The 56,551-nt window shown below is 46.7% G+C and carries 62 protein-coding genes and 5 tRNA genes (2 of these 67 cut by a window edge); 25 read left to right on the forward strand and 42 right to left on the reverse strand.

Going from position 1 to position 56,551, the window contains the following annotated elements; all coding sequences use genetic code 11:
* A protein-coding gene (locus CWC33_RS00620; protein WP_100690373.1) for a proline--tRNA ligase crosses the window boundary here: on the forward strand, positions 1–1,071 show its 3' portion. 636 nt of this gene lie to the left of the window's left edge; the window shows 1,071 of its 1,707 coding nt (coding positions 637–1,707); its start codon lies off the left edge, out of view; its stop codon occupies positions 1,069–1,071.
* A 77-nt stretch (positions 1,072–1,148) separates the two neighbouring features.
* On the opposite strand, the gene gpt is transcribed toward CWC33_RS00620, so the two are convergent.
* Together gpt and CWC33_RS00630 are read right to left on the reverse strand one after the other, a co-directional pair.
* Positions 1,149–1,634 carry a xanthine phosphoribosyltransferase gene (gpt, locus tag CWC33_RS00625; RefSeq protein WP_053952736.1) on the reverse strand — a complete coding sequence of 162 codons (486 nt, stop codon included), beginning with the start codon at positions 1,632–1,634 and terminating at the stop codon, positions 1,149–1,151.
* A gap of 7 nt (positions 1,635–1,641) precedes the next feature.
* Positions 1,642–2,934, reverse strand: coding sequence for an NCS2 family permease (locus CWC33_RS00630; RefSeq protein ID WP_100690374.1), 1,293 nt, complete (start codon positions 2,932–2,934; stop codon positions 1,642–1,644).
* A 108-nt stretch (positions 2,935–3,042) separates the two neighbouring features.
* On the opposite strand from CWC33_RS00630, the gene CWC33_RS00635 reads away from it, so the two are divergent.
* Positions 3,043–3,363 carry a 2Fe-2S iron-sulfur cluster-binding protein gene (locus CWC33_RS00635; RefSeq protein ID WP_100690375.1) on the forward strand — a complete coding sequence of 107 codons (321 nt, stop codon included), beginning with the start codon at positions 3,043–3,045 and terminating at the stop codon, positions 3,361–3,363.
* Between the two features lies 1 nt (position 3,364).
* Here the strand turns inward: CWC33_RS00635 and CWC33_RS00640 are convergent, their stop codons facing one another.
* From CWC33_RS00640 to prmB, 5 genes are read right to left on the reverse strand one after another with little or no spacing between them, the layout of a single operon-like run.
* Positions 3,365–4,516: an ATP-NAD kinase family protein gene (locus CWC33_RS00640; protein WP_100690376.1), complete on the reverse strand. Its 1,152-nt coding sequence runs from the start codon at positions 4,514–4,516 to the stop codon at positions 3,365–3,367.
* A gap of 2 nt (positions 4,517–4,518) precedes the next feature.
* Positions 4,519–4,647: an entericidin A/B family lipoprotein gene (locus CWC33_RS00645; RefSeq protein ID WP_100690377.1), complete on the reverse strand. Its 129-nt coding sequence runs from the start codon at positions 4,645–4,647 to the stop codon at positions 4,519–4,521.
* Positions 4,648–4,660: 13 nt separating this feature from the next.
* Complete coding sequence (locus CWC33_RS00650) at positions 4,661–5,197, reverse strand: elongation factor P hydroxylase (RefSeq protein ID WP_100690378.1); 537 nt, start codon at positions 5,195–5,197, stop codon at positions 4,661–4,663.
* Between the two features lie 19 nt (positions 5,198–5,216).
* Positions 5,217–6,305, reverse strand: a complete 1,089-nt coding sequence (gene aroC / locus CWC33_RS00655; RefSeq protein WP_100690379.1) for a chorismate synthase — start codon at positions 6,303–6,305, stop codon at positions 5,217–5,219.
* Between the two features lie 3 nt (positions 6,306–6,308).
* Positions 6,309–7,247 carry a 50S ribosomal protein L3 N(5)-glutamine methyltransferase gene (prmB, locus tag CWC33_RS00660; RefSeq protein ID WP_100690380.1) on the reverse strand — a complete coding sequence of 313 codons (939 nt, stop codon included), beginning with the start codon at positions 7,245–7,247 and terminating at the stop codon, positions 6,309–6,311.
* 87 nt (positions 7,248–7,334) lie between these two features.
* On the opposite strand from prmB, the gene smrB reads away from it, so the two are divergent.
* Positions 7,335–7,901 (forward strand): endonuclease SmrB, encoded by a 567-nt coding sequence (smrB, locus tag CWC33_RS00665; protein WP_100690381.1) that lies wholly within the window; start codon positions 7,335–7,337, stop codon positions 7,899–7,901.
* On the opposite strand, the gene sixA is transcribed toward smrB, so the two are convergent.
* From sixA to CWC33_RS00680, 3 genes are read right to left on the reverse strand one after another with little or no spacing between them, the layout of a single operon-like run.
* Entirely contained in the window at positions 7,898–8,380 is a 483-nt protein-coding gene (sixA, locus tag CWC33_RS00670; RefSeq protein WP_100690382.1) for a phosphohistidine phosphatase SixA, read from the reverse strand. The two genes, smrB and sixA, sit on opposite strands and share 4 nt — an antisense overlap.
* Positions 8,377–8,736, reverse strand: coding sequence for an RnfH family protein (locus tag CWC33_RS00675; RefSeq protein WP_053952744.1), 360 nt, complete (start codon positions 8,734–8,736; stop codon positions 8,377–8,379). Before CWC33_RS00675 ends, sixA begins: the two co-directional genes overlap by 4 nt.
* A gap of 1 nt (position 8,737) precedes the next feature.
* A complete protein-coding gene (locus tag CWC33_RS00680) occupies positions 8,738–9,172 on the reverse strand; it encodes a type II toxin-antitoxin system RatA family toxin (RefSeq protein ID WP_100690383.1) in 435 nt (144 codons plus the stop codon).
* 108 nt (positions 9,173–9,280) lie between these two features.
* Between CWC33_RS00680 and smpB the strand changes: the two genes are divergently transcribed.
* Entirely contained in the window at positions 9,281–9,760 is a 480-nt protein-coding gene (gene smpB, locus CWC33_RS00685; RefSeq protein ID WP_053952746.1) for an SsrA-binding protein SmpB, read from the forward strand.
* 16 nt (positions 9,761–9,776) lie between these two features.
* Here the strand turns inward: smpB and CWC33_RS00690 are convergent, their stop codons facing one another.
* The 16 genes from CWC33_RS00690 to queE all read right to left on the reverse strand — a co-directional run bounded on the left by CWC33_RS00690 (position 9,777) and on the right by queE (position 22,074).
* Complete coding sequence (locus CWC33_RS00690) at positions 9,777–11,042, reverse strand: type II toxin-antitoxin system HipA family toxin (RefSeq protein ID WP_100690384.1); 1,266 nt, start codon at positions 11,040–11,042, stop codon at positions 9,777–9,779.
* 6 nt (positions 11,043–11,048) lie between these two features.
* Positions 11,049–11,330, reverse strand: a complete 282-nt coding sequence (locus CWC33_RS00695; protein WP_100690385.1) for a helix-turn-helix domain-containing protein — start codon at positions 11,328–11,330, stop codon at positions 11,049–11,051.
* An 85-nt stretch (positions 11,331–11,415) separates the two neighbouring features.
* Positions 11,416–11,868 carry a hypothetical protein gene (locus tag CWC33_RS00700; RefSeq protein WP_100690386.1) on the reverse strand — a complete coding sequence of 151 codons (453 nt, stop codon included), beginning with the start codon at positions 11,866–11,868 and terminating at the stop codon, positions 11,416–11,418.
* Positions 11,825–12,211, reverse strand: coding sequence for a DUF192 domain-containing protein (locus tag CWC33_RS00705; protein WP_232709810.1), 387 nt, complete (start codon positions 12,209–12,211; stop codon positions 11,825–11,827). Before CWC33_RS00705 ends, CWC33_RS00700 begins: the two co-directional genes overlap by 44 nt.
* Complete coding sequence (locus tag CWC33_RS00710; protein WP_100690388.1) at positions 12,211–12,729, reverse strand: type II secretion system F family protein; 519 nt, start codon at positions 12,727–12,729, stop codon at positions 12,211–12,213. The genes CWC33_RS00705 and CWC33_RS00710 overlap by 1 nt, the downstream gene beginning before the upstream one ends.
* A gap of 271 nt (positions 12,730–13,000) precedes the next feature.
* Complete coding sequence (locus tag CWC33_RS00715; RefSeq protein WP_100690389.1) at positions 13,001–13,849, reverse strand: type II secretion system F family protein; 849 nt, start codon at positions 13,847–13,849, stop codon at positions 13,001–13,003.
* Positions 13,831–15,054 carry a CpaF family protein gene (locus CWC33_RS00720; protein WP_053952751.1) on the reverse strand — a complete coding sequence of 408 codons (1,224 nt, stop codon included), beginning with the start codon at positions 15,052–15,054 and terminating at the stop codon, positions 13,831–13,833. The genes CWC33_RS00715 and CWC33_RS00720 overlap by 19 nt, the downstream gene beginning before the upstream one ends.
* Positions 15,032–16,261, reverse strand: a complete 1,230-nt coding sequence (locus CWC33_RS00725) for a type II and III secretion system protein family protein (RefSeq protein ID WP_100690390.1) — start codon at positions 16,259–16,261, stop codon at positions 15,032–15,034. Before CWC33_RS00725 ends, CWC33_RS00720 begins: the two co-directional genes overlap by 23 nt.
* Complete coding sequence (gene cpaB / locus CWC33_RS00730; RefSeq protein WP_053952753.1) at positions 16,246–16,953, reverse strand: Flp pilus assembly protein CpaB; 708 nt, start codon at positions 16,951–16,953, stop codon at positions 16,246–16,248. Before cpaB ends, CWC33_RS00725 begins: the two co-directional genes overlap by 16 nt.
* A 184-nt stretch (positions 16,954–17,137) precedes the next feature.
* Positions 17,138–17,644, reverse strand: a complete 507-nt coding sequence (locus tag CWC33_RS00740) for a hypothetical protein (protein ID WP_100690391.1) — start codon at positions 17,642–17,644, stop codon at positions 17,138–17,140.
* A gap of 34 nt (positions 17,645–17,678) precedes the next feature.
* Positions 17,679–18,743 carry a hypothetical protein gene (locus CWC33_RS00745; RefSeq protein ID WP_100690392.1) on the reverse strand — a complete coding sequence of 355 codons (1,065 nt, stop codon included), beginning with the start codon at positions 18,741–18,743 and terminating at the stop codon, positions 17,679–17,681.
* Positions 18,744–19,014: 271 nt separating this feature from the next.
* Complete coding sequence (locus tag CWC33_RS00755) at positions 19,015–19,293, reverse strand: hypothetical protein (RefSeq protein ID WP_100690394.1); 279 nt, start codon at positions 19,291–19,293, stop codon at positions 19,015–19,017.
* Positions 19,294–19,295: 2 nt separating this feature from the next.
* Entirely contained in the window at positions 19,296–19,832 is a 537-nt protein-coding gene (locus CWC33_RS00760) for a hypothetical protein (RefSeq protein WP_100690395.1), read from the reverse strand.
* Positions 19,819–20,991: a pilus assembly protein TadG-related protein gene (locus CWC33_RS00765; protein ID WP_232709811.1), complete on the reverse strand. Its 1,173-nt coding sequence runs from the start codon at positions 20,989–20,991 to the stop codon at positions 19,819–19,821. The genes CWC33_RS00760 and CWC33_RS00765 overlap by 14 nt, the downstream gene beginning before the upstream one ends.
* A 43-nt stretch (positions 20,992–21,034) precedes the next feature.
* On the reverse strand, positions 21,035–21,310 hold the full coding sequence (locus CWC33_RS00770; protein WP_100690397.1) for a Flp family type IVb pilin: 276 nt from the start codon (positions 21,308–21,310) through the stop codon (positions 21,035–21,037).
* Between the two features lie 92 nt (positions 21,311–21,402).
* Complete coding sequence (gene queE, locus CWC33_RS00775; RefSeq protein ID WP_100690398.1) at positions 21,403–22,074, reverse strand: 7-carboxy-7-deazaguanine synthase QueE; 672 nt, start codon at positions 22,072–22,074, stop codon at positions 21,403–21,405.
* Positions 22,075–22,137: 63 nt separating this feature from the next.
* On the opposite strand from queE, the gene queC reads away from it, so the two are divergent.
* Positions 22,138–22,797, forward strand: a complete 660-nt coding sequence (gene queC, locus CWC33_RS00780) for a 7-cyano-7-deazaguanine synthase QueC (RefSeq protein ID WP_100690399.1) — start codon at positions 22,138–22,140, stop codon at positions 22,795–22,797.
* On the opposite strand, the gene nagZ is transcribed toward queC, so the two are convergent.
* Entirely contained in the window at positions 22,794–23,798 is a 1,005-nt protein-coding gene (gene nagZ, locus CWC33_RS00785; protein ID WP_100690400.1) for a beta-N-acetylhexosaminidase, read from the reverse strand. The genes queC and nagZ overlap by 4 nt on opposite strands.
* Positions 23,799–23,948: 150 nt before the next feature.
* Here nagZ and CWC33_RS00790 point away from each other — a divergent pair, with 150 nt between their 5' ends.
* Positions 23,949–25,289, forward strand: a complete 1,341-nt coding sequence (locus CWC33_RS00790) for a S41 family peptidase (RefSeq protein ID WP_100690401.1) — start codon at positions 23,949–23,951, stop codon at positions 25,287–25,289.
* A 19-nt stretch (positions 25,290–25,308) separates the two neighbouring features.
* Here CWC33_RS00790 and CWC33_RS00795 read toward each other — a convergent pair whose 3' ends face one another.
* The 10 genes from CWC33_RS00795 to hemA all read right to left on the reverse strand — a co-directional run bounded on the left by CWC33_RS00795 (position 25,309) and on the right by hemA (position 37,153).
* The gene (locus CWC33_RS00795; RefSeq protein ID WP_100690402.1) at positions 25,309–27,648 is read right to left on the reverse strand and encodes an acyl-CoA dehydrogenase; all 2,340 of its coding nucleotides are present in this window, start codon (positions 27,646–27,648) and stop codon (positions 25,309–25,311) included.
* 63 nt (positions 27,649–27,711) lie between these two features.
* The gene (locus CWC33_RS00800; RefSeq protein WP_100690403.1) at positions 27,712–28,338 is read right to left on the reverse strand and encodes a TetR/AcrR family transcriptional regulator; all 627 of its coding nucleotides are present in this window, start codon (positions 28,336–28,338) and stop codon (positions 27,712–27,714) included.
* A gap of 82 nt (positions 28,339–28,420) precedes the next feature.
* Positions 28,421–29,914: a TrkH family potassium uptake protein gene (locus tag CWC33_RS00805; protein WP_100690404.1), complete on the reverse strand. Its 1,494-nt coding sequence runs from the start codon at positions 29,912–29,914 to the stop codon at positions 28,421–28,423.
* Between the two features lie 2 nt (positions 29,915–29,916).
* Positions 29,917–30,759, reverse strand: coding sequence for a 3-deoxy-8-phosphooctulonate synthase (gene kdsA / locus CWC33_RS00810; RefSeq protein ID WP_100690405.1), 843 nt, complete (start codon positions 30,757–30,759; stop codon positions 29,917–29,919).
* Between the two features lie 15 nt (positions 30,760–30,774).
* The gene (locus CWC33_RS00815; RefSeq protein ID WP_100690406.1) at positions 30,775–32,046 is read right to left on the reverse strand and encodes a DUF819 family protein; all 1,272 of its coding nucleotides are present in this window, start codon (positions 32,044–32,046) and stop codon (positions 30,775–30,777) included.
* A gap of 20 nt (positions 32,047–32,066) precedes the next feature.
* Entirely contained in the window at positions 32,067–32,441 is a 375-nt protein-coding gene (locus CWC33_RS00820) for a SirB2 family protein (protein WP_100690407.1), read from the reverse strand.
* A 22-nt stretch (positions 32,442–32,463) separates the two neighbouring features.
* Entirely contained in the window at positions 32,464–33,936 is a 1,473-nt protein-coding gene (locus tag CWC33_RS00825; RefSeq protein ID WP_100690408.1) for a DUF3369 domain-containing protein, read from the reverse strand.
* Positions 33,936–34,784, reverse strand: a complete 849-nt coding sequence (gene prmC, locus CWC33_RS00830) for a peptide chain release factor N(5)-glutamine methyltransferase (RefSeq protein ID WP_100690409.1) — start codon at positions 34,782–34,784, stop codon at positions 33,936–33,938. Before prmC ends, CWC33_RS00825 begins: the two co-directional genes overlap by 1 nt.
* Positions 34,781–35,875 (reverse strand): peptide chain release factor 1, encoded by a 1,095-nt coding sequence (gene prfA, locus CWC33_RS00835; protein ID WP_442906201.1) that lies wholly within the window; start codon positions 35,873–35,875, stop codon positions 34,781–34,783. Before prfA ends, prmC begins: the two co-directional genes overlap by 4 nt.
* Before the next feature lie 18 nt (positions 35,876–35,893).
* On the reverse strand, positions 35,894–37,153 hold the full coding sequence (gene hemA, locus CWC33_RS00840) for a glutamyl-tRNA reductase (protein ID WP_100690410.1): 1,260 nt from the start codon (positions 37,151–37,153) through the stop codon (positions 35,894–35,896).
* Positions 37,154–37,288: 135 nt separating this feature from the next.
* Here hemA and lolB point away from each other — a divergent pair, with 135 nt between their 5' ends.
* The 6 genes from lolB (at position 37,289) to ychF (ending at position 42,250) form a co-directional block, all read left to right on the forward strand.
* Positions 37,289–37,924 carry a lipoprotein insertase outer membrane protein LolB gene (lolB, locus tag CWC33_RS00845; protein WP_100690411.1) on the forward strand — a complete coding sequence of 212 codons (636 nt, stop codon included), beginning with the start codon at positions 37,289–37,291 and terminating at the stop codon, positions 37,922–37,924.
* A complete protein-coding gene (ispE, locus tag CWC33_RS00850) occupies positions 37,906–38,766 on the forward strand; it encodes a 4-(cytidine 5'-diphospho)-2-C-methyl-D-erythritol kinase (RefSeq protein ID WP_100690412.1) in 861 nt (286 codons plus the stop codon). The genes lolB and ispE overlap by 19 nt, the downstream gene beginning before the upstream one ends.
* Before the next feature lie 15 nt (positions 38,767–38,781).
* Positions 38,782–39,729, forward strand: a complete 948-nt coding sequence (locus CWC33_RS00855; protein ID WP_088768478.1) for a ribose-phosphate pyrophosphokinase — start codon at positions 38,782–38,784, stop codon at positions 39,727–39,729.
* Between the two features lie 142 nt (positions 39,730–39,871).
* Positions 39,872–40,540 carry a 50S ribosomal protein L25/general stress protein Ctc gene (locus tag CWC33_RS00860; protein WP_100690413.1) on the forward strand — a complete coding sequence of 223 codons (669 nt, stop codon included), beginning with the start codon at positions 39,872–39,874 and terminating at the stop codon, positions 40,538–40,540.
* 15 nt (positions 40,541–40,555) lie between these two features.
* The gene (pth, locus tag CWC33_RS00865; protein WP_088768480.1) at positions 40,556–41,152 is read left to right on the forward strand and encodes an aminoacyl-tRNA hydrolase; all 597 of its coding nucleotides are present in this window, start codon (positions 40,556–40,558) and stop codon (positions 41,150–41,152) included.
* Between the two features lie 6 nt (positions 41,153–41,158).
* A complete protein-coding gene (ychF, locus tag CWC33_RS00870) occupies positions 41,159–42,250 on the forward strand; it encodes a redox-regulated ATPase YchF (protein WP_053952779.1) in 1,092 nt (363 codons plus the stop codon).
* A 45-nt stretch (positions 42,251–42,295) separates the two neighbouring features.
* Here ychF and CWC33_RS00875 read toward each other — a convergent pair whose 3' ends face one another.
* From CWC33_RS00875 to CWC33_RS00890, 4 genes are read right to left on the reverse strand one after another with little or no spacing between them, the layout of a single operon-like run.
* The gene (locus CWC33_RS00875; RefSeq protein ID WP_100690414.1) at positions 42,296–42,703 is read right to left on the reverse strand and encodes a group I truncated hemoglobin; all 408 of its coding nucleotides are present in this window, start codon (positions 42,701–42,703) and stop codon (positions 42,296–42,298) included.
* Between the two features lie 11 nt (positions 42,704–42,714).
* The gene (locus CWC33_RS00880; RefSeq protein WP_232709812.1) at positions 42,715–43,563 is read right to left on the reverse strand and encodes a DUF3034 family protein; all 849 of its coding nucleotides are present in this window, start codon (positions 43,561–43,563) and stop codon (positions 42,715–42,717) included.
* Positions 43,556–45,817 (reverse strand): bifunctional diguanylate cyclase/phosphodiesterase, encoded by a 2,262-nt coding sequence (locus CWC33_RS00885; protein WP_100690415.1) that lies wholly within the window; start codon positions 45,815–45,817, stop codon positions 43,556–43,558. The genes CWC33_RS00880 and CWC33_RS00885 overlap by 8 nt, the downstream gene beginning before the upstream one ends.
* Positions 45,814–46,485 (reverse strand): methylamine utilization protein, encoded by a 672-nt coding sequence (locus CWC33_RS00890; RefSeq protein ID WP_100690416.1) that lies wholly within the window; start codon positions 46,483–46,485, stop codon positions 45,814–45,816. The genes CWC33_RS00885 and CWC33_RS00890 overlap by 4 nt, the downstream gene beginning before the upstream one ends.
* 163 nt (positions 46,486–46,648) lie before the next feature.
* On the opposite strand from CWC33_RS00890, the gene CWC33_RS00895 reads away from it, so the two are divergent.
* From CWC33_RS00895 to CWC33_RS00925, 7 genes are all read left to right on the forward strand, one after another.
* A complete protein-coding gene (locus CWC33_RS00895; protein WP_100690417.1) occupies positions 46,649–48,031 on the forward strand; it encodes a class II fumarate hydratase in 1,383 nt (460 codons plus the stop codon).
* A gap of 20 nt (positions 48,032–48,051) precedes the next feature.
* Positions 48,052–48,720, forward strand: coding sequence for an SDR family oxidoreductase (locus CWC33_RS00900; RefSeq protein ID WP_100690418.1), 669 nt, complete (start codon positions 48,052–48,054; stop codon positions 48,718–48,720).
* A 144-nt stretch (positions 48,721–48,864) separates the two neighbouring features.
* Positions 48,865–48,941 (forward strand) — tRNA-Met (locus tag CWC33_RS00905).
* Positions 48,942–48,958: 17 nt separating this feature from the next.
* Positions 48,959–49,043, forward strand: a tRNA-Leu gene (locus tag CWC33_RS00910).
* Between the two features lie 24 nt (positions 49,044–49,067).
* Positions 49,068–49,142 (forward strand) — tRNA-Gln (locus tag CWC33_RS00915).
* Between the two features lie 43 nt (positions 49,143–49,185).
* A tRNA-Gln gene (locus CWC33_RS00920) sits at positions 49,186–49,260 on the forward strand.
* A 14-nt stretch (positions 49,261–49,274) separates the two neighbouring features.
* A tRNA-Leu gene (locus CWC33_RS00925) sits at positions 49,275–49,361 on the forward strand.
* Positions 49,362–49,418: 57 nt separating this feature from the next.
* Here the strand turns inward: CWC33_RS00925 and CWC33_RS00930 are convergent.
* Positions 49,419–50,558 (reverse strand): FAD-dependent monooxygenase, encoded by a 1,140-nt coding sequence (locus CWC33_RS00930; RefSeq protein ID WP_100690419.1) that lies wholly within the window; start codon positions 50,556–50,558, stop codon positions 49,419–49,421.
* A gap of 117 nt (positions 50,559–50,675) precedes the next feature.
* Between CWC33_RS00930 and CWC33_RS00935 the strand changes: the two genes are divergently transcribed.
* From CWC33_RS00935 to lnt, 6 genes are all read left to right on the forward strand, one after another.
* Complete coding sequence (locus CWC33_RS00935) at positions 50,676–51,545, forward strand: DMT family transporter (RefSeq protein ID WP_100690420.1); 870 nt, start codon at positions 50,676–50,678, stop codon at positions 51,543–51,545.
* Positions 51,546–51,625: 80 nt separating this feature from the next.
* Complete coding sequence (gene miaB / locus CWC33_RS00940; protein WP_100690421.1) at positions 51,626–53,065, forward strand: tRNA (N6-isopentenyl adenosine(37)-C2)-methylthiotransferase MiaB; 1,440 nt, start codon at positions 51,626–51,628, stop codon at positions 53,063–53,065.
* 11 nt (positions 53,066–53,076) lie between these two features.
* A complete protein-coding gene (locus CWC33_RS00945; protein ID WP_088768489.1) occupies positions 53,077–54,069 on the forward strand; it encodes a PhoH family protein in 993 nt (330 codons plus the stop codon).
* Entirely contained in the window at positions 54,066–54,551 is a 486-nt protein-coding gene (ybeY, locus tag CWC33_RS00950; protein WP_100690422.1) for an rRNA maturation RNase YbeY, read from the forward strand. The genes CWC33_RS00945 and ybeY overlap by 4 nt, the downstream gene beginning before the upstream one ends.
* Positions 54,551–55,432, forward strand: coding sequence for a CNNM family magnesium/cobalt transport protein CorC (gene corC / locus CWC33_RS00955; protein ID WP_100690423.1), 882 nt, complete (start codon positions 54,551–54,553; stop codon positions 55,430–55,432). The genes ybeY and corC overlap by 1 nt, the downstream gene beginning before the upstream one ends.
* On the forward strand, positions 55,432–56,551 hold the 5' portion of the coding sequence (gene lnt / locus CWC33_RS00960) for an apolipoprotein N-acyltransferase (RefSeq protein ID WP_100690424.1). The gene runs 392 nt beyond the window's last position; 1,120 of the gene's 1,512 nt are visible here — the first part of the coding sequence; it begins with the start codon at positions 55,432–55,434; its stop codon lies beyond the right edge, outside the window. The genes corC and lnt overlap by 1 nt, the downstream gene beginning before the upstream one ends.

A 56,551-nucleotide genomic window follows, 5' to 3' on the forward strand; every position in this document is an offset into this window, starting at 1 on the left:
TTAGCAAGCTCAGGCGAAGACGCTATTGCCTTCTCTGATGCCTCTGATTACGCAGCAAATGTGGAAATGGCTGAAGCTCTGGCGCCTGCGGGCGAACGCCCTGAGGGCGTTCAGGACATGGCTAAACATGAAGTACACGGTGATGAATTAGCCGCTGTACTTCAACCTTTGTCAGTCGAGAGCCAGCAGGCGGTTAAGTCCGTCATTGTTAAAGCGTCAGACGAGATTGAAGCAGAATACGTTCAACTAGTCCTGCGTGCCGATCACGAACTCAACAGCGTGAAAGCAGAAAAGCTACCTCAAGTAGCTACACCAATAGAAGTACTGACACAAACCGAGAAAGCAACCGGTGTTGAAGCTGCGTACATTGGCGTAGTGAACAGTAAACTGCCGTTATTGGTCGACAGAAGCGCTGCGCATTTAGCCGACTTTGCCTGTGGAGCCAACGAAAATGGTCAGTGGCTAACCGGCGTCAACTGGGAACGCGATGTTAACGATTTTGATGTCGCTGATATCCGTAACGTGGTTGAGGGCGACCCAAGCCCGTGTGGTAAAGGTAACGTTAAAATTGCACGCGGTATTGAAGTTGGCCATATTTTCCAGTTAGGTAAAAAATACAGCGACGCGATGAAAGTCGGTGTACTCTCAGAAACCGGCAAACACGAAACGCTGACCATGGGCTGTTATGGTATTGGTGTTTCCCGAATTGTTGCAGCAGCTATTGAGCAACATAACGACGACCGAGGCATTCGCTGGCCGGACGCATTAGCACCATTCCAGGTCGCTATTGTGCCAATGAACATGCACAAGTCTGCACGCGTTCAGGCTGCTGCTGAGAAGCTGTACGAAGAACTAAAGTCTAAAGGCATTGATGTTCTGTTTGACGACCGTAAAGAACGTCCTGGCGTGATGTTCACCGACATGGAATTGATTGGTGTCCCTCATCAAATAGTGGTTGGTGAGCGCAACCTTGATGAAAACCAAGTTGAATACCAGTCACGCGCCGGCGGCGAGAAACAGAAAGTCGATATTGATCAGTGTGTTGATTTTGTCCTTGGGCAATTTGCTTAATTCGCTCTTAGCCCCAAATTAAAAAGGCCTGATATCGTATCAGGCCTTTTTGTTTATGAAGCACGTAAAAGCGTTTCTTACGACTCTTGTCCCGCTAATGGCTCGACATAGTGCAAGTGCATGTCCCACGGGAAGTGAATCCAAGTGTCTTGCTCTAAATCAGCAACAAAGTCATCAACTAAGTCCATACCCGCCGGTTTTGCATAAACAGTCACAAACTTAGCTTTTGGCAGGCGGTCACGCAGAAATTTCAATGTGTTGCCCGTATCAACCAAATCATCGACGACTAAGAAACCTTCACCATCTCCAGTTGCCGTAACGTCTTTCAACAGCTGCAAGTCATCACGTTGTTCGTCATGGTCATAAGAACTGACAGCGACACAGTCAACCACACGAATGTTCAATTCACGCGCTACAATAGCGGCAGGTACTAAACCGCCACGGCTTACCGCAATAATGCCTTTATACTGTTCAGCGGGTAACTGCCGACGCGCCAGCTCACGTGTAGCACGGTGTAATTCTTCCCAGGAAACGAAAAATTCGCGATTTGAATGCCATCCCATAATGTTACTACCCTAACCAAATGAATTTTGCGATAAATAAAGCACCTAACAGCACCACACTTGGCGTTAAGTCACTGTATTTGCCACCTAGAAGCTTCACGACCACATAACTTATGAAGCCCAAAGCGATACCGTCCGCTATTGAAAACGTCAACGGTGTCATTAATAAAACCACAGCGACGGGCGCTGCTTCAGTAATATCGTCCCACCTTACATCTTTTAATGTGAAAAGCATGAGTACGGCAACGTAAATAATGGCACCCGCTGTTGCGTAAGCTGGAATCATTCCGGCCAATGGCGCAAAGAACATCGCCAATAAGAACAGGATTCCGACCACAACTGCCGCTAAGCCTGTTTTGCCGCCAGAGGCAACCCCGGCCGCAGACTCAATGTAACTGGTGGTGGTCGAGGTGCCGAGCATTGACCCCGCTACGGTCGCGGTGCTGTCCGCCATCAGCGCTTTGTTCAAACGAGGCATATGGCCGTCAGCTTTCGCTAAACCGGCCTTTTGTGCAACGGCAAGTAAAGTGCCCGATGTATCGAATAAATCAACGAACAGAAAGGCAAAAATAACCGACAGCATACCGAGATCGAAGGCAGCGGCTAAATCCATTTGAAGGAAGGTTGGCGCTAAGCTCGGTGGTGTAGATACAAGACCGTTATAGTCAACTAACCCTGTCAGCCAGGCAATGAAAGTTACCGCCAGAATACTAATAAGAGCTGCGCCCTGAACCCCTCGTGCAACCAGTCCAATAATTAAAAAGAAGCCGGCTGCCGCGAGTAACACCGAAGGCTCACCTAATTCACCCAGAGTCACCATAGTTGCATCATTAGCAACGATGATATTGGCATTTTGCAAACCAATTAGCGCCAAAAATGCCCCAATACCGGCCGCTATCGCTAAGCGAAGCGTTGGTGGAATAGACTTAATAATCCATTCCCTGACACGGAATGCCGACAATAAAAAGAAAATACAGCCCGAAAAGAACACCGCGCCTAACGCCGTCTGCCAGGTATATCCCATGCTGAAAACAACGGTATAGGTGAAAAAAGCATTCAAACCCATGCCAGGCGCCAGCGCCACAGGATAGTTTGCCCAAAATCCCATGACTAAACAGCCAATAGCCGCTGCCAAACAAGTCGCAACGAACACCGCACCGTAATCCATTCCGGTTTCACTTAAAATGGAGGGGTTCACAAAAATAATGTAAGCCATGGTCAGGAAAGTCGTTAAGCCACCAATGACTTCCGACTTTATGGTGCTGCCACTGGCTTTTATCGAAAACAGTTTTTCCAACATGAGAAACCTTGAAGTTAGGCGTTGTGGTTAAAAGGCAGGTATTTTATCCTAATTGGCACAAAATTTGTTGTTCACTTTTTAAATAATTTACAGGAAGCCCAATTAACCATGCCTACAGTTTACTTTGTTGATGCCGACGGAAACCAATTTGAAGCCGACGTAGAAGCCGGAACCAACGTCATGGAAGCCGCTGTCGATAATTTTATTGACGGTATTGTTGGCGAGTGTGGTGGGGTTATGTCATGCGCCACTTGCCACTGCTACATTCCCAAAGAATGGCAGAATAAAATTCCAGAGCCATCTGAGCAAGAAGAAGACATGATTGATATGGTTATGGAGCCTCAGGATAACAGCCGTCTAAGTTGCCAAATTGAAGTCACTGACGAACTCGACGGCTTAGTCGTTCATTTACCTAAATCACAGTTTTAAATTAACTGACGGCTGCCACGGGCATAAGCACTTCATCGTGGTAGCCGGTAATAACCCGAATCGTTCCCGACAACTCGTTATCGAGCTCACTGTCGCCCGTATCCACTCGCAGAGGCTGGTTATTTAAGGACTGCAGCTTGGTCTTAGTAGCCACCACCCAAATATTGTCTTTGCCAATAGCACGAATCACCCGCGGGCTTAGCTGCTGATTACCACGCCCAAACAAGTGTCCTTGCCCGCCAATCAGCGTAATCACCAGTTTTACGGCGCCTGATGCACTCGGGCTGACATTAGAAACAGCCTCAAACAACTCTTTCTCTGTGACGTCATTTTTTAGCAAGGTTTCATCTTGGACAAGATCAACACCCAGCAAGGTATTCTCAATACCCATTTCATTCATGATAGCGGCAACGGTCGAGCCTGAGCCCATGACCAGCAGCTCATCGTCAACACGCTCTATCACTTCCGCAGCAATGTCATCGAGCACCAGTTCGTCGCTTTCTTTGCCACCCATTTTTACTGCTTGAACATATTCAAGTTCAGCCGGTACTGACATCTCGCCAAAACGCCGCGCTTTCACAATGCCTTCTCTAAAAGCGTTCTCGTCAATATCCATCACGTCGGACTCGTGAATACTTGAAAGCTCCCCTTTGAGAATTTTTTCAATGACTCTACCCGCAGCGGTTGGGCTGATTGCATACACACCCGAGTGTATTTTCACGCCGGCGGGAATGCCTAACACCAACTGGTTTTCAGGGACCACAGAGTAAACATCGCGAGCAGTGCCATCACCACCGGCAAACAACAAAATATCGACGCCTTTATCAACAATCGCTTTTACCGCTTGCTTGGTGTCTTCCGGAGACGTTTCCTGAGCATTTGGGGTAAATACGGTTTGATAAGAAAAACCAAGCGATTTCAATACATTTGCACCCATTTCGCCACCGCAAGTGACAAAGTTGAGCTGTTCTTGGTAATTTTGAAGAAGTTTCAAGGCCGTTTCAGCACGTTGCATCGCTTTACGCTCTGCTCCCGCGTTAAGTGCCTTTTCACGAACATCGGCGCCATCACTTCCTTTTAAAGCAATGGCGCCGCCTATACCTGCGTACGGATTAACCACCAGGCCAACCGTTAAACGGTTTACTGCTGTCATTGTTACTCTTCGTTTGCTTCGTCCTGAATAGCTTCACCGGCTTTTTCTAAGTCCTTACCTGCACCTTCAATGGTTTCACAAGCGCTCAGTCCTAAAACAGCAACAGTAACTAATAGTGCTCTTAAAAACATAAGTAACTCCTTGTTAATCCTTAATCATTTGGCAGCTTGGCCACTCACAATTAAACGCCTTACACAACGCTTTTGCAAATGTCTTCGCTCTTGGTGGCAGCGAATCGGTTTCCAGATAATGCTTCAACTGCTGAGCAACATCTTTTCGAAAGGCGTATCTGTCTACCTCAACACCGCTCAAGTTATCAACACTGACGTCAAACTTAAAACCGGCACACAGCGAAAACAGCCACTCCAGCGCCTGTGGTTTTCGCTCTACTCGCTCAAACTCACGCTGTTGCTGCTCGTTACGTCCATCAGGCTCATACCAATAGCCGTAATCGAACTGCTGCCGACGCTGCTCACCCGCAATACACCAATGTGCGGTTTCATGTAACGCTGAGGCAAAAAAGCCGTGCGCAAACACCACTTTATTCGGCTCATCGCCTGATCCTGGTTGGTAATATGGCTCATCATCACCAGCCACCAAGACCGTGTTGTAACTATTACGAAAACAATCGCTAAATATATCAATTAAATAGGAATAATGATGTGTCGACTCGTTTGGCATACGTCTTAAATGCTATTGATTAACGACTAATATCGGGGGTTTCTGTTTTCACCTGCGCGTTCTGAGCCCGCTGCCGCAACCAGTGGTCAACCAAGACCAATGAGGTCATGGCTTCAACAATCGGCACCGCCCGAATACCCACGCAAGGGTCATGACGCCCTTTTGTAACAACGGGTTGATCATTGCCCCATTTGTCGATGGTTTGTCCGCTTATGGAAATGCTTGAAGTCGGCTTCAGAGCAATGTCGGCAATAACCGGCTGACCACTGGAGATACCACCCAGCACACCACCGCTATGGTTCGACAAAAACCCCTGACGGGTCATTTCATCTCGATGCTCAGAGCCCCGCTGATTCACCACATCAAAGCCGGCACCAATACTGACAGCTTTCACGGCATTAATGCTCATGAGCGCTTTCGCTAAGTCAGCATCTAAGCGATCAAATACCGGCTCTCCCCAGCCTGGTGGCACACCTGTTGCCTGAACCCGAATACGTGCACCTATCGAATCACCCTCTTTGAGTAACTGTTTAATAAGCGCTTGCATAGGCTCAATGGCATTAACGTCACCACAAAACAGTTCGTTATTTCTAACTTCCTGCCAGTCTATTTGCTCCGCTTTAATGTTACCCATTTGCGTTAACGCAGCCTGAGTTTTAATGCCCTGCTGCGCTAGCAGCTTTTGTGCTATAGCACCGGCCGCCACTCGCATTGCCGTTTCCCGCGCTGACGAACGGCCGCCACCACGGTAGTCCCGAATGCCGTACTTATGTTCGTAAGTGTAGTCTGCATGCCCCGGACGGAACGTATCTTTGATTTTCGAGTAGTCCTGACTACGTTGATCTGTATTTTCAATCAGCAAGCCAATAGGCGTGCCTGTGGTTTTGCCTTCAAAAACACCTGAAAGAATACGTACTTCATCGGCTTCGCGACGCGCTGTTGTATAACGACTTTGACCCGGGCGACGTCTGTCCAGCGCCCCTTGCAAGTCTGCTTCAGACAACTCTAGTCCAGGAGGGCAGCCATCAACCACCGCACCTAAAGACGGACCATGGCTTTCACCAAAAGTTGTGACTTTAAACAGTTGTCCAAACGAATTTCCCGGCATGCGTTAGCCCTGCTTTGAATGGTTTAATTGATACTGCTTATGTTCTTCAAGCTGCTCTTTAGTCAACAAAAAGACACCGTCGCCACCATTTTGAAATTCTAACCAGGTAAATGGCGTGCGCGGGTACTTTTGCGCCAGCGCCGGCATCGAGTTGCCTACTTCGCAGACAAAAAGTCCATTGTCATTAAGTCTGTCAGCCGCTTCCATGAGCATTTTATCAACCAGAATTAAGCCATCTTCGCCAGCAGCCAGACCCAGCTCAGGCTCATGATGATACTCCTCAGGCAAGTCAGCCATGTCTTCGGCATCCACATACGGAGGATTGGTCACAATGAGATCGTACTTTTCATTTTGCACAGCCGCGAATAAGTCTGACTGAATAGGCGTGACCTGATTCAGTAACCCATGCTGCTCAATATTAAACTCTGCCACTTCCAACGCTTCTGTCGACAAGTCTAACGCGTCTACTTCAGCGTCCGGAAACGCGTAAGCGCAGGCAATAGCAATACAACCACCGCCCGTACACAAGTCCAGTACGCGCTTAGGTTGCTCAGTTAACCAAGGCTGAAAGCCGTTCTCAATAAGTTCCGCTATGGGTGAGCGTGGTACCAAAACGCGCTCGTCCACGTAAAACGGTAAACCGGCAAAATACGCTTGATGGGTTAAATACGCAGCCGGCATTTTGTGTTCAATGCGCTGGTTCAACAGCTCAATAAACTCGTGCTTTTCGCTCGTCAGCACACGACAGTGCCCCATCGCAGCCAACTGCTCTGTGGTCAGCTGTAACGCATAACTCAGAAGCGCCCGAGTTTCGTCAATAGGGTTGTCCGTGCCATGCCCGTAATACACATCTGACTGATTAAGTTGGCTGACACTCCAGCGTATCAAATCATCGATACTATGAAGCTCTTCAATGGCTTGTTCCCGGTTTCGAACGTGCAAGGGCTGTCTCCTGAACAACGAATGTTTTATACTGACGGTCTTTATTGGTGTTAAAGATACCTTAATTTTACTCGGTTTTCATTATTCATGGTCGCAAAGAAAGGCTCTTCATCCTCGCTCTCAGAAGACGACATCGCGCTTTTTCGCGAGGCGGCTCAGGGCACAGCTCCCATTGAGCAAGACAAGCGACCACCCGAGCCACCCAAAGTCTCCGAATTAAAACGGCGCAATACATGCAGACAAAGCAACAGCCCTCAGGACATAGCCGCCGCTAGCCGGGAAGCCAGCCAGTATTTCTCGGACGGTTTTGAAGCGCATTTCAGTGAAGGTGCTATGCAATTTACTGCCGACGGTGAGTCGACTTACTTAACCAAACAACTACGCCGCGGCGACTACACGCCTGAATTACTACTGGACTTACATGGCATGACCTTAGCAACCGCCCGCCAAGAGCTCGCCGCGTTGCTTATTGCCTGTGAAAAAGAACGTATTGATTGTTGCTGCATTATGCATGGGCATGGCAGCGGTAAGTTAAAGCAACAGGTACCGCACTGGTTAGTCCAACACCCGTTGGTCAGAGCCTTTCATCAAGCACCTCGTGAATGGGGCGGCGACGCCTCGTTACTGGTATTACTTCGCGTTCACGACAACTAACCCGCGCATTTGTCGGCAATCATTAACTGCTGAAACTTACCCGTTAAGGTTTCCGGAGAAAATTCAATAACCGCAATACCGGCGGTAGGGAAAATAGGTGGTTGTACACTAGCGTCCAACTCGTGCACTAAATAACTTACTAACGGCATATGAGACACCAGCACCACGCTTTCATAGCCATGCGTTTCAATTTCTGCCGCTAACCAACTGACCACCGCTGCGGCATGGCCGTCAGGTGTAATTGCGTCACAGTCTTCACGATGCTTGGTTTTTAGCTCTGAAAACAATACCGTTGCGGTTTGTTGCGCTCGTAAATACGGACTCACAAAAACACAATCCACCTCACGATGAAGCTCTGTCAGCCACCGTGTGGTAGTGAGTACTTCACGCTCGCCCTCGGGTGTCAGGCGGCGTTCTCTGTCTGAATAGCTTCCTTTCGGGTAGTGAGCCTCTCCATGACGCATTATGTACAGCTTCATTCGGGTTTCGACTCCTGCGCTTTGCGCTTAGCATCCGGTCTGCCACCGGTTACTTTGTCAGCTCGTCCAGACTGCTTTGCTTCCTCGGCGCGGCGCTTGCGTACCGCTTTCGGGTCAGCAATGAGCGGGCGATAAATTTCAATGCGATCGCCGTCTCGCGGCGTGGCATCTAATTTTGACGCCTTATTCCAGATACCGACTTTCTGAGTGCTAAGATCAATCTCCGGAAAGTGCTCTTTAATACCCGACTGTAAAATACACTCTTCTACCGTTGCGCCCTCTTGCGGATGCACTGTCAGAATAAGCTGCTTTTCGGGTGTGGCATAAGCCACTTCTATCGTCAGAGTGTTCGCCATGTTAGTTTCCGTATACCTGGTCTGCGCGCTTCACAAAGGCATCGACCATTCTCGACGTCACTTCACTAAAAATTTTGCCAAACGCCATACCTAAAAGTCTGTTAGAAAACTCAAAGTCTAATTTCAGCTCCACTTTGCAGGCGTCCTCTGACAACGGTTTGAACACCCAGCCGCCGGTCAGCTTTTTAAAAGGACCGTCAACAAGCTCCATGTCAATGCGCTCTGGCTTTACCAATCTATTGCGCGTTGTGAAGGTTTTCTGAATGCCGGCTTTGCTTATTTGCAGCGACGCCACTTTATAGTCGTCATTTTGCTCAACCACGCGCGAGTCCGCGCACCCCGGAACAAACTCCGGGTACGAGTCAATATCGTTAACCAAGTTGAACATTTGCTCTGCACTGTATGAAACTAACGCACTTTTTTCGATACTGGGCATGTTTTTCTCTACCGCTAAAATTTGACTGCGCAATAATAACGCAACCAGATATGCTTTGAAGCCCTTAAAGCAATTTTCTTTTCAGTGTGCATAGGTATAATAGCCCTTATGAGCAAAAAGAAACTAAAACAATCGTCTAATACCATCGCGCTGAACAAAAAAGCCCGCCATGAATATTTCCTCGAAGACAAATTCGAGGCAGGCATTAGTCTGCAAGGCTGGGAAATTAAAAGTATACGCGCCGGTAAAGCGAACATAAGCGACAGCTACGTCATTATTAAAGACGGCGAAGCCTATTTACTGGGTGCGGAAATACAGCCGCTGAACCAGGCGTCTTCGCACGTGTACTGCGAACCCGACCGTAGCCGTAAGTTGCTGCTAAAACGCCGTGAGCTCGACAAACTGATTGGCGCCGCCGAGCGCGAAGGCTACTCCATTGTGGCAACCGCCATGTATTGGAAAGGTCCTTGGGCCAAGCTGGAAATACACCTGGCCAAAGGTAAGAAGTCTCACGACAAACGCGACACCGTGAAAGAGCGTGACTGGCAACGCCAGAAATCACGCATACTGAAGCATTCGGTGCGTTAATACTTAAGTTTAAGCGTCAACCAATTCGAAAATCTGAATGCAACTTACGCCAATGCTCTTTGAGCACCTGTTGACTGGACTCCAGCATAGGTAACTCATTGAGCATTGTTGGCCACAACTCTCTTGCTTGCTCTATAGTTTCATTTAAGTGAACCGCTATAGGTTGCCATGGCACATCTGCACGCTCCGCCCACTTTTTAAAGGTTTCCATATTGGTTTCATACCAATTTTTAACTTTCGCCATATTAAGCGCCGCCCCGCTTTCACCTTTTACATAAGGCAAGGTAGACACAATATCGTACGCCGGTGATAACTGAGGTGTTATGCCGTCGGGGTATATCAACGACCAATTTTTAAGATGCGCATCACCATTTGCGAGTAAAACATTCACCAACAAACGCTTCGCCATTTTCTGAGCATTCTTTAAACCTTGCGGGCTGTGCAGGTAAATAGCGTTAACGATTTGCTCGTAGTTCTTCTTCTCATATTTCTCATGAGAATACAGCTCAAACACCTGAGCGAAGTCCTCAGTATGTATGCGTTTGCCCTGACTGCGATCGAACCGTCGTATCGCATAGGCATACTCCTCATCAGGCAGCCGAATGTCGGGTAGGTTGTGCAACTGAGTCAGTTTCACTAACTGTATTTCCGGTATGTCGATACCCACTGACTCTGCTAACCGCATAGCGGTGTATTCGTTCGCCGGCACTTGCTTGTAAACATTAGACGGTACTTTAATAATCCAGCTGTCGGTATTGTCTTCCTCATTGATATTAAAACGCTTGTCAGCTGCTCTTACCGACGAAAATTTCATTTGAATGCCTGCGAGTGACTGCTTGCTTATGGTTTTGTCGATATTAACTTGTACAGCTTCTACTTGCTCTCTATGAGCAAGTGCCCAAGCCGGTAACTCTCCCGCTGCGATAGGAGTCGCTTTAAGTGCGCCCGGAAGATTCGCACCTAAGTGAACCATAAGCGGAAACTCATTTTCCGAGTGGACTTTCAGCTCGCGACTAATGAATTCTCGTAAGGCGCCCTCGGGGAGCAAGTTTGACAATACTGGTGACAAGCGTTGAGTGCTCACCTGAGGGAGCTCAAAATAGTTCTCACGTATTAGTTGAGTGAAACTAACTATTGGACGGTCATGTTTATCGAGCACGGCAAAGTCAGGAGAAAAACTAAGAATGTTTTTCCCTCCTGTGTAATGCGTCAACACACCGACTTCTTGATCATTCAGTGTTATTTGAAGCCCTTCGACTTTTTCTACTCTCATGCTCGCCATTGGCGATTAGTCCTCTAAATGCTTTTGATATTTGTCCCAAGAGTCATACTCGTTATAAACGGTTTCCGGCTCTCTAACCTCTACTAAATTAGTATCTTTAAACTCCAGCTCTAACTCTAACCCGGCCAGTATGCGCAACAGGGTCGACAGTCGAATATCTTGCCCTGCCTCCACCCGTTGATACTGCTGCTGGGACATACCAATAAGCAGGCGCATGTCTTTTTGAGAGAGATTCCTTTTTTTTCTTTCTTCAACGAGCTTTGTTGAAATGGCTTTTAACGTTTTCATTGAGCTGTACCTTTAGCATGCTTCTTAACCCAAGGTACAACTTATTAATTGTTAAATCAATAAAATACAACTTATATACTTATAGCTATTGAGCTCCTATCTCCTCAATAGATAGCTTTTGTAGAGCTAAAAGATCTTTCAGGAGTCCATCTAATTGACCATCAGTTTCTTTAAGCTGAACCCGGGCATCCATTAACGTGTTGGTTGTCTGCCTAAGCTGGTTCAGTGCAAGATTAAACCAGATATCGTTATTTGATGAATCGAACTCAAGCGATCGCAAATAAGCCTGCTCGCTGGCTTCAAAGCGGTATTGTCTAAAGTAGAGATTTCCTAGTAAAGCCCAACTCTGAGAACTAGCTAGCCCTTTACTATGAAGCCATTGAATGTGATGCTCAGCCGAGTCCAAGTCACCGGCAGAATACCAAGTTTTCGCTTGTTGGAAGCTCTCTAAGCTCTGCTTTTGTTGTTCAACAGTGGCACTGCAGCCACTGAGGCTAACAACTAAGGTTAATACTGCAATCGAAGTGATAATTTTCACGAGGCGCTCCTTGCTTTTTATTGAATATGACAGGCTTTCCTAGCCAGGATTCTAACGGCCAGTAACTACTGGCGACCGTTTCTATTAGACTGTGTGCTCCTTTAAACCAATGAACTTCATTGGGACAGATAAAGCGCCGTACTTCCATTATGCATTGCTGTTTATCTAATGCGATAACGTCTATCGGTTCCTTCATCCCCCAAGTATGAATCGATTTGCAATAAGGGAACCAGTAAGCCATATCCGACGTTGGCTGGTCCTCTCCTAACATCCCTATTAGTCTCTGGTGAAACTTCGACATTTTTCGAACATCAGTCCATAAAATGACTGGTTGCTCTTTCATTATGTGAACCCTCCCTGGCTCATTTGTAAAATGATAGGCCCTAAGATGACCAAAAAGTTAACCGGAAAAAAGCAGGTCACTAGTGGAAACAATAGTTTTACCGGTGCTTCCTGAGCCCGCTTTTCAGCGCTATTAAGCAGCTCCTGACGCAACTGGTGAGCAAAAAACCTTAAGGGTTTAGTGAGGCTAGCTCCCTGTTGGTGCCCTTTAACTAGCATTGTTACCCATTCTTTAATCGGTTTCGCATCACAACCATCAGATAATGCTTTCATTGAGGCGTCAAAACCATTACCTCGACGTAACCTCTGTACAACAGTATTTATTTCAAAGGCTAACAGCCGCTCACTGCATGAGTCTGCAACTTTTTCCAACGCGAGAATTAATGGAACTCCGGACGCCATCATCATTGAAATCAGGTCGCAAAAATCCGGTAGTTCCTTAACTAGGTTTTTATTTCGTTTTAGCCATAACGTTCGTCTTTTGTTGAAGACCATCAATAAAATGAGAGCAAAAAACATAAACACCAAAGGCTCTGTATTTATGATAGAGGTAGCAGCGCTTATCGCAGCCAGGAGTAGCCACACAAAAAAGATATGTGTGATTTATTACCTACAAATCTAAGAAGCAAGTAACGTTCGACAACGACTTTCAGTTTATCCGGCACTCTCTGCCATAAACTGTTTGTTTTTCTGTCCAGAAAAGAACTTAACTGAAGATAACTCCATAATTTATATGTACCAAAGAAAACCGCTACACTGACGAAAAATACCAATATAAAAAGTAACAACATTAATCATCATCCGGATTCATGATTTTTTTGACCATCCACCCGCCTAAAATCATCAATAACAAACTGGCAGCGAGCATTCCCATACCAATAAACGACTCAGTAAAAACAGCAGTGTGATTAGGCTTTATCCATCCTAATAAAAAATACAAACCAGCTGGCATTAACACGAGAATCTTCGCCTGCATTCTTGCTTGTGACGTTAATGTCAGTTGCCGTTCTTTTATATGTTGTTGCTGTTGAATATTTTCCGCCAGCCTCAGGAATATATCGGATTGCTGTCCGCCACTTTTCAGCCCCAGCTTTAATGCTTGAGCAACCAGTTTGACGGAAAAGACGGGGACCCGACGCTGCCAGTCATCAAGACACTCTATGAAAGGCCGCCCAACCTTTTCCTGGCGAAGCATTTCATCAATTTCTTGCCCAAGCGGAGGCTGCATACTGCCTTTAAAGCTTTTAAAAGCAGTGCTGACACTGGCACCGCTGCGGATTTGGTTGCTCAAGCTAATGAGCATACCGGGCAATTGTTTCTCTAACTTCTCGAACCGTTTCTTTTTAAGAAAGCGATACATGAAAGGCGGTGCAATTAACGTAAGAACAAAACTACAAATAGCCCACAAAACCGGGGAAGTAAGCCAAACAATAACTGGCAGAATAACTAACAATAGCAAGTAACCACGAACCAGCCAGCTAACCGGAAGGTTAAGAAAAAAGTCTTCCAGAGAGCGAACGGTTGATAGCTTTAACTTGTTCTCGAACTCCTGATACTTGTCTGGTGTCGCATGTGAAAATAGCCAAAACCAACAAGATACAGTCAGAGTAATAAGCAGTACTAAAAAGACGATATACATGATTCATCACCCATCAGGGTTTTAAACAGGCTTTCTCGAATATCATCCGACTGCTGCTCTGCAAAGCGACACAACGTTTGATTACTGGTCAGGGAATGTTCTGCGCTTTCCCGACTAAACAACGGCGACATTTGTAAAACGTCGTCATCAATACCCGTGAGCTCATCAATGCTTACAACTAACCGTCGTCCATCGGGTGCTCGGGCAATTTGCACGATAATATCTACAGCACTTGATATTTGTTGCCTCAAAGCGCTGACTGGTAGCTCTATTCCACCCATTAAAACCATAACTTCCAGCCGTCTGAGCGCATCACGGGCACTATTTGCATGAACTGTGGAAAGAGAGCCAGCATGACCGGTATTCATTGCCTGTAACATATCCAAGGCTTCTGCACCTCGACACTCACCTACCACTAATCTATCTGGCCTCATTCGCAAAGCGTTGATCACCAATTCTCGAATACCCACATCGCCGGTGCCTTCCTGGTTCTTAGGGCGAGACTCCAGGCCAATTAAATTGTCATGATTTAACTGTAGCTCCGCAGCATCCTCAATGGTTAAGACGCGCTCCCCTTCAGGAATTTCGTGCGACAGAATATTGAGCAACGTCGTTTTACCAGTTCCCGTGCCCCCGGACACTATAATGTTTTGCCTGCAACGTACCGCCAGCTTTAAGAAGTCAGCCGCTTGCTGAGTCAAAGAGCCGCTGTTTACCAAATCGTTAATTCCTAATGACTGTTTAGAAAATTTCCGAACAGTAAGACAAGCACCTTTTGTCGCCAGGGGCGATATAACAGCATTAACACGAGAGCCATCAGGCAAACGGGCATCGACCATAGGAGAAGCATCATCAATATGTCGGCCTAACGGCAAAACAATGCGATCAATTGCTCTTCTTAGTGCATCTTCTGAGGTAAATACCTCAACCGCTTTTTGTAATTTACCGCTGCGTTCGACAAAGATTTTATCGTAACGGTTGACCATTATTTCACTGACGGAATCATCGGCTAAAAGCCTTTCTATAGGCCCTAAACCAATAACTTCAGCAATAGCGTCTTCAATGACTCTGGGGTCGAAGTCAGAGACTTCTTGTAGAAAGCGACGCGCATACTCACGCAGCCCTGTTTCGTCCAATGCTTCAATTTGACTGTCGCGAACATCAAGACGGTTTCGCAGAGTTTCAATGGCTTGTTGTATTTTCATGAACCAGCTCCCTTAGTTGTAATACTGACTCGTCCTTGAACCAGTTATTTCTTTCTTCCCGTTTTTGCTCTTTATCTAAACGTCGTTTGTCAGCCGATGACATTTTTTCAGCAGTAACCATAACCACAAGCTCAGTTGTTTGCTCCCGGTGTTGCTGACTGCCGAATACTCGATTCAACCCCGGTAGCTCTCCTAAGCCCGGCATTTCATCCGACTGGTTAGATTCATCCACGTTTAATAAGCCAGACAAAACCATAGTGTCGCCGTCTTCAGAGAGAAACACAGATTCAGTACGTCTGGTCAAAATACCGGGGACTCCCGCCACAGAAACCGCAGGATCAATATTACTCAGTTCGGCACTTAACTTTGTTTTAATGCGCCCATCCTTTAAAACAACAGGTTCAACTATGAGTCGAATGCCATACTCACGGAAAGTCACATCTTGCATACCCTGGGCAACGACTTGAGGAATGGGAAGCTCACCCCCGGCCAAAAAGCTGGCTTTCTCGCCACTCTGAGTAGAAAGCGTTGGGTTGGCCAAAAGTTTCGCTAGACCATGGCGTTTCATAAACATGAGCTGGGAGGCGATATCAAGCTCCCAGTCAAATAAACCAGAAACTGCGCTTGATATAGATGGCCCCTCTGATGCACCTTGCCAGCGAATACCAATATCTTCCAAAGCCTGTCGCTTTGTTTCGAGTATATTTACTCGCAACGTCAGCATTGGCTCTTCACTCTTTTGCATAGAGGTTAAATTCATTATATTCGAATCCCCCTGAGCTAACGCCTTAATGAGGTTATAGGCCTTGGAAGAAACCGAGCCTGAAAGTACCATAAGACCATTGCGCTCTTCCAAATGAAGCCCATCTTCAACCGCAGACAATGCTTTAATTCGCTCTTTCAGTACCCCTTTACTTGACGGCGCAACAGTTACTAAAATCTTTTTGCTTTTGTCGCTATGCTTAAGCCAGACATCTGTACTGCCTACACTCACCGCTTTAAGAATGATTTGCTCATTACTGAGGAGCTTCGCTTGTACGATATTTTCATCACTAACGAGCACGTTAGTCCCTGGCAAAATATTAATTGAAGTCGAACCACCTAACTCAATAACGTGGCTATCAATATTATTAGCTAGAACATTAAAAGCCGATAAAACTAAAAACAGACAAGTTAGCGCTCGTGTGTACTTTAATATGCCGTCCATGACATCACCTTTGAAGTTAAACTTTCCGTGTTCCAAACATCTTCTCTCGAACTCGACGAACTTCTTGCCCAGACCAGCATTCCACTGCCCATAGCCCGGGTAAATTCGTCAACATCGTCTGGCTTGATAAGTAAAGTCAACGCGTAGCTTCCATAGCCATCGTTAAGCCCATGAATATCGAACACCTCAATATTCTCGAACGACTCGGTCGCGATACCGCTTTCAAAGTGTTCACCCACAAATGCGATATCAACAACATCTCCAGGCTTCAATAAAGCATTGTGAAGCCCCAGGTTATCGGTGCTAACTGTAATTGCATAATGCCCATCGGGCAGCTGACGCGACAAACCGGTATTTTGCTGGTTTAATAAACCTCGCTTTGATACAGGCTCTCCTTTACTTCCATCTACTCTAAGCTCCTGACCAATAATGAGACCGGCTTCGTTTTGTAAGAACCAATTATGATTAATTAGATGGCTAGGATATTGCCGAACCAACAAATCTTTTGCCGATACAATTGTTCCTGCAGTTAAATCGTTAGCGAAAACCACAACAGAGTGAGTATCAGCTGATGCTTGCTCCACACGGCGTTGAGTTTCCGTGTTGAGGTATTCATTAATCATGAAAACAGTAATTAAAGAAATAATTAAACTAAAAATGACTGCAAATATCCCTTTTGCTTTTTTACTCACGAACCCCCTCCTGGAATGAGCACTAAATGACGCCAGATAAAATCGTAAAACTCCCTGACTCTATTCCCTGTCTCTATTAAATAATCAATAACTGACCAGTTATCTTCTACAACAACCAGCGCTAACATGACGAGTATCGAAAGAAGCATCCATTCAACCGATGCCTGGCCGCGTTGGTACGCCGTCATATCACATGAACCATAACGACATATTCGCCTTGCTGAGAGAATACCAATCGGCCTAAGCCATCCTTAAACTCCCAAAGATCATTTGGCATCTCTATGGAACGAAAAGAACGTATTTTCTGGCCGTATTTAAGTTTTAAGATCTTTTGCACATCACCCAAGCTGTAGTGCGATACATAAACCCAAACTTCCTTGCCATTTTGTTCGGTCTGCGACAACACGAAAAATGGGCCAACTAACTTAGCTCCTTCGATATCCGTAGTAATAATTTTACTAAGAACCCATGTGTCATCTGTTCCTTTAAAAAAGGTCCAGTTTTTATTCTCAATTTGGCATAACCAAAAATCGAACTTATTGCGGTCGCAATATGGATAAAAGTCTTTTAGAAGTTCCCAGTCTGGTATTTTCGGATTTTGTAAAAAGTAGGCTTTCGCACCGGTATTATTTGCTACCGGCATTTGCGTCCACTGCCACTGATCAAACCCCGTTGGAATATCAGCAATCATAAGTTCCCTCTTAGTTTGCTCGTTAAGTTTCGCTCTAATTAGGGCTTTTGGGAATCGTGTGAACTATCACAATACTTTTTCCTTCCTGAGAAAAAGTCATACGACCCAAGTCTCCTTTAAAGTGCCAAATATCATTATTTTTCTCGACTGACTCAAACGACTGAATATCCTGATTATGAAAAAATAGAAGCATATCTTTAGTATGCTCCATATCGCCCCAGACTATATATGCCCATACCTCTGCTTCAACGGAATCATCGTAATAAAGTTTTATTGGTTGCGTTTCCAAAATACCTTCGGGGGCTCCGCTTTCTAACTTGGTTAAAATCCACTGACCGTCTTTTCCCTCATAAAACCGCCAGTCATCCTCTCCAATGTCGCAGACCCAAACCATGGTTTTTCCACCTGGGCAAAGTGGATACTGAAAGTCTATTCGATCCCAATTTGGCTCATATGGATCTTCCAAGTGGTAACCAACAACATAATCATTTAATGAACTTATCGGTTTTATACTCCATGACCACTCATTAAAAAGCGGAGGAAGTTCACTTTCATTAGTATTGTCAGGTTTCCCTAGCGTTGAACTGGATGCCCCGCCTTTTGAAACTTTGTGAGTAATAATCACGCTCTCACCCTGCTGGGAAAATGTAACCCGCCCCATTTCGTTATCCAGCGTCCACACATCATTCTCAGTTTGAATAGATACGGTAGATTTAACGCTCTGAGCATGCTCAAGTTGCATAGCAGCTTTAGAAGCCCGCATGTTAAGTAGAGAGAAGTAACCCCATACTTGTTCATTATCATTTTCAACGAAGTGAAAGGGAATCATTGGTCCAGTTATTGAAGCTTCCTCTTGCTCTACAGGAACTGATGCTAACACCCATTGTCCATCGCCATTCTGATATAGTGTCAACTCTAACCCGTCGGCTACGCACAACCATACAGATGTGTTATTCCCGAGACATCCAGGATATTCATCATGAACGTCTTCCCACACGGGTTCGGCTGGTGCTTCAAGGTGGTAAGCAACTATACTTTCAAGGGAACTGATTGACTGTTGACTCCACGACCAGTCATCAAATACATCTGGTAAATCCATTTATAAATCCATTTTTTGCTTATAAGTTCAAAATTAATGGTTACTGCTTATTTATCGACGGTGTGAACAAGAATGACGCTTTTCCCTTTCTCTTCGAAAGTTACCCGACCCATTTCCCCCTTGAAATTCCATACATCGTTCTTCGTTTTCTTTGATTCAAAAGAGTCTACTTTCTGGTTATAGAAAAAAAGCAAACTTTCTTTAATAGACTCAATTTCTACTGGCGAGTAATACACCCATTTCTTTTCATTCTCGGTTTCAATTTGATCTATTAAATAAACTCCGCCACTAAAAACCTTGGGACCGATAAAGCTTCCTTTTTAACAAATACCCACTGACCTCTTTCAACTTCAAAAATCGTCCAATCATACTCATCACCTTTACAGATCCAACGCCTATCTTCACCACCTGCGCATGCTGGATAGTAGCTTTTTAAACTATCCCAGTCCGGAGTGGATGGTTCTTCAAGATAAAATGCGACTATATTATCTAGTGAACTAATTGATTGCTGGTTCCACGACCAATCATCGAGCAAATCAGGTAAATCCATTACTACCTCTCTATTAATGCATTTTCAGGAACTACATCAGAGTCAATATGGCCAAAAATTAACGAATCTGACTCTAGCTCTTCTGCTAGGAAAATTCTGCCAAGACCATCCTGAATTATTTCAGTTATTGGGCCTGATAAAATTTGATTTACGACCAATGAAGCTGGTCTAGAAACCAAATCACTTTTACTTTTTGCTTCCCAGCTATCTGTTAACCTAGCCATTCGGTAAATTGAAACATCCGACGTGTCTGTCATTCTCAAATTGTTTCCATTTAAATTAACTGAAAGAAGTCTATCAATTGGTTCAAATACAAGCTCTAAATCGTTATTTAAACTGTATCGTCCGCTAAGCTTTGTTTTTGCTGAATTTCTTAGCTTCTCCCAAGTGACTTCCCGTGACAGCTTCAAGGAATCAATTTGTTCGGTAGAGGCTGGTAACAGCTGCTCACTTACTGAAACAGTAATAACAACAAGAACAGTTAAACCCAATAAGCATTCTATAAGTCCTTGCCCAATTTGCTTGTTAATTAATTTCATGACCAATCAAAGCTATCTTATCCGCAGAGCTTAAAGGTTTAAGTTTCGCTTCCCATAAAGCATTAAATAAATTGTCACTCTCTATATTTAAATCAGTTCTAGGGAAAACAGACTTAGGTCTACTAAAATCGGTTGTAGCTTTTGCATAAGCTACTTGCCCACCAACAGTCACTTTTACAATCAACGAATCCATACTCGAACTTAAGAAGTTTCTTAAAACCGCATAGCTAAATGCGCTTTGCTCAACCCTTAGGGAGCCCATTTGTGCTAAAGCGAAACTTGATGAAATAGAATTACTTCGGAATGCACCTCCGTAATTAGTTCTCTCAGATCTACGCCGGTTTTGAGCTTTTGCTCCCCACCCCATGGGAAGTATTTCTTCGTGCCCACCTATAAGCCACTCCCGTTGATGCAGAGAAACTGAATCTAGAGCATGCCAATCCCAACCTCCGTCACTGTCGCGAGCTAACTCGGTTCCACCGCGCTTCGGTATTTTGTAACTATACAAGTCGACCCAATCATAACTCCTAGACCTACTAAACGGGTCTAAACTTTTAATAGTGAGTTCTTCAAAAAACTTTGAGCTATCTTCGTTGCTCGTAGATTTATGATTCACTTTCCCAAGCCAAAGTAGAGGAAATGCAAAAACACCGCTACCTTGGTAAGCGCTCCAATTAATATCGCCTGAGTGCTCGGACACTACATCGTTGATTAACAGAGGTAGCTCATAATAAAAGCTTGCATCAAGTGCTTGCTGAGCAACGGATATCCCCTGGACTACCAGAGCCTGAAACGCAACCAAACGACTCGCCACTTCCGCAAAGCTCTCCTCAATACGTTCAACAATCATCGATATCGCACGAGTTATTTGAGCTACGTAAGGAATAAAAGAGGTAATGGTTTCAAGGTTTTCGGCGGTGCGATCCAACATGGCCAAATAACTTGCCAGGCCAACCCACTGAGCAATTGCAACTTGGTTTCCTATAAGCGCTCGGTTGGTAAGAGCCATGAAGTTCATCTGCCGCGACATCGCTACTGCGGCACTGTATGCTGCGTTGTCAGCGACACTTTGCAGATAAAACTGCTGGCGTGCGTGTTTTCCCATGTCAGTCACAGCAAAGAGCAAACTTGTGACTAAGAGCAAAACGCCGGTCATCATAACCAACGTTTGCCCTGTTTGCTTTTTTCGAAAGCCAAACATTTTAGTTATCGCCCTGTTCGGTAGCCTCGTCATAATTACCGAGGGTGACGTCCGTATTGGCTACAGTTCCGGCACGTCGGGACGATTGTCTGGCTCTGTTGAGTTGTTGACTAGATGACTGCCCGGTCATTTCCTGGGCCAGGCCGGCAACTTGGTTTCGTATGGCTTTTCCAAACAATGAATAGACGCCAATTGCAGCAACAGCAATAAGCGCAACAATGATGATGTATTCGGTCATTCCCTGACCGCGACTGCGTGAAATGAATTTCCGTTTCATAAAACCTCCTGTCAAAATTTGCCTTGCTTGGCGAGTTAGGACAGGAAGTATAGATCGACTTTCAGAGGGTCAGAGCACGAGTAGTCAATGTCTTACTCTATATTAAGATATTTATGCATCTGCACGGACAAACGCCAGTTGCGTTCAATGCAGGTTTGCATGGCTAGTTCGGTGGCACGCGGACGCTGGCTTATGGGTTGTAGGCAAATAATAGCGTCGGCTTTGGGTGGGCAACGTTTTAGCAGTGAGTCTAAAGCGTCTATGTGTTTTTGCATGGCAACCGGATGTTTTATTTCATTGGCGCGTGCCATGCAGTCGGGGCGCACCAGGTAGCCGCCCGGCATATCCAACTTCGGAGACACCGTTACCCAGGTGTTGTCAGTCACTTTTAGCTCAAAAGTACCGCTGGTTTCTATTTGCAGCTGGTAGCCTTTGGCTTCCAAGGCTTCGCCTAGCGGCAGCAAGTCGAACATAGCGGGCTCACCGCCGGTTATTACCACGTGTTTGGCGGCGTAACCTTCTTGCTCAAAGCGTTTTACTATGTCTTCGGCGGTCATTTCTGCCCATTTTGACGAGGCTTCGGTTTTTGCCATCATCTCGTCGACGCTGACTTTGTCGCTGTCGTTGGTTTCCCACGTGTGTTGGGTGTCGCACCACGGACAACCCACGGGGCAGCCTTGCAAGCGCACAAATATGGATGGCACACCAGTAAAGGTGCCCTCGCCCTGCAGGGTCTCGAAAATTTCGTTGATGCGGTAAGACATAGCTTTCGTTAAAATGGCTTCTATTAAGGTGGATAGACCGCAGATTATACGGAGAGTTACAGCATGTCGCAAAAGGTCGTTGTTATTTATTCAGGTGGAATGGACTCGTTTACGGTGCTGCACAAAGCATTGCAGGAAGGCAATGAGGTGCTGGCACTGTCGTTTAACTACGGTCAGCGCCATGTGAAAGAGCTAGAAGTTGCCGCTAACGTCTGTAAACAGCATGGACTTCCGCATAAAGTGGTCGACATTACTGCCATTAACCAACTTTTATCTGGTAGCTCATTAACCGACGACATTGATATTCCCGAGGGACACTACGAAGAAGAGTCAATGAAGTCGACGGTGGTGCCCAACCGCAATATGATTTTGCTGTCGTTAGCCATTGGTTATGCAGTGTCTCAGGAAGCCTCTGCGGTATATTACGGCGCTCACTCAGGCGACCACGCTATTTATCCGGACTGTCGCCCGGAGTTTGTGCGCCAAATGGATGTGGTCAGTAAAATGGCCAATTACGAACCGGTAGCGGTTCATGCGCCTTATTTAGACGTCGATAAAAATGCCATTTTAGCAGACGGTCTGAAAATGGGCCTGGACTACAGCCAAACCTGGACCTGCTATAACGGCCGTGACAAGGCCTGTGGTAAATGCGGTGCCTGTGTAGAGCGGTTAGAGGCCTTCGCTGCCAACGGCGTTGAAGACCCCATTCCTTACGAAGCTTAATTAACCACCGAAAGCCAGCGCTGCGCTTGCTGCCAGCGCTCGGTGCGTTTCAACGCTTCCAAGCCTACCGCTGGTTCGCTCATCAGCATACGCTGCACACGCTGAGCACTCTCAGGCTCGGTTGCCGGAAGCTTTGCGTCAAGTACCTGTAAAGCCCCTGCTCTGTCATTACACACCAGTATCATATCGCAGCCTGCGCTCAGCGCGGCCAATGCGCGTTGCTGCATGTCACCCGCAACCGTGGCGCCTTGCATCGACAAATCGTCGCTGAAAATGGTGCCGTTAAATTGCAATTCATTACGCAGTATTTGCTGCAACCAGAACTCACTAAAGCCGGCGGGCTGTGGGTCAATTTTCGGGTAAATAACGTGCGCCGGCATGATGCCATCCAGCTTTTGGCTTAATGACAGAAATGGCTTTAAGTCGTGCGCACGAATTTGCTCTAACGTTCTCTCGTCTTCCGGAATGGCAATGTGTGAGTCTGCCTGCACCGAGCCATGGCCTGGGAAATGCTTGCCCGTAGACGCCATGCCGGCCTCATGCATACCTTCTATAAACGCCGATGCTAACTCAGATATCTCCGACGGCACGTCAGAGAACGCTCGGTCGCCTATCACTTCACTGCAGTCATCAACATCTAGTACCGGCGCAAAGCTAATATCAATGCCGACAGCCTGTACTTCTGCCGCCATGAGCCATCCTAAGTCTCGCGCTGCGCGGTGGCGTTCGTCCGCATTCTCAATGCGGCGTAACGATCCCATTGCCGGAATCGCACTAAAGCCCTCGCGAAATCGCTGTACACGCCCGCCTTCGTGGTCAACCGCAATAAGCAATGGTTTAGCGGCCGCCATACGTGCTTCCTGGGTTAACCGAGCCAACTGCTCAAGCGATGCGAAGTTACGTGTAAACAGTATCAACCCATTAACCGAGGGCTGCGCCAGTAGCTTTTTGTCTTCTGGCGTTAGCTCGGTGCCCTCAATGTCTATCATGACTTGTGCCATAACGTCGTTGCTCTCCGTCTGTGTTTAACGGTAAATAGTCAGTGTCGGCAGTGTGCCACGATGCAGTAAAAAGCGCCACGCTGGGTGTTCATCTTTTCGTTCTCTGTGCTAAATTGTAAATTAACATTTTTACAACACGCGAGACGCAGTATGACCTTTAAGAAATCTTTATTGCTACTGAGCATGACAGCGGCATTATCAGCCTGTGGTGGCTCTGACAGCAGCTCTGACACCGGCGATACGGGTGGAGGCTCCGGCTACGCCACTTGCTCGGTTGAAGACCAAAACCAGCGCTTTTTCAATTATATGAAAGAGGACTACTTTTGGGCAGACCAACTGCAGGACAGTATTGACCCGGAAGCTTTTGGCGATGTTTATGCGGTTCTTGAAGAGTTGCGCGTGCCGGAAGACCGCTACAGCTACATTTTAACCGAGGAAGAGTACGAACAGTTGTTTGTGAACGCCACCTACTTTGGCTTCGGTTTTTCGATGGAGCAGATAAGCGATACTCGCGTTAAAATTCGCTTTGTTTATAACGACTCCCCTGCTGCTACTGCGGGTATAGAACGTGCTGACGAGCTAATTGCCATCGACGATGTGCCGGTTTCTGAACTGCTTGCCAACGGCGAGTTTGATGATGCCCTAGGGCCAAACGAAGAAGGCATTAGTAAAACACTCACCTGGGAAAAGCCGGACGGTACCGAGCAAACCGATGTTCTCAGCAAAGTTGAAGTGGAAACCAACACAGTGATGGGTGCACAAACCACGGCACTCGATAACGGAGAAACCGCCGGTTACTTTACCCTGGACTCTTTCATTAACCGTACTGGGAGCGACTTAAACGAAGCGTTTGATTTGTTCGCTAACGAAGGCGTTGATCATTTAATTATCGATGTACGCTACAACGGTGGTGGCCTCATTCGTTACGCCAATCAAACCTCCAGTCAGGCAGCGGGCAATAACGTACTCGGCGAAACCTTTTTGACTTACCGCTTTAATGAGCAAAACAGCGATAAAAACGAAAGCCTCCAGTTCCGCTTAGTTGATGGCACTCAGCAGCTCGACTTAGATACGGTGTATGTTTTAACGACCGGCAGCAGCTGCTCTTCCTCGGAAATTATTATCAACTCTTTAAAACCTTACGTGAATGTTGTCACTATTGGTGAGAACACCTGTGGTAAACCTGTCGGCCAACAGCCTGAACAGTTGTGCGACAAAGTGACGTTCGCTATTAACTTTGAAACGGTTAACGCTGAGGGTGAAGGCAAGTATTACAACGGCTTGGCCCCTACCTGTGAGGTTGAAGATGAAATTGTCGCTAACTGGGGAAGCGAGCAAGATCCGCTAACTGGCGCAGCGTACAGCTATATTGAAACCGGCAGTTGCCCGGCTACAGCCAGTGCCAGCGCAGAAACGAAAAAGAGCGCTCAGCAGCGCTCTTTTGTAGACCCAGTGTTCAACTTAAAAGACAAACGTCGAACACTTTATTAAGTTGAAATGAATGCGGTGGTCAGTCTCTGACCGCCGCTTTTCTCAAGTCACCTTTTGCCGTGTAAAACTGGTTGTTTTCCAGAATGCCCGGCGCGAAGCTGTCGACACCAATAGCAAGCAGGCGCAGCTCTTCAGTCTCAGCCAGTTTATCGGCCGTTTCTTTATCCACTAGGCCTTTTTCTAAAGCCGCATCAGCAAGCTCTTGTCCATTTAAATTAAATGACAATTCACCGCGTTTCTGAGCCTTACGAAGCGTTTTATAAACCGACTTCATGTCCAGCATAGAGAGAAACGCTTTTTCCATGTGACCGGTTGGATCGTTTTTGTCGTCTTTCCAGTAACACAGGAACGTATGACGATCACGCGTGACGCCCGGCTCCATCATGCTCAAGCTAATTTCCTGCAGAGTGTCGTCTTTTGGCTTCTTAAAGTGATTACCCAACGGGAATATCACTAAACGCATCATCCAGGCTACCGCACGGTTCGGGAAGTTGTCGAAGAAACCATAGAAAGCTTCAGCAATACTGTGCAGATGATGCTGCAACGCGTAATGCACATACGGCAAGTCTGCAACCTGACGACCTTCGTCTTCAAAGCGCTTCAACACTGCAGAGCCCATGTATAAATGACTTAACACATCGCCGAGGCGCGCTGAAATCATTTCTTTACGCTTCAGGTCACCGCCCATCATCAGCATGGAAATGTCTGACGCTAACGCCAAACCACGGCTCATGCGACCCAGTTTACGATAATACTGCGCGGTTTCGCCGCTAACCGGAGACTCGCCAAAACGCGCCCCTGTCAGACCCAGCCATAAGCTGCCAAATACGTTGCTGGCGGCAAAGCCAATGTGTTTCATTAGCAAGCCATCAAACTCGCGCATACCCTCGTCTTCATTTGGGTTTGCGGCCGCTTGCATTTCTTTCAGAACGTACGGATGACAACGCGTAGCACCCTGACCGAAAATCATCAGGTTACGAGTTAAGATGTTGGCACCTTCTACCGTAATAGAAACGGGCGTTGCCATGTAATTGTGACCCAGGTAGTTATGCGGCCCCAATTGAATACCTTTACCGGCATGAATATCCATTGCGTGTTCAATAACTTCACGCCCCATTTCCGTCATGTGATACTTCGTCATTGCCGTCACAACTGACGGACTCATGCCCTGGCACAGCGATGAAATTGTTAAACGGCGCATGGATTCAAGAATATAATTAGTGCCGCCAATTTTACCCATTGATGACTGCACGCCCTCAAACATACCAATAGGAAGACCAAATTGCTGACGCACGTAAGCATACGCACCCGTCATACGCTGAGTCACATGGCCCGATGCCGTCGCCAACGCGGGCAGTGAAATACCGCGACCGGCTGACAAGCATTCGACCAGCATACGCCAGCCCTTACCGGCATACTCTTCGCCGCCGATAATCCACTTCAGGGGAATAAATACGTCTTTACCGTACGTTGTACCGTTTAAAAACGCCTGATTTAACGGGAAGTGACGGTCACCAATTTCGACGCCTTTGTGGCTGGTCGGAATAAGCGCACACGTAATACCAATATCTCGCTTGTCGCCCATTAAGTTTTCAGGGTCGTACAATTTAAACGCCAAACCAAGCACGGTCGCAGACGGCGCCAGAGTAATGTAGCGCTTTGACCAGTTAAGGCGAATACCAACCACTTCTTCGCCCTCGTGCTCGCCTTTACAGACGATACCTTCATCAGGAATAGATCCCGCATCAGACCCAGCTTCAGGACCCGTTAGGGCAAAACATGGAATATCGGTACCATCCGCTAAACGCGGCAACCAATATTCTTTTTGCTCTTTCGTACCATAGTGCGTCAGCAATTCACCCGGACCTAATGAGTTAGGCACCATAACCGATACTGCGGCGCTAATTGAACGGCTGGCAATACGCGACACAATGTAAGAGTTTGCCGCCGGAGAGAAGTCGAGACCACCATGTTCTTTACCAATAATCATGGCAAAGAAACGTTCCTTTCTCAGAAAGTCCCACACTTGTTTTGGCAGGTCTCTGTCCTGTTGAACAATTTTGAAGTCATCGATCATATCCAGCAAGGTGTTCAGCTGGTTATCAATGAAGTCTTGCTCATCCTGAGTCAGTTTCGGCTGCGGCATGTCCAGCAGTTTTTGCCAGTCAGGGCGACCTTTGAACAATTCACCGTCCCACCATACGTCCCCTGCTTCCATGGCTTCACGCTCAGTGTCAGACATAGGAGGCAGAATGCGCTTAAAAATACCAAAAACAGGTTTAGTAATAAGGCTGCGACGGATATCTCCGACTGCAAATACCAGTACCACTAAAACCAACAACAAAATGAGAATTTCCATGGTTATCTCCAGTGCACCATCAGAATAAAAGTGTAGTCAAAACTCCGTCTTACGACAGTTTATTTACGAATTTTCGAGTCCGCCCGAAACAAACGGAATAAGTTGATCAATGACATCCTGTGCGCCAATTTGCTGATTAAACTCGGCTTGCGCTATTTCGATAAGTGCCTGACCGGACACCTGAGCGAAAACAACCGAGCCTAATACAAAGTGCAGACGCCAGAACATTTGCTGTTCATCTAAATGTGGGTTTGTGCGCTTAAGCAGCTGCAGCAAATGTTGCAATACGTTGCCGTACTCTTGTTGAGTGTACTTGCGCAAATGCCCCTGAATTTCAGAATAAGCAAAACCCAAGAGCCTTAAAAACGTATCGGGGCCACGCTTGTTGATTTGGGTCAATTTAGCCAGTGGCAGTTTGAAGCGCTCAAATAATGCTTGAGTTTTAAGGTCTTTTTCGGCCTCGGCTTCTTTAAGCTGTTCTTCTAGAGCCGGCATAAAAACACTTAAATAGCGGGCAATAACCGCCTGTATCAGCGCTTTTTTTGAGCCAAAATGATAATTAACGGACGCCAGATTCACGCCCGCTTCGTGGGTGATCTGCCGTAAAGAGGTCTGTTCAAAACCATCTCGCGCAAACAGCGCTTCAGCGGCGTTGAGTATTTTCTGTTGAGTCGTAATGCGTGCTGCCATGATATAAATAAACGCATGATTTAAACATGCGTTTAATTTAATTCATGTCGTTTCAGCGTGCAAGTGTTCGCTGAAATTTATTTTAGTGCTTCCAGTAATGTCTATGAAATAAGATCAGTACCGTCATTATCTCCAAACGCCCTGCTAGCATGGCAAATATCAGCAGTAATTTGGCACCACCGTCCAGGCTGGAAAAGTTACCTGCGGGTCCAATAATTTCACCAAGACCAGGGCCAACGTTACCCACAGCGGATGCCGCTCCGGAAATAGCGGTTAGAAAATCGAGCTCAAACAATGACAAGCCAAGTGCAATAACCGCTATCAGTAAAAAATACATGAAGCAAAAGGCAACCATTGAACCCAGCAGTGAATCGTTAACTCGTCGTTCTTGGTACGTCTCAACCCGAACCAAATTTGGGTGAATGAGTTGGCTAAACTGTTTTTTAAGCAGTAACTGTGAAAGCTGGAAACGGAATATTTTCATACCACCGGCGGTTGACCCGGTACAGCCACCAATAAACATGAGGTAGAAGAAAACCATCAGGGACCAGCTACCCCAGTTGCCGTAATCTTCCGTCGCATACCCTGTCGTGGTCACCACAGATACAACATTAAATGCGGTATGCATGAGAGCGTCACCGACCTCGCGCCCTTTCACCACTTGCACCAAAGTAATAAGAACAATGGCGATCATTAAAAAGGTGACAAACGCACGTACCTGGGTGTCCTTCCAAAGTGGTTCATAATCCCCTTTTAGTACTCGAATGTAGAGCACAAAAGGTAATGCCCCCGCTACCATGAACAGTGTACCGGTTATAACCAAAAACGGAGTATCGGAAAAGTGACCGAAAGAAGCGTCATAATTCGAGAAACCGGCGGTACCTATGGTTGTCATACCATGAACAAAGGCGTCAAAGCTTGTCATGCCACCTAAAAGATACAACGCAACAACAGCAACCGTTAGTATCAGATAAACTCGACCAATGGCTAAAACCATGTGACTAGAGCGAGGCATAAATTTACCCGACATATCGGACGATTCAGCCTGGAATAATCGCATACCGCCAACCTGCAAAAACGGTAATATCGCCATAGCCATAACGATGATTCCGATACCGCCTAACCACTGCAGCATCGCCCGCCATAGCAAAACACTGGATGGCAGATCATCAAGTCCGGAAATAACGGTGGCTCCTGTGGTGGTAATAGCCGACATAGCCTCGAACCAAGCACTGGAAAAATCGAGATAAGGCTGGGCGAAAATAAACGGTAGCGTCGCAAAAAGGCTGGCTGAGACCCAACATAAGGTGGTTAACAGAAAGACTTGGCGCGCTCTTAACTTGGCGTCACCTACAGGTTGTAGAAAAAGCGTAACGCCAACAACCAAACCAATAATAGCGAGCGTTAAATAAGTCCACTGCTCTTTTTCTGCGTTAATAACGGCCATAACAAATGGTGCTAATAACGCCAAAGAGAGTAGCGCCAGCAAACCACCTACCGCTTTTAATAGAAGCTTCACCGCCTGACGTTTATCAAGCGGTGTTTGTTTAAGTGAGCTGCCGGCCTGAAGCGACATGATTAATTAGACGTATCCAGTGCACTGAATGACTTCACTAAGTCATCCACGGCTTTCATTTGTTGTAGATAACCTTCTAATGCGCGTAACGGCAAAGCGCAAGGTCCGTCACATTTGGCTTCATCAGGGTTAGGGTGTGCCTCAATAAACAAACCGGCAATACCCAATGCCATACCAGAACGGGCAAGCTGTGCCGCTTGTGCACGGCGACCATCAGCAGAATCACTACGCCCACCTGGACGCTGCAATGCGTGGGTTGCATCGAAAATAACCGGCGCCATGGTCTTCATTTCATCCATGCCCAGCATATCAACCACTAAGTTGTTATAACCAAAGCAAGAACCGCGCTCGCACAACATTATGTTCTGGTTACCGGCTTCCGCGAACTTGCTAATAATGTGCTTCATTTCATGCGGCGCTAAAAACTGAGGTTTCTTGACATTAATCATGGCACCGGTTTCAGCCATAGCAACAACCAAATCAGTTTGGCGCGCTAAAAACGCCGGAAGCTGGAGAATATCAACAACTTCCGATACCGGCTTAGCCTGATGAGGCTCGTGTACGTCGGTAATTAGCGGGACATTGAACTGCTGCTTGACGTCTTCAAAAATTCGCAGTCCCTCTTCGAGACCCGGTCCACGAAATGAGTGCACCGATGAGCGGTTGGCTTTGTCGAAAGACGCTTTAAAAACATAAGGAATGCCTAACTTATCCGTCACTTCAACGTAATGCTCGGCTATACGGAGTGCTAAATCACGCGACTCCAGTACATTCATTCCGCCAAAAAGAACAAACGGACTGTCATTGGCTATTTCAATATCGTTTAAATGTAACTTCGAAATCATGCTCATTCCTTTTGATTAACTGCCAACCACACGCAACACCTGGCCTGAGAAATACGCCATATAAGTCCCCAGCGCATAACCCATAACAGCCAACAGAACACCCACTGGTGCCAGTGACGGGTGAAACGCCGATGCTACCACCGGAGCTGAAGCGGCCCCGCCTACGTTAGCCTGACTGCCCACCGCCATGTAAAAAACAGGCGCACGTAAAATTTTAGCAACAAGCAGCATTAACGACGCATGAATAATCATCCAGATAGCGCCAATTAGGAAGTACTTTGGTGCTTCAACAATTTTTGTCACGTCCATGTGCAAGCCTATGCTTGCCACCAAAACATAGACAAAAACAGAGCCAATTTTAGAAGCGCCAGCCGCTTCCAGAGAGCGAGCGCGGGTAAACGACAACGCAATACCGCCCGCAGTAGCAAGAACAATAACCCAGAAGAACAAACTGTCTAAGCTAAACTTACTCAGAGCCGGGTAGTTCGTGCCAATAGCCGGTGCGATCCAGTCAGCCAATAAATGAGCTATACCTGCCACGCCGAAACCAACGGCTAAAATAAGCATTAAGTCTCTCAAACTGGGGTTACGAACGTGCTCAGCTTCGTACTTTTCAACCTTATGGCGAATGGCATCAATAGCTGAAGTGTCAGCGCCTGTACGCGCGTCAATTTGCTTAGCGTTCGCCGCCATATAAAGCAACACAGCCATCCATAAGTTAGCGACAATAATATCGACCGTTACCATCGCCGAAAAAATATCACCACCGACTTCATAAACTTCTTTCATAGCCGCCTGGTTAGCTCCACCACCGATCCAGCTACCGGCGATGGTCGTCATGCCACGCCAAACCGCATCTGGACCTGCCCCACCAAGCATTTCAGGAAAGATAAAAGAAACCAGCAGTAGTGCAATGGGACCACCGATAACAATACCGAAGGTACCGGTTAAAAACAGTATCAACGCTTTGGATCCCAGCCCCAAAATCGCTTTTAAGTCCAAACTCAACGTTAGTAACACCATACAGGCCGGTAGCAGATAATCCATGGTGATATCAGTTACGGCTGTCGCATTACCATCTACAATACCGAAAGTGTTCAACAACGATGGTAAGAAGTAACAAAGCAATAACGCGGGTACGAAGCGATAAAACTTCTTAAATGCCGGATGGTCACTATTATTGGTATAGAAAACAAAACCCAAAATGGCCATTAATAAGCCAATGATAACGCCATCGTTAGTAATTAGCGCACTCGTTTCTGTTACTGCGGTCTCCGGTGCTAACATACAACAAAATTCCTTTTTAACTAGCCAGCGATTAATGCTGTTTTTGACATAGCCACGTGCAATAAGAAGGCTATCCAGCCGCACGCACCAAGAAAACCTACCCAACGGGTTACAGCAGACTGACCCTTCATGGCAAAAATACCAAAAATAATGTAACCGATAACACCGATGACTTTATCCGTCAGCCAAGGCACTTGAATTGGGTACATACCAACTGTCACCATTATGCCAATGGCACTCGCCAATAATAGAGTGTCATTGATATGCGGTACCACTTTCAGCCATTTCTTTTGTAACGCAGGAGAATCCAACAACCGCAAAACAAAGCGGAATAGAAATAAAGTGATAGAAATAAAAACAAATAGAACATGCAGGTGTTTAAAAACAACGTACACAGTAAAACCCCTTTATAGTGAATTAAATATTTCTTAGTTCGGGCAGCAGCTTCAATGCTTGCTCAAGGAAGTCAGGCGAATAATAGCGGCCTTTTTCGTCGTCGAGTCGTGTTTTGATATCCGCGTCATTGGTGTCTTCTTCAAACCAGTCCACTAGCTGCTCAGTTAACAACAATACTTGTGTACTCAGTGCAATATCACCACCTTGCTTGCCTTCTGGAAGGCCTAAACCGTCCCAGCGTTCCAAGCGTTCCATCAACGCACGATGCGCTTTTTGGGTAGCATCGTGCTCACCATGCGTTAACGCTCTTAGTGAACGAGCAACACGTTGTTGGCAAGTCGTTTCATTGGCGGCAACCGGTGTCGATGCACAGTCCAACAGCGGACGAGCTTGTGCAAACAGCGACCAGGCCAGAGCTGTCGCTTCCGCCTCGTCGGCATTAACGGCCTGAGCCAGGCGATAAGCAATACGCCCTTCTTTGCTGCTATCCAGCACGTTATTGAAATGATTTGCATGATGTAGCATCAGTTGATCGGCTAGGCGTGCCAGGAAGTGATCAGAGTCCTCCAGGCACACAACGTTGTCCTGAGCCAACTGCACATTTTCAGCAAACAACTGCAATACATGATGGTCATCCGCAGTTAACGTGCGGGAAAGCCCACCAATGAATAAAACCGAGCCATGCGCACGGCAATGGCTGCGGCAATACAACAGCACAAAGTCTTCTCCGTAGAACGAACCATGATTTGCAATGACGTTCTCCAGCTCAGCTAATGCTTTTGAAGGAATGACCGAGCGCAGTGTTTGACCAACACTAACCTGTGAATCTTCACCGTGCGCGGCCAGTACTTTATAAGATGTGCCGTCTTCATTCGCTGTTGCGTAAAGCGTTTGCTTAGCACCGCCAATAACCCAGCTCAGTTGCTGAACCAAACCATCAACAAAACTATTCATCGGTTGCAGCGCATACAAATTTGTCGACGCTGAAATGATTTTTTCTAAACCATGGCGGCTTTGGTCAATGGACATAATGTCGCGGTACGAGCGCAATGACGACATAACAGCAGTAAATAGCTTCTGTGCGGTCAGCTCGGTTTTCGATTTATAGTCGTTAATATCGTAATTGACGATAACGGTACGTTCAGGCGCCTGGCCTGGCTGCCCTGTTCGCAAAATAATACGAGTAAAGTGGTTGTCGGCTTTTTCTCGAATATAGCGAGCGACCTGGAGACCTGCGTCATCCGTTTCCATCACAACATCAAGTAAAAGAATGGCCGCATCGGGATGCTCATCAATGAGCTTTCTGGCTTCTTCACCAGAAAATGCACTATAAAACTTGAGACCGCGTCCCAGAAAGTTAAAGTCGTTCAATGCCAGTTTTGTGACCGCATGCACTTCTGGCTCGTCATCGACAATTAAAATTTTCCAGTATTCTGTTGGTAATTTTGTATTTTGCTGGCTGGCTTCATCAGCAAACATGAACTGGTTGCTCATTACTTGTCTCTCTCCGCCGTGACGTATTGTCCACCTGATACTCGTTCTACACTAGCATAATCCTGCCAGCGGTTAACCTTTTTATAACCACTTTTTGTGAGTAGCTCAATGACACTGTCGGCCTGCTGCCATCCCTGTTCAAGTAGTAACCAACCACCGTCCGCCAAGTATGACTTTGATCGAGTAATTATGTTCTTTATATCGTCTAAACCGTCGCCCGTTGCCACCAAAGCACTTAACGGCTCAAATCGAACATCGCCCTGACTTAAATGGGGATCGGTTTCTTCGATGTATGGCGGATTAGAGACAATCAAGTCAAAAGGCTTGCCGACAGGCACATGAGAAAACCAGTCGCTTTGGAACAACTCAACATCCAGATTGTTACGTTTGGCATTACGGGCAGCCAAAGCAACCGCGTTACCGTTTTTATCGCAACCAAACACCTGCCAATTCGGCTTCTCTGACTTTAAAGCCAGCGCAATCGCACCGGTTCCGGTACCTAAATCCAGCACTCGAGCATTATCGGGCAAATCCAGACTCAACGCTGTCTCTATCAGGGCTTCTGTGTCCCCCCTGGGGATAAGAGTACTTTCGTTCGTTTCCAGTTCTAACGACCAAAACTCTTTACGTCCGGTAATGTAAGCTATCGGCTTCCCGTTAACCCTCTCATTAACCACGACTTCAAAGCGTTCCAACTGTTCGTCGGTTAATGCTCTTTCCGGCCAGGTCATTAGGTAGGTTTTATTCTTGTTCAGCACAAAGCTCAGCAGCGCAAAAACATCAGCCCTAACATCTTCATTATGCGCCAGCTGCTGCCGCGCCCACTGCAGCGCTTCTTCTATGGTCATTCTTGTCCTTCAGACAATGCCGCCAATTGATCCGCCTGATGTTCGGTAATAATTGGATCCATAATCAAGTCCAAATCCCCCTGCAAAACCTCATCCAGCCGATATAAGGTTAAATTAATGCGGTGATCAGTGACACGACTTTGCGGATAGTTATATGTTCGAATACGCTCTGAGCGGTCACCGCTGCCGACCAAGTTGCGACGTGTACTGGCTTCTTCCTGTTGACGCTTTTCGTCTTCGATTTTCTGTAACCGTGCCTGTAATACTGACATCGCTTTTGCGCGGTTTTTGTGTTGTGAACGCTCTTCCTGACACTCAACGACCACGCCCGAGGGCAAATGCGTAATACGAATGGCCGAGTCAGTTCGGTTAACGTGCTGACCACCGGCACCGGAAGCTCGAAAAGTATCGACTCGTAAATCAGCAGGGTTAATCTCTATCGCTTCCGCTTCCGGAATTTCCGGTAAAATAGCCACCGTACAAGCTGATGTATGAATTCGACCTTGTGACTCGGTTTCAGGTACGCGCTGCACGCGATGTCCGCCTGACTCAAACTTCATACGACCATAAGCGCCGTCACCATTCATCTGTGCAATCACTTCTTTATAACCACCATGATCACCTTCGTTGGCACTCACTACAGAGATATTCCACCCGTGCTTTTCCGCATAACGGCTGTACATCCGAAATAAGTCGCCAGCAAATATTGACGCTTCATCACCACCGGCTCCGGCCCGGATTTCCAAATAGCAGTTGCGGTCATCATTCGGGTCTTTTGGCAATAATAAAATTTGCAGTTGTTGCTCAAGCTCAGTTTCGTTTTCCTTGGCTTGTTTTAATTCTTCCTGAGCCATTTCCCGCATTTCAGGATCATCTTCCTCCGCCATATCTTTAGCGGCGATTTGGTCTTCCTGGTTCTGCTTATATTTTTCAAAGCAGTCGACCACTTCCTCAAGTTGCGAGTATTCCTTCGACAACGCACGAAAACGGTTCTGATCAGAAATAACGTCTGGTTCACCGAGCAGCGCCTGAACTTCCTGGTAACGCTCAAGCAGACCTTCAAGTTTTCGTTCAATGGATGGATTCAACATAGATTTTTATTTGCCTTCTTAGGAGTCAGAATTCTCGTCTGACCATAATTGCTGTAACACTGCCAGGGTGTACTGGTCGTTATTTTCACCGGCAGATTTTAACAAATTGGTGGGTTGATGGGTCAGTTGCTGCACCAACTTATGACTAAATTGTTTAAGCACCTCTTCCGCAGCTTTACCTTGCTGCAGCTGAGTCAACGCCCGCTCCAAATGCGTGTCAGCAATGGCCTTAGTGTGCTGTCTGTATGCTCGAACTAGCTCGACACTATTGAGCGACTGTAACCAGTCGGTAAATTCCTGCGCCTGCTGACGAATAATTACCTGCGCTTCCTTTGCTGCCTGTTCACGGTTTCTTATGTTTTCGCTAATAATGCTTTGTAAGTCGTCGACAGTATACAGATAAGCGTCATCCAGCTCATTGACTTGTTCTTCGATGTCTCTGGGAACGGCTAAATCGATAAGCAGCATTGGCTTATGACGACGTTTTTTAAGCGCCTTTTCAACCGTACCTTTACCAACTATCGGCAACGTACTTGCTGTTGAACTCACCACGATATCCGCATCAGGGAGTAGTTCTGCAAGCTCTGACAAGCTGTGTGCTGCACCGTCGACTTTTTCAGCCAATTCTCGGGCTCGTTGCAACGTTCGGTTCACTACGGTTATGTCGGTTACGCCCTGCTGCTTTAGATGCTGAGCAACTAATTCAGAGGTGTCCCCGGCGCCTATCAGCAAGACTTTTGACTTCGCTAAATTAGAAAAGATATGACGCGCCATAGACACAGCGGCATAGGCTACCGACACAGCATTTTGTCCAACCGCCGTCTCATTGCGTACGGTTTTTGCGACACGAAACGTTTGCTGAAACAGGCGCTCTAAAATACCGCCAACAGCCGCTTGCCGCTTAGCAATTTGATAGGCCTGCTTTACTTGACCGAGTATCTGGGGTTCGCCCAGCACTAACGAATCTAAGCCACTGGCAACCGACATTAAGTGGCTAATTGCCTGGTCGTTCTTAAACAGGTAGTGATGATTTTGCAGAGCATCGGGCGGTAAACTATGAAAGCCTGTGAACCAACCTAACAATAGGTCATCGGATACATCACCGCGACAATACAGCTCAGTACGATTACAGGTAGACACAATGACCGCTTCCTGTACACCTTGCAAACCACGAACCGCCTGCAACGCAGCATCCAGTTGCTCGGCGTTAAAAGCAACTTGCTCACGTAAATCAACGGGGGCTGTTTTGTGGTTTATTCCCAGAGCTGAAATGGTCATCGGATTGTGTAACTCGTTATCTCAACGCGGTCATCATATTTAAGTGGCAGTGATTGTACGTGAAAGCCCCAGTCATTGAAAGTCACAGCGCTTTCTGGTCAACTAACGACTCACCGATTACGCCAATAGAAAAATATGATTCAACACCTTACTAAATTAGTCGTTTTGCTGACTGTGTTGCTTGTCAGCGGCTGCTCAATACCAACGCCGTCACATCAGGACAGTAACCGCCAGGTCAATATCGACCTGGTTAATAACCATCAGAATAAATTAAACGCATTTAATAACTGGTCAATGTCCGGACGTATGGCATTAATACAAAAAGAGCTCGACGAGCGCGACTCGTTTTATGTCAATTGGCGATACCAGCCAACGTATCAAGAGCTCCGTTTTTCGCACCCCCTGAAAGGTCAGCTCGCGAAACTGACGGTGAGCGAACGCCAGGCAACGTTAGTAGACTCTAATGGCGCCACTCGCTCTGCATTGACTGCACCGGTGTTGTTGGCAGATGTATTACAGGTTTATATTCCATTTGAACAACTGCACCAATGGTTAATTGGCCAGAGAACCGCTCGGCTGAACAATTTGACCTATTATAACAATGGTACGTTAGCCAGCGCCTCTGTCATTCAAAATAATCAACAATGGCGCATTCGATGGTTTTATGATTCACAAACAGACACCGAGCTTCCTCTTCCAGAGCAACTCCATATTGACAGCCCGACATTAAAAATAAAGGTACAAATGCAAGAATGGCAGACCCACAATTAAAGCTACCAGCGCCAGCCAAACTGAATCTTTTTTTGCATATAACCGGGCGCCGCCAAGACGGCTACCATGAGTTGCAGACCGTGTTTCAGTTTCTCGATTTTAGCGACTGGTTACATTTTCATTCAGCACCAGAAAATCAATTCGAGTTAATCGATCATGGTTCGAATGTTGCTAAGCAAGACAACTTAATTTGGAAAGCGCTTCAAAAACTCCGCCATGCCTATTTAAAAAAGGGCATTAGCAGCTTACCCGGCGTCACAATTGAGTTGCACAAGTACCTTCCTCAAGGTGCGGGATTGGGTGGCGGATCATCAGACGCCGCCACGACGTTAATTGGTCTTAACCACTTATGGGGACAGAAGCTGTCGAATAAAGAGCTCCAGGCGATAGGGCTGGATTTAGGTGCCGATGTGCCCGTATTTATTCACGGCAAAGCTTGCTTTGCAGAAGGTATTGGTGAGCAATTTACCGATGTTTCACCAGACACTCCCTGGTATTTAGTCGTTAAACCGAACGTACATATATCCACTGCTGAACTGTTTAATCACCCTGACCTAAAGCGACACAGTAACCCCCTTGTCCCTGCTTCCTGGGAACTAAGTCAGCACGAAAACGTGTTCGAACCAGTGGTCTGTGCTCTGCATCCCGAAGTTGCTAAATTACGTGATGCCTTGCTAGAATACGCACCGACTCGGCTCACTGGCAGTGGAGCATGTCTATTTTCGACATTCGAGAGCAGGCAAGCGGCAGAGGAAGCTCAAAAACACGTTCCCAGAGAACTGTTTTCATTTATCGCTCAAGGCCAGAACCGTTCACCACTTTTCCAAACATTAACCCAATAAAAGTCGAGGTATGTTGTGCCTGACATGAAACTTTTCGCTGGCAACGCTACCCCCGAGCTAGCTCAGAAAATCGCCGATCGTTTATACATTAAGCTGGGTGAAGCGTCTGTTGGACGTTTCAGTGATGGCGAAATCAGTGTCGCTATTAATGAGAATGTCCGCGGCTCCGATGTCTTTATTTTGCAGTCTACCTGCGCCCCAACAAACGATAATCTAATGGAGCTTATCGTTATGGTTGACGCGCTACGTCGCGCCTCTGCAGGTCGTATTACTGCCGTAATGCCTTATTTTGGCTACGCCCGCCAGGATCGCCGTGTTCGCTCTGCTCGTGTTCCTATTACTGCGAAAGTCGTTGCTGATTTCTTATCAAGCGTTGGTGTTGACCGCGTTCTCACCGTTGACTTACATGCCGAGCAAATTCAGGGCTTCTTCGATGTTCCGGTTGATAACGTATTCGGCACCCCAGTGTTACTTGAGCACATGCGTCAACAACAATTCGACAACCCGGTGGTTGTTTCTCCGGATATCGGCGGTGTTGTTCGTGCTCGAGCTTTCGCGAAGTTAATGGATGACACTGACTTGGCGATTATTGATAAACGTCGCCCATCTGCTAACGTTTCCCAGGTCATGCACATTATTGGTGATGTTAAAGGCCGTGACTGTATTATCGTCGATGACATGATTGATACTGGTGGTACGCTTTGTAAAGCCGCAGAAGCACTTAAGAGCCATGGTGCGAAACGCGTTTTCGCCTATGCGACACACCCGGTATTCTCTGGCAACGCCGTTAAAAACATTGAAGAGTCGTCTATTGATGAGCTAGTGGTTACCGACAGTATTCCTCTCAGCGAGGAAATGAAGGCCACCGGTAAAGTCAGTCAGCTGACACTATCCGGCATGTTGTCTGAAGCACTTCGCCGCGTCAGCAACGAAGAGTCTATCTCCGCAATGTTCGAGTACTGATACAGTTGTTTTTTTAAGACTTCAGTGCTAGTATTGCGCGCCCTTGGAAACCGGCCTCGTCGTCGGTTTCTGAGTATCTGGGTCAGCAGCTTGGTCGCGAGTGCTGACAAATTAAAACATTTAACAATGAGAGCCCAATATCATGGCTGAATTAGATTTCACAATTAAAGCAAGTGTCCGCGCGGACAAGGGGAAAGGTGCGAGCCGCCGCCTGCGTCATGCGGATAAAGTACCTGCCATCCTATACGGTGGTAAAGGTGAGCCAGTAGCGTTAGAAATGGACCACAACAAAGTGAATAACATGGCTGACTACGAAGCCTTCTATTCACACATTCTGACGTTAGACATCGACGGCAAGAAAGAGCAGTGCATTTTGAAAGACATGCAGCGCCACCCTTTCAAACCTAAGCTAACTCACCTGGACTTCCAACGTGTTGAAAAAGGTCAGAAGCTTCACACTAACGTACCTCTTCACTTCTTGAATGAAACGACTGCGAAAGGCGTTAAAGAGGAAGGCGGTGTTGTTGTTCACCACGTGAATGACGTTGAAATTTTGGTTCTTCCAAAAGACTTACCAGAGTACCTGGAAGTAGACATTGCAGAACTGAACGTTGGTGACACAATTCACCTGACTGACCTGAACCTTCCTAAAGGTGTTGAGCTGGTTGAGCTGACTAAAGGCGAAGACCATGACCAGGCAGTTGTTTCTATCTCTGCTCCACGTGTAGAGAAAGAAGAAGACGAAGAAGAAACTGTAGCTCCTGATGAAGTTCCTGCAGAGAAGAGCAAAGACGACGCTGACGAAGAGTAAGCATTAGTCCTAGCTATGGGAACAAGCATTAAGCTATTAGTGGGCCTGGGAAATCCAGGCCCCGAATATGAAAAAACCCGCCATAATGCGGGTTTTTGGTTAGTTGACGACTTTTGCAGGCGACACGGTGTTACATTATCGGTCGATGCTAAATCAAAAGCATTAATTGGCCGCTATCAACAAGGCGCTCACGATGTGCGCATTGTAATGCCTCAGAATTATATGAACCGCAGCGGCTTTTCTGTCGCACATATCGCCAACTTCTATAAAATTCCGCCTGAATCGATTCTCGTCGCATACGACGAATTAGATTTACCGCCCGGTGTAGCGAAGTTTAAAAAAGGCGGTGGTGCAGGCGGTCATAACGGCATTAAAGATATTATCGCCCAAATTGGCAGTCAGGACTTCCTGAGACTGCGAATTGGCATTGGACACCCGGGTCACAAATCGAAAGTGACCGGTTTTGTGCTCGGCAAGGCGCCAGCAACTGAACAGCGACTCATTGATGATTGCATCGATGAAGCCAGTCGCAGTATTGACACATTAATGGAACAAGGCTGGACGGATGCGCTTCAACGCCTCCACAGCTACCGTCCTCAACAGAAAGGTTAACTCATCATGGGATTTCGGTGTGGTATTGTTGGTTTGCCCAACGTCGGTAAATCCACGTTATTCAATGCCTTGACCAAAGCGGGTATTGAAGCAGCAAACTTTCCTTTTTGTACGATTGAGCCTAACACCGGTGTTGTTCCGGTTCCGGATACACGCCTGGACAAACTAGCCTCAATTGTTAAGCCAGAGAAAGTTCTGCCAACGACCATGGAGTTCGTTGACATTGCGGGCCTGGTAAAAGGCGCTTCAAAAGGCGAAGGCTTAGGTAACCAGTTCCTGGCTAATATTCGCGAAACTGACGCGATTGGGCACGTTGTCCGCTGCTTCGAAGACGATAACATAGTGCATGTTAGTGGTGGCATTAACCCTGCTGACGACATTGACACAATTAACACCGAATTGGCATTAGCCGATTTAGACTCTGTCGAAAAAGCGCTTCACCGTTTAGGTAAGAAAGCCAAAGGTGGTGACGCGCAGGCCAAGGCTGAAATTGCCGTTTTGGAAAAGCTAAAACCTGCTCTGGATGAGGGGCACATGGCTCGCTCAGTAGAGTTAACGAAAGAAGACCGGGCGACCATTCGCTCATACAACTTGCTGACTCTCAAGCCAACTATGTACATTGCTAACGTCAATGAAGATGGCTTTGAAAATAACCCGCACTTAGATACTGTTCGCGAAATTGCTGCGGCTGAAAATGCGGTAGTGGTCCCTGTTTGTGCCGCCATCGAGTCAGAAATCGCTGAGCTGGATGATGCCGATAAAGAAGAGTTTCTATCGGAAATTGGTCAGGACGAACCTGGTCTTAACCGTGTGATTCGTTCTGGTTACGAGCTTTTGAATCTGCAAACTTATTTTACTGCAGGCCCTAAAGAAGTTCGGGCATGGACGGTTAAAGTCGGTTCTACAGCACCGCAAGCTGCGGGTCGTATTCACACGGACTTTGAAAAAGGCTTTATCCGTGCTGAAGTTGTCGGGTATGACGACTTCATCGAAAACAACGGTGAGCAAGGCGCAAAAGACGCCGGTAAGTGGCGCCTGGAAGGTAAGGAATACATCGTTAAAGACGGTGACGTCATACACTTCCGTTTTAACGTTTAATTAAACGTTAGAATATTCTAAAGCCGCTCTTCCTGAGCGGCTTTTTTATTGCTCTACAATATCCCCGTACATAGGCGCGAGCTTCGCCAATAACTGGTTTTGAGTAGAGACCGGAATATTGTGCTTTTCCATCGCAATAATCAAATGCTCTACCAACGCATTAAAATCGGCATGCGTTACTCCCATCCCTTCATGAGACACTTTCATTGTCTCACCACTGTATTCGCAGGGCCCACCGACCACATCGCAAACCTGTTCAGTAATGAGTTTATGAACACGCACAATATCTACACCATCAAAATGATGCACAATGCGTTCATCACCACCAACGCGATACAGCATCTCCTCAACAATAGAAGAGATCCCTTCTTTTTCTCCTAACTGCTGATAAAGGTTTTGACCCATCACCACTGGCGATAACAGGAAGAGAAACACGATACTTAATACTCTCATAGCTATTTCCTTTAAAACGCCGCTTGCAACGACAAGTACCAACCGCTTTGATTATCTAAGCCTGCAATAGAGCCCAGATCAGTATATGCACCGACAAGAGAGACATGCTTTGAGGGAAAGTAAGCAACGAAAATATCTTTCCAGACCTCTTCCTTAGCGAAGCTTAAATTGTCGGGCTTGTCGCGAAATTCCACACCAACAGCCCAGTACCGGTTTAAAAAAGCGGCCACCGATGCCTCAGCAACCCATTTTGAGTCCACCTCTTTATCACCACCAAATCCTAATAAACCAAGTTGGTTTGAACGTGTTCGTCGCATCGTTACATTAGCCACCCAGGTTCGGTGAAATGGTCCATCTAGCCAAGCTTTGGCGGCACTGACATACCAATCCGTGTCACTGTCATCTAACGCCCCAACTGCACTAGGTAGAGTGAATGTTTTATTTTTCTTATGCTGAGCGCCGACACTCAGTTGAGGCCAGTCACCGTACACCAGATTTCCAAACAGGCGGACTTTGGCACCCACTATGTTTTGCTCCAGCTCTCCTCCAATCGTCGACAAATCAAACGTTTGCTGAGCATAAGACAATTCGACACGATTGTTCCAGGAAACACTGGCGCCCTGGACGCTGAGTCGAAAGTCATCAACGGCAACTTCGCTCACATTAACCGTGGCCCCCCACTCTCCAGTATCAGCGTAGGAGCTCAACGTCGCCCATGGAACAATACCACCGCCACCGGATCCTTCAATCGTCGATGCGCCGCCGGTCGCCAGTAGCTTTGACCCAGTATCTGCAAACGTTGTTAGCGGTAATACTGCAAGTACAAAAACGGCACTTTTCAATAGTCGTAGGTTAGTCACGAGACTCTCCCTGTAACCTGTCATTAAAATCATCAAACGGAATCGGCTTGCTAAAATAGAACCCCTGTAACACATCGCAACTCTGATTTTTTAGCCAGTTCCAGCTTTCAACGTCTTCCACACCTTCAGCTACAACCCTCAAGCCCAGTTCGTGAGCCAGCTGAATCGTTGAACGAACGATGGATTGATCCGTTGCACTGCTTACCAAAGGCTGGACAAAAGCTCTGTCTATTTTTAATTCAGTGACCGGCAAGCGTCTCATTTGCTCCAGCGAGGAATAACCGGTACCGTAATCATCAATAGATACCTGATAACCTTTTTCTCTTAACCAGTTTAATCGTTCAATTGCAGCATCCGGATCACTCACAATCGCACTTTCCGTCACTTCAAGAATCAAATGTTTATTGAGTTCCGGCATTTCCCTCTCCAGCTCACCAATAACAGAGAGAATTTCATCACTTAACAAATCAATAGCAGAGAGGTTAATACTCAAACTAAAATGACCTGCAACATTGATACGATTTAAGTAAGATACTGACTGTTTAAACACCCATTCTGTCAGCTTTTTTATCAAACCTGACTGTTCAGCCAATGGAATAAATTCATCAGGCCCCACAAAGCCAAGCTTTTCGTTGTGCCACCTTAATAAAGCTTCTGCACCTATCGTTTTTCCGGTTTGTGTCTCTATTTTTGGCTGAAGAAGCAAGGTCAGCTCCTTCTCATCAGCGGCGTACTTCAAATGCTCCAGAATATTGAGCTTACGCAAGTACTGTTCATCAAGCCCCTCGCTGTATAAGAACACGAAATCTTGCCGGCGCTTGGCTTCTTGTGCACTCACCTGTGCCCGGCGCAACAAGGTATCAAAGGCTTTACCTTGTCGGGGGAATTCAACGGCTCCCGTATTAAACAGTATCGGATAATCACTTTCTCCGACTTTTACCGGCTTCTCTATATATGAGCGAAGGCTTTTAATAAGGTCGTGGTTAGCGGATAGCTTGTCCTCAACGACCAAGGCAAATTCATCCCCCCCAATACGGGCAGAGAGACTTTGTTCGCCAAAGTCCGTCAGTCGCTGCGCAATTTGTTTTAGCACAAAATCACCCACCTCCTGTCCGAGTGTGTCATTGAGTGTTCTGAATTTGCGGATATTGATGAGCAATAACGTTCCTGCACAACCTTTATTCAATAGTCGCTCTAAGTCCGCCGCAAACTGAGCCCTGTTCGGTAATCCGGTCAGTTGGTCATGCGTCGCTTGAAAAGATATGCGTCGCTCACGCTCAGACACCGCCCCTTTCATTGACTCAAAGGTTATAGCTAATTCCCCAAATTCATCGGCTCGTTTTTCCAAATTCAGGTTGCCATAGTCACCCTTTTGCAATTGTTTAGCGGCTTTCGTTAGTCTCGATAGCGGTCTTGAAACACTGCGAGCCATTAGTAACGCAGCAGCGCCTGCAATCAGTACAGCCACCACGCCAATCAACAACATTTGCCACTGAACCCGGTGAACATCGGCCATTGCCTCTTCGAGTGACGAGGACAACAGCACATGTACCTGATCGCTTTGAGAGGCTTCAAGCAATGTTTCTTTGCCCACTAATGCTTTTTCGTCAAGCCAGTTAGCCAGCGAGCTTTTACGCGTAAGTGCGTTTTGCAAATTAGTCTGAAGCTCTGGCTCAAGACTGGACGCTATTACTTTTTTTGAGGACTCCTGCCAGAGGGTGATATCAGCATTCGCTAAATTTTGTAATTCAGTTGCTAAATTAGAGTCAATTTGAAAACCCAAAGTTGCCCAAGCGATCAGTTGTGGAGCCTTTACTGGCACCGTTATCAACTGAAACAACTCACCATCAACAATAGCTAATTGCTGACCACGTGAATCTTTAGTTACTTCATTACCGATAGAGTGAGTTGCGGCTATCTCTTCACCTGCTGGCGTTTGAAGCACCATTAACTCAGTGTTAATTCGCTCCCCGTGATTCACCAATACTGAAACGATAGTTTCTTTATCGCCAGTAGCCACCGCCCGCTTAAAGCCAAAATCATCGGTTAATACTGCTGCTGCCTGCAGCAACAGTTCACTGCGGCTATTCAAAAGCTCACGGAAAACTCGTTCACTCACATTCAGCTCTTGAGCAATAGAGCGCTCGGCCTGTTGCTCTACACTGAAGTTCATTGCGGTCAGTGATATTGCTATAGAGCCTGACACGAGCAGTAGGAGAATAACTATCAGTCTGGTGCGAAAGCGCCGAATCATAAATTCCCCGTTCGGTTAAAGCGCTGCTCTAAACGAGACTTAGGCTCCTTATCTGCTTGTTCCTTCACCACATCTAACATCAGCGGTTTGCCCTTTACGTTATCTAAAATGACGTCTTTCGCCGTCATTAAGTCAGCCCCCATCAACGGGTGCCACACACGAGCACTTGCCGAAGACTCAACGGTCGTATTTATCTTTAAAGCCGTTTTGCCGTCTTCGCCAGTTATCCAGGCGGTTTCGTCCTCGGTAATAATAATGTGAGCAATCATTTGATCATGAATATTACAGCCCAGTGTGACTACGCCAGGCTTATTGAAACTCAGTGTCGGCTTTTCTTCATTTGCGTACAACTTGAGCTCAAAAGGCTTCGGCTTAGAAAAAGAATAAACGTGGTGGCGAATATTATCACTATTCGGAAAAGTCACTTCACTTCCCGCTTTTATAACCGTCATGAATGGTGTGAACTGGCGATCAACCTGATCAATGATCTTTTTCTCGACCTTAAGCTTTGCTTTATCAGTAACATGAGCGTTATCAACAATGACCACAGCATTTGGTAAGGGGTTTCCCATTGCATCAACGATAGTCAGAGTCAATTCGTCAGCGTTAACCACCATAACCGGCAGCAAACACACTAAAGTGACCAACAGACGTTTAAGTGCTCTCAAATGACACTCCATTTTAGATTGATAGTTCTAGATTACCCCACATCACAAATTCCGCAACTTTCGCGTCTTCAACAACGTGATCTTCATCTCAGCCGATTCGTAATGTGTTATACCTATTAAAATTACATTAAACACAAATGCTTTGCCGCAGGAGGTTTTCTTTATGAGTCAAGAATATCGCACCGAGAGCGACAGTATGGGTGAAGTCCAGGTTCCGGAAGATGCACTTTACGCGGCACAGACACAGCGGGCCGTAGACAACTTCGCGATAAGCGGGCTGACAATGCCTGATGATATGATTCAAGCGATTGCCCGCGTAAAAGCCGCCGCCGCCAAAGCGAATGCACAGGTAGGTAGTTTAGAGGAAAAGCAACGAGACGCTATTGTTCAAGCGGCCGAGCAAATTATTAACGGCGAGCATAAAGAGCACTTCCCTATTGATATTTTTCAGACCGGCTCTGGCACAAGCTCGAATATGAACGTCAATGAAGTTATCGCGAACTTGTGTAAACAAAACGGCGTTGACGTTCATCCAAATGACCACGTCAACCAAAGCCAGTCGAGTAACGACGTCATACCCACATCCATTCAAGTGGCCAGCGTGTTAGCCATTGAGAAACGCTTACAGCCTGCCATTAAGCATTTAATGGAGGTTATTCGTAGTAAAGCTGTCGAGCTTCGGGACGTAGTAAAAACCGGGCGCACCCATTTGATGGATGCGATGCCTATGACGCTAGCGCAGGAGTTAGAAACGTGGGCGGGTCAGCTCAGCCACACCGCTGAACAACTGCCACAGCTGCTCCAACACAGCCGTATTCTTCCTCAGGGTGGCACCGCAATAGGCACCGGCATTAATGCACCAGAGGGGTTCGCAGAAACCTTTGCAAAAGAACTCAGCGGTTTCACCGGCACTGAATTTAAGGCATCCCCAAACCCATTTACAGGCATTGCGGGACAAGAATTGAACCTGCAGTTGCACGGCCAATTGAACACCTTGGCAACGACGCTGTTAAAAATAAGCAATGACTTACGCTGGATGAACAGCGGTCCCTTAGCCGGCCTGGGTGAAATTCAGTTAACAGCACTTCAACCCGGCAGCAGCATCATGCCTGGGAAGGTGAATCCGGTAATACCAGAGGCAGTGGCGATGGTGGCCGCACAAGTTAACGGCAACCACACCACTATTACGACGGCAGCTCAGCAGGGAAACTTTCAGCTGAACGTTATGTTACCGGTTGTAGCCTATAATTTACTGCAGTCGATAGAGCTTCTGACAAACAGCTGTCATGCTTTAGCTGATAAAGCCATTAAGGACTTTGAGGTCAACGAAGAGCGCCTTAATGAAGCCTTGGCTAAAAACCCTATTTTAGTGACCGCACTCAACCCTGTTATTGGTTACAGTAAAGCGGCTGAGATAGCGAAGAAGGCTTACCAAAACGGTCGCCCTATTATCGATGTTGCAGACGAAATGACCGATTTAAGCCGTGAGCGCTTAGAGCAATTATTAGATCCAAAAAAATTAACCGAGGGCGGTGTAAGCCAATAACTGTCTTAGAGGAGTAAATCATGAGTCAACCCCATGTCGTTATAACAGGCGCAAACAGAGGCATCGGCTTTGAGTTTGCTAAACAATATGCCGAAAAAGGTTACAAAGTCACTGCCGTTTGCCGCAATAACTCTAAGCAGCTGACCGAACTGGATGTCGACATCATAGAAGGTGTTGATGTAACTAAAGCCTCAGACTTATTGCGTTTAAAAGAAACATTGGGCAATGCGAAAGTAAATATTTTGGTTAATAACGCTGGTCTACTGCACAAAGATGTTTTAGGTGAGCTGGACGCCGGCACCATTCGAGCACAATTTGAGGTCAATGCACTGGCTCCTTTGCGAGTAACCGAAGCATTACTCGATAATTTATCTAAAGGCAGCAAAATTGCGTTGATTACCAGCCGGATGGGTTCAATTGCCGACAACGGCTCTGGCAGCCGCTACGGTTATAGAATGTCAAAAGCCGCATTAAACGCGGCTGGCAAGTCCCTGTCTATAGATTTAAAAGACAAAGGCATTGCCGTTGCAGTACTGCATCCGGGATTTGTACAAACCGACATGGTTAACCATGCGGGTGATATTTCAGCTGCAACCGCTGCCGAGAGGCTCAGACAACGCATTGAGGAACTTTCAATGGAGTCGACGGGTGAGTTTTATCATAGCAACGGCGACCCTTTGCCATGGTGATTTGACGCCTTTTTAATCAAATGACCGTTTTTTTGCACAAACGCGCTGCTTTATCGTATTTTTTCTCAAAAATAGGTTGACGGGTTGCGGAGCGATTTGCATAATACGCGCCGCACTCACAGAGAGCGGAAAGTTAAAAAAGTTGGCTACGTAGCTCAGCTGGTTAGAGCACAGCACTCATAATGCTGGGGTCGCAAGTTCGAATCTCGCCGTAGCCACCAACTTAACTGAGAAATGTGCGGACGTGGTGGAATTGGTAGACACGCTGGATTTAGGTTCCAGTGCCTCACGGCGTGAGAGTTCAAGTCTCTCCGTCCGCACCAACTCTCTCTCAGGGTAGCTAAAATTGGGGCATAGCCAAGCGGTAAGGCAGCGGGTTTTGATCCCGCGATTCCCAGGTTCGATCCCTGGTGCCCCAGCCATTAGCTTCTTTAATTTATTTTGTGATTGCTGTCCTTAGTTGGATGGGGCATAGCCAAGCGGTAAGGCAGCGGGTTTTGATCCCGCGATTCCCAGGTTCGATCCCTGGTGCCCCAGCCATACTAACTACTGTTGCGGTGGTGGCGGAATTGGTAGACGCGCTAGCTTCAGGTGCTAGTGTCCGAAAGGACGTGAGGGTTCAAGTCCCTCCCTCCGCACCACAACAGACAATGGCCACCTTAGGGTGGTTTTTTTGTGCCTGTTTCCCCCTAGTTATTCTATTCCCTAATAGCCTGCTTTATTAAGAAATGCTTCAGTATCGGAGCTCTGGCGGCATTCAAAGAGACGTCAGCCAATAGACGAGCTATCGGATTACTGCTGCGCCAGCTTATTTGAAGTGCATCCATTAAACGCATCATTTTAGCGTTTTCAAATTTTCGTTGTTTTTCGTATGCGTTAAGCGCCTGAGTCACTGGCTTGTTAGATAATTCGTTGAGCAAGCACTGAATATCGGCGAACCCCAGGTTAACGCCCTGCCCCGCCATAGGATGAATACTATGAGCAGAGTCTCCGAGTAACGCAACGCAGCCGTATGAACAATAGTTTAATGCGTGCTTACGCTGCAACGGAAAGCTCGCGGCTTTTATCAACTGAAATGCTCCTACATGTGGCTCAAACACCTGTGCCAAATGGGTTTGCAGTGCGGTTTTATCATGCTGAAGCGAACGAATATCGGCTCTTTTATCATAGTCAATAAGGCAGGCTTGATTGTCAGACAGTGGCAGTAATGCGTAAGGTCCCTGTGGTCTGAAAACCTCCCAAGTCTCGGAAGCGACAGGCTGTTCAAGCTTAACATTAGCCAGCAAACAACGTTGATCGTAATCCCAGCCACGGTAAGCAGTGTGGATCAACTGAGCTATAAACGAATTCGCACCGTCACATCCCAGCAAGACATCGAAGCTACTCCGCTCGCCGTTAGTGAGCTCGACGGTTCTGTCATGAGGATTCAAGGAATTAATACGCTTCTCTGTCACGAGTTCGACACTTTCGTAGTCTCGCAAACACTGCCAAAGCGCTGCCTGCAAAGCGTTATTTTCTACCATCACTCCCAGTGACGCCTGGTCGACTTCATTGGCATCAAATGTCAGGCTTTTTCCTGACTGAGTAGTTACCGTTAACCGCTGATAGTCTCTTACTTTGCTGTGAGCGATGACCTCATGAACCCCCAATGAGCGTAACCACTGCCAGTTGGCTAAGTTTACGGACGAAATTCTGAGATCCCAATCATCGGTTTGACCCTCGAGCTTTGGTGGATGACTTTCAAATAATTTGACGTAAACCCCGGCTTTAGCAAGTGCCAGCGCCGACGCAGCACCGACCATTCCACCGCCATTTATGACAACCGTTAAATCTCGCATAGAACCTGAATTGTCTGTAAGTATAAGTTCTCTATAAATAACACATTTCCGGTCTCATTTCCGTTATCATAGTCATATTCATCAGTGTAAATGCCACATTTTTTTAAGAGCACCTCAATGGCAACGACAGACACCTCACAAAAAGCCGTTATTCTCGCCTCATTTTTAATTTTAAGCGCAGAGGCGAGCTTTGCCGGTGTCAGTGCTTTGGTAAAATTCATCAGCCAGGACCAGCCTTTTGAACAACTGGTGTTTTTTAGAAACCTAACCGCATTTTTAGTATTGCTGCCCTGGCTATGGCGAAAAGGACCTGGGTCGCTCAAAACAACCCGTCTAGGTTTGCATCTCATTCGCGCAGCTGCCGGCATTACCGCCATGTACTTGTTTTTCTTTGCCATAGCCAGTATCCCGCTGGCTCAGGCAACACTGGTGCTGCTTTTATCGCCCTTTTTAATACCAATTATTGGCTGGCTATGGTTAAAAGACTACGTCGCCCGCCAAACCTGGTTCGCTATTGCCCTTGGTTTTGTCGGCGTATTTATTTTCCTCGACCCTATGAACAGTGAACTCTCTCCGGTTATTGCCGTTGCGTTTTTGGCGGCTGCCTTGGCCGCTTTTACCAAAACAGTGATACGGCGTATGTCGAGCACCGAGTCTACCAGTAAAATTGTTTTCTACTTCAGTACGTTAGCAACTATTGCCTCTGGTGTGCCATTGCTTTGGTTATGGGAACCCATTCCCAGTCATCATTGGCTTGGCGTTTTCGCACTTGGCCTACTTGCCGTTTACGGTCAACTAGCGATGACAAAAGCGTTTTCTATAGCGCCCCCCGCAAAAGTCGGTGTTTTCACTTACAGTTCGGTTATTTTTGCCGCCTTGCTGGGCTTTTGGTTATTTGATGAAGCGCTTGCATGGCATATGCTCTGGGGCGCACTCATTATATTTGTGGCGGGCTATTTTGCGATACGCTCACGTCGTAAGAGCTAACAAATTCGTGTTTGGCAATTTGCCCCAATAAACGATAAAATATCCGGTCTTAATTTGAACCTATCAACCATCGAGTAGTCATGAGCAAGAAGTTATATATCAAAACATGGGGTTGTCAGATGAACGAGTACGATTCAGCGAAAATGGCTGATCTACTTAAATCGACACACGGGTACGACGTTGCAGAAGATGCTGAAGACGCTGATCTGATCCTGTTGAACACCTGCTCCATTCGCGAAAAGGCTCAGGAAAAGGTTTTCCACCAGTTAGGTCGCTGGAAAAATCTGAAGCAGAAAAAACCTGACTTGCTCATTGGCGTTGGCGGCTGTGTGGCCTCTCAGGAAGGCGACGAAATTCGCTCTCGCGCCCCCTTTGTCGATATTATATTTGGACCGCAGACGTTGCACCGCCTACCAGAGATGGTCAACCAAGTCAGCGAAACCCATGCGCCAATGGTTGATGTGTCGTTCCCTGAAATTGAAAAGTTTGACCGTTTGCCAGAGCCTAAGGCTGACGGTGCCAGTGCTTTCGTTTCGATTATGGAAGGCTGCAGTAAGTACTGTTCTTTCTGCGTTGTCCCTTACACGCGCGGCGAAGAAGTCAGCCGCCCTGTTGACGATGTCATCTATGAAATTGCTCAGCTGGCAGATCAAGGCGTACGCGAAGTGAATTTGCTCGGTCAAAACGTAAATGCCTACTTAGGTGAACACTTTGATGGCACTCAGTGTCGCTTTGCCGAATTACTTCACCTGGTTGCTGCCATTGATGGCATTGACCGTATTCGTTATACCACATCGCACCCAGTCGAGTTTACCGACGATATTATCGAAGCCTACACAACGATTCCAGAGTTGGTGAGTCATCTGCACTTACCGGTACAGAGCGGCTCTGATCGCGTACTGACAATGATGAAGCGCGGTCATACAGCGCTTGAATACAAGTCAAAAATGCGTGCTTTAAAGAAAGCACGTCCGGACATTGCTCTGTCATCTGACTTCATTATCGGCTTCCCGGGGGAGTCCGATGCTGATTTTCAAGCAACTATGGATTTGATCCAAAGCGTTGATTTTGACATGAGTTTCAGCTTTATTTATAGCGCACGTCCGGGAACTCCGGCCGCCGACTTGCCTGATGACGTTTCAGAGGAAACCAAAAAGCAACGCTTACAAATTTTACAGCAACGCTTAAACCAGCAATCTATGGCGCATGCACGACGTATGCTGGATACTGAGCAAAGAATATTAGTGACAGGACCTTCGAAAAAGAACCCAATGGAACTGTCTGGAAGAACAGAAAATAACCGGGTTGTAAATTTTGTCGGACAACCCCATATGATAGGTCAGTTCGTTGATGTTCGTATTACAGAAGTGTTACCGAACAGTCTTCGCGGCGACCTTATCCGTGAAGAGAAAGACATGGGGCTACGTGTCGACACCGCCCCAGAAACGATTTTACAAAGAGGCAAAGTCAACGAACCTGACGAGTTGGGTGTTGTAAAAATGCCTCCACAAGCGAGTTAAAGAGGAATCGATTGAGTCCACAAACGCAAACGCTAGATTTTGAATTGGAGCCGACGGATTCTCGTCGGCTTTCTAACCTCTGCGGGCCTTTAGACGAGAATCTGCAGCATATTGAGCGCCGCCTTGGTGTTGAGATAACCCACCGCGGTCATCAGTTTCGTTTAATAGGCAACGCTAAAACGGTTTCGGCTGTGCAAAAGTTGCTGCTTGATTTATATGTCGATACGGCACCAATGAAAGGTCGTGACGGTCAAATTGAGCCAGAGCAGGTACATTTAGCCATTCAACAGGCCAAAGTCCTTGAACAGGACCGCGACAAAGGCGATCCAGCCGCAGAAAAAATGACACACATTAAGACCAAACGCGGTCTTATTAAGCCACGCAACCATAATCAGGCTGAGTACGTTCGGGCTATTTTGGCTCACGACGTGAATTTCGGCATTGGTCCTGCAGGTACGGGTAAAACCTACTTAGCCGTCGCTTGTGCCGTTGACGCATTAGAGCGCCAGGAAGTCCGCCGTATTTTACTGACCCGTCCGGCTGTGGAAGCAGGCGAAAAACTGGGTTTTTTACCCGGTGATTTGGCTCAAAAGGTCGATCCTTACTTAAGGCCTCTTTATGATGCGCTATTCGAGATGCTTGGCTTTGAAAAGGTCGAGAAGCTTATTGAAAGAAACGTCATTGAAGTTGCCCCACTGGCTTATATGCGTGGTCGTACTTTGAACGATGCCTTTATCATCCTGGATGAAAGTCAAAACACAACCTGTGAACAAATGAAAATGTTCCTGACACGTATCGGCTTTAACTCGCGTGCGGTCATTACCGGCGATATTACACAGGTCGACTTACCACGCGGCCAACGCTCGGGCTTACGTCACGCCATTGAGGTTTTAAATAAAGTATCAGATGTCAGCTTTACCTTTTTCCAGGCAGGAGATGTTGTCAGGCACCCAGTGGTTCAACGTATTGTCCAAGCATACGATGAGTTCGATAAGCGCTCATGAGTAAGATCACGCTTGATTACCAAACTGCCGAGGGTATTAAAGACGCACCGGAAGAAAGCACCATTGCTCTTGCGGCCAACGCTGTTATTAAGCACCTTGGTATCGATAAGCCTGTGGAGCTAACGGTTCGAATTGTAAAAGATAACGAAGCCGCTGAACTCAACCACCAGTTCAGAAGCAAAAATTACCCAACAAACGTGCTGTCTTTTCCTTTTGAAAGTCCCGTTGAATTACCCATCCAGTTATTGGGTGATTTAGTCATCTGTCAAAGCGTCGTTGAGCGCGAAGCAAAAGAGCAAAATAAGTCCGTTATCGCCCACTGGACGCACATGGTGATACACGGTACTCTGCACCTTTTGGGTTACGACCATATACAAGAAGAAGATGCCGTCGAAATGGAGTCGATAGAAAAGCGAATTATGGCTTCTCTTGATTATCCAGACCCATATGAAACAACAAGCAACACGGAGCATACACTTTAATGAGCGACGACAACCCCCACTCAGCCAACGGCTCGGCGGGTAAATCTTGGGCAGCCAAGTTATTACAAATATTCACCGGTGAGCCGAAAAGCAGAGAAGAACTCGTCGATTTAATTCAGGACGCTGAAGAGCGTGATCTGATTGATAACGATACCAAAGAAATGATTGAAGGCGTGCTCGATGTCGCGGAGCTTAAGGTTCGCGATATCATGATTCCGCGCTCGCAAATGGTCACTATTGATGTACACCAAAGCGTCGAAGAGTTTTTACCCATCGTTATCGACTCTCAACACAGTCGCTATCCGGTAGTGACGGATAATAAAGATCAGGTTGAGGGTATTCTACTCGCGAAAGACTTGCTCAGTTATGGCTTTAACTCAAACGAAGAGGACTTTTCGTTAGAAAAGGTCATGCGCCCGGCTGTCATTGTTCCTGAAAGCAAGCGGGTAGACGTGTTGCTGAAAGACTTCCGCTCTAATCGTTATCACATGGCTATTGTGGTTGACGAGTATGGCGGCGTTTCGGGCCTCGTGACGATTGAAGACATTCTCGAAGAAATTGTTGGTGAGATTGAGGATGAAACCGATATTAATGAGAACGATGACAAGCAAAACATTCGTCGTTTAAGTCCGACCCGTTATTCAGTGAAAGCACTAACCACTATCGAAGACTTTAACGACTACTTTAAGTCTGAGTTCAGTGATGAAGAACACGACACTGTTGGTGGTTTAGTCGCTCATGGGTTTGGTCACCTCCCACAAGCCGGAGAAGAAATTACGCTGGGTAACTTCACTTTCCGCATCACCAACGCCGATAAGCGAAGGATTCAACAGCTTCAGGTCAGCATTCAGGAAGTCGATACGTCGGAGAGTACTGAATAATGACAAAACGCTGGGGGAGTAGATTAAGCTCTCTGCTATTATTATTGTCAGGAGCATCGCTCACACTGGCATACTCCCCTTTCAACTGGCACTGGTTGCCGTTTGTTGTCTTACCCGTTGTTCTAAAAATCATTTGGCCAATGGCTCCGAAACGAGCCTTTTATGCGGGTCTAACCTTTGGGCTGGGTTGGTTTGCAACAGGCCTTAGCTGGATTTACGTCAGTATCGACCAGTACGGTGGCTTGCCCGTCTACGCCACTATATTAATCCTGTTGCTGCTGTTTCTTTATCTGTCCTTATTCCCGGCAATGGCCTTTGGATTGTGGCAGAAACTCGCACACAGAAAACCTCAGTGGCGCTTTTCATTACCGCTCATCTGGCTAGGTTTTGAGCTTCTTCGCGGTTGGCTATTTACTGGCTTCCCGTGGTTAAGCCTTGGCTATACACAAACTGACGGCATTTATGCCAATTTAGCGCCACTTATCGGTGAATCAGGTATTACGGTCGCCCTTTGGATGACTGCACTGTGCATTTTTATGGCGATTAAGCACCACCGCCCACTACTATTCATTGTGCCGCTTATTTTAATGACGGTGTCGTCAGTTAGTCACAAATTACAGCCAACCTGGAGAAGCACGGAGTCAACCAGCATCCTGCTAGTACAGGGAAACATTCAGCAGTCACTAAAATGGCAAGCGGAACAGCAGTGGCCTAATATTTTACGATACCTCGACTTAACCCGACCTAAATTCAATCACGACATTGTGATTTGGCCAGAGTCAGCAGTCACCGCGCTAGAGCCGTATGCTCAAGACGTTTTAACGACCATGGAACAATCGGCATCGGTGAACGGCTCGGCTCTGATTACCGGTATCATCGATTACGATAGACTCAATGACGCCTTTTATAACAGTGTGATTGTGCTTGATGATGACACCTATGAATACAGCGGCAAGAATCGTTATCAGAAACACCATTTATTGCCTATTGGGGAGTTCGTCCCTTTTGAGGACATTCTCCGCCCAATAGCCCCGCTATTTAATTTGCCGATGTCTTCTTTTAGCCGCGGCCACTACCAACAGCCTAATTTAGAAGCGAATAACAGAAAGCTCTCGATGG

This window comes from Idiomarina sp. X4 (assembly GCF_002808045.1).
Taxonomy (GTDB): Bacteria; Pseudomonadota; Gammaproteobacteria; order Enterobacterales; family Alteromonadaceae; genus Idiomarina.

Coding starts and splice junctions, on each gene's coding strand:
- gpt (WP_053952736.1), bottom strand. CDS start 1,634: ATGGGATGGCATTCAAATCGCGAATTTTTCGTTTCCTGGGAAGAATTA.
- ybeY (WP_100690422.1), top strand. CDS start 54,066: ATGAGTAAGATCACGCTTGATTACCAAACTGCCGAGGGTATTAAAGAC.
- CWC33_RS00710 (WP_100690388.1), bottom strand. CDS start 12,729: ATGTTTTTTGCTCTCATTTTATTGATGGTCTTCAACAAAAGACGAACG.
- miaB (WP_100690421.1), top strand. CDS start 51,626: ATGAGCAAGAAGTTATATATCAAAACATGGGGTTGTCAGATGAACGAG.
- CWC33_RS00675 (WP_053952744.1), bottom strand. CDS start 8,736: ATGGCGAACACTCTGACGATAGAAGTGGCTTATGCCACACCCGAAAAG.
- CWC33_RS00885 (WP_100690415.1), bottom strand. CDS start 45,817: ATGATTCGGCGCTTTCGCACCAGACTGATAGTTATTCTCCTACTGCTC.
- pth (WP_088768480.1), top strand. CDS start 40,556: ATGGGAACAAGCATTAAGCTATTAGTGGGCCTGGGAAATCCAGGCCCC.
- CWC33_RS00725 (WP_100690390.1), bottom strand. CDS start 16,261: ATGGACGGCATATTAAAGTACACACGAGCGCTAACTTGTCTGTTTTTA.
- prmC (WP_100690409.1), bottom strand. CDS start 34,784: ATGACCATAGAAGAAGCGCTGCAGTGGGCGCGGCAGCAGCTGGCGCAT.
- CWC33_RS00745 (WP_100690392.1), bottom strand. CDS start 18,743: ATGGATTTACCAGATGTATTTGATGACTGGTCGTGGAGTCAACAGTCA.
- lolB (WP_100690411.1), top strand. CDS start 37,289: ATGATTCAACACCTTACTAAATTAGTCGTTTTGCTGACTGTGTTGCTT.
- CWC33_RS00720 (WP_053952751.1), bottom strand. CDS start 15,054: ATGAAAATACAACAAGCCATTGAAACTCTGCGAAACCGTCTTGATGTT.
- CWC33_RS00635 (WP_100690375.1), top strand. CDS start 3,043: ATGCCTACAGTTTACTTTGTTGATGCCGACGGAAACCAATTTGAAGCC.
- nagZ (WP_100690400.1), bottom strand. CDS start 23,798: ATGGCACAAGTCATGATAGACATTGAGGGCACCGAGCTAACGCCAGAA.
- CWC33_RS00695 (WP_100690385.1), bottom strand. CDS start 11,330: ATGAAAACGTTAAAAGCCATTTCAACAAAGCTCGTTGAAGAAAGAAAA.
- sixA (WP_100690382.1), bottom strand. CDS start 8,380: ATGAAGCTGTACATAATGCGTCATGGAGAGGCTCACTACCCGAAAGGA.
- CWC33_RS00875 (WP_100690414.1), bottom strand. CDS start 42,703: ATGAGAGTATTAAGTATCGTGTTTCTCTTCCTGTTATCGCCAGTGGTG.
- queE (WP_100690398.1), bottom strand. CDS start 22,074: ATGTCTTACCGCATCAACGAAATTTTCGAGACCCTGCAGGGCGAGGGC.
- CWC33_RS00805 (WP_100690404.1), bottom strand. CDS start 29,914: ATGTCGCTTCAGGCCGGCAGCTCACTTAAACAAACACCGCTTGATAAA.
- hemA (WP_100690410.1), bottom strand. CDS start 37,153: ATGACCATTTCAGCTCTGGGAATAAACCACAAAACAGCCCCCGTTGAT.
- CWC33_RS00825 (WP_100690408.1), bottom strand. CDS start 33,936: ATGAGCAACCAGTTCATGTTTGCTGATGAAGCCAGCCAGCAAAATACA.
- smpB (WP_053952746.1), top strand. CDS start 9,281: ATGAGCAAAAAGAAACTAAAACAATCGTCTAATACCATCGCGCTGAAC.
- CWC33_RS00740 (WP_100690391.1), bottom strand. CDS start 17,644: ATGATTGCTGATATTCCAACGGGGTTTGATCAGTGGCAGTGGACGCAA.
- CWC33_RS00705 (WP_232709810.1), bottom strand. CDS start 12,211: ATGAAAGAGCAACCAGTCATTTTATGGACTGATGTTCGAAAAATGTCG.
- CWC33_RS00790 (WP_100690401.1), top strand. CDS start 23,949: ATGACCTTTAAGAAATCTTTATTGCTACTGAGCATGACAGCGGCATTA.
- CWC33_RS00630 (WP_100690374.1), bottom strand. CDS start 2,934: ATGTTGGAAAAACTGTTTTCGATAAAAGCCAGTGGCAGCACCATAAAG.
- CWC33_RS00935 (WP_100690420.1), top strand. CDS start 50,676: ATGGCAACGACAGACACCTCACAAAAAGCCGTTATTCTCGCCTCATTT.
- CWC33_RS00815 (WP_100690406.1), bottom strand. CDS start 32,046: ATGTTAGCACCGGAGACCGCAGTAACAGAAACGAGTGCGCTAATTACT.
- queC (WP_100690399.1), top strand. CDS start 22,138: ATGTCGCAAAAGGTCGTTGTTATTTATTCAGGTGGAATGGACTCGTTT.
- CWC33_RS00895 (WP_100690417.1), top strand. CDS start 46,649: ATGAGTCAAGAATATCGCACCGAGAGCGACAGTATGGGTGAAGTCCAG.
- aroC (WP_100690379.1), bottom strand. CDS start 6,305: ATGCCGGGAAATTCGTTTGGACAACTGTTTAAAGTCACAACTTTTGGT.
- CWC33_RS00645 (WP_100690377.1), bottom strand. CDS start 4,647: ATGTTTTTAAGAGCACTATTAGTTACTGTTGCTGTTTTAGGACTGAGC.
- CWC33_RS00770 (WP_100690397.1), bottom strand. CDS start 21,310: ATGAAACGGAAATTCATTTCACGCAGTCGCGGTCAGGGAATGACCGAA.
- CWC33_RS00755 (WP_100690394.1), bottom strand. CDS start 19,293: ATGGATTTACCTGATTTGCTCGATGATTGGTCGTGGAACCAGCAATCA.
- ispE (WP_100690412.1), top strand. CDS start 37,906: ATGGCAGACCCACAATTAAAGCTACCAGCGCCAGCCAAACTGAATCTT.
- CWC33_RS00680 (WP_100690383.1), bottom strand. CDS start 9,172: ATGCCCAGTATCGAAAAAAGTGCGTTAGTTTCATACAGTGCAGAGCAA.
- CWC33_RS00640 (WP_100690376.1), bottom strand. CDS start 4,516: ATGACAGCAGTAAACCGTTTAACGGTTGGCCTGGTGGTTAATCCGTAC.
- CWC33_RS00760 (WP_100690395.1), bottom strand. CDS start 19,832: ATGAAATTAATTAACAAGCAAATTGGGCAAGGACTTATAGAATGCTTA.
- kdsA (WP_100690405.1), bottom strand. CDS start 30,759: ATGATTTCGAAGTTACATTTAAACGATATTGAAATAGCCAATGACAGT.
- CWC33_RS00860 (WP_100690413.1), top strand. CDS start 39,872: ATGGCTGAATTAGATTTCACAATTAAAGCAAGTGTCCGCGCGGACAAG.
- CWC33_RS00900 (WP_100690418.1), top strand. CDS start 48,052: ATGAGTCAACCCCATGTCGTTATAACAGGCGCAAACAGAGGCATCGGC.
- CWC33_RS00765 (WP_232709811.1), bottom strand. CDS start 20,991: ATGATGACCGGCGTTTTGCTCTTAGTCACAAGTTTGCTCTTTGCTGTG.
- smrB (WP_100690381.1), top strand. CDS start 7,335: ATGGTCGCAAAGAAAGGCTCTTCATCCTCGCTCTCAGAAGACGACATC.
- CWC33_RS00715 (WP_100690389.1), bottom strand. CDS start 13,849: ATGTATATCGTCTTTTTAGTACTGCTTATTACTCTGACTGTATCTTGT.
- ychF (WP_053952779.1), top strand. CDS start 41,159: ATGGGATTTCGGTGTGGTATTGTTGGTTTGCCCAACGTCGGTAAATCC.
- CWC33_RS00690 (WP_100690384.1), bottom strand. CDS start 11,042: ATGGCGAGCATGAGAGTAGAAAAAGTCGAAGGGCTTCAAATAACACTG.
- CWC33_RS00800 (WP_100690403.1), bottom strand. CDS start 28,338: ATGGCAGCACGCATTACGACTCAACAGAAAATACTCAACGCCGCTGAA.
- CWC33_RS00650 (WP_100690378.1), bottom strand. CDS start 5,197: ATGCCAAACGAGTCGACACATCATTATTCCTATTTAATTGATATATTT.
- prfA (WP_442906201.1), bottom strand. CDS start 35,875: ATGTTGAATCCATCCATTGAACGAAAACTTGAAGGTCTGCTTGAGCGT.
- CWC33_RS00795 (WP_100690402.1), bottom strand. CDS start 27,648: ATGGAAATTCTCATTTTGTTGTTGGTTTTAGTGGTACTGGTATTTGCA.
- corC (WP_100690423.1), top strand. CDS start 54,551: ATGAGCGACGACAACCCCCACTCAGCCAACGGCTCGGCGGGTAAATCT.
- CWC33_RS00930 (WP_100690419.1), bottom strand. CDS start 50,558: ATGCGAGATTTAACGGTTGTCATAAATGGCGGTGGAATGGTCGGTGCT.